The 56,147-nt window shown below is 70.7% G+C and carries 54 protein-coding genes and 1 pseudogene (1 of these 55 only partly in view); 27 read left to right on the forward strand and 28 right to left on the reverse strand.

The features are described 5' to 3' along the window. Nucleotides 1-222: 222 nt before the first annotated feature. The 3 genes from ACF062_RS09410 to ACF062_RS09420 all read right to left on the reverse strand — a co-directional run bounded on the left by ACF062_RS09410 (nt 223) and on the right by ACF062_RS09420 (nt 3,683). On the reverse strand, nt 223-1,680 hold the full coding sequence (locus tag ACF062_RS09410) for a catalase (protein WP_392137170.1): 1,458 nt from the start codon (nt 1,678-1,680) through the stop codon (nt 223-225). Between the two features lie 220 nt (nt 1,681-1,900). Further along, nucleotides 1,901-2,791 carry a 2-hydroxy-3-oxopropionate reductase gene (locus ACF062_RS09415; protein WP_392137171.1) on the reverse strand — a complete coding sequence of 297 codons (891 nt, stop codon included), beginning with the start codon at nt 2,789-2,791 and terminating at the stop codon, nt 1,901-1,903. Between the two features lie 52 nt (nt 2,792-2,843). Continuing rightward, nucleotides 2,844-3,683, reverse strand: coding sequence for a TIM barrel protein (locus tag ACF062_RS09420; RefSeq protein ID WP_392137172.1), 840 nt, complete (start codon nt 3,681-3,683; stop codon nt 2,844-2,846). Nucleotides 3,684-3,808: 125 nt separating this feature from the next. Here ACF062_RS09420 and ACF062_RS09425 point away from each other — a divergent pair, with 125 nt between their 5' ends. From ACF062_RS09425 to ACF062_RS09465, 9 genes are all read left to right on the forward strand, one after another. After that, nucleotides 3,809-4,096 (forward strand): hypothetical protein, encoded by a 288-nt coding sequence (locus ACF062_RS09425; RefSeq protein WP_356571663.1) that lies wholly within the window; start codon nt 3,809-3,811, stop codon nt 4,094-4,096. Further along, nucleotides 4,093-4,470: a helix-turn-helix domain-containing protein gene (locus ACF062_RS09430; RefSeq protein ID WP_223777657.1), complete on the forward strand. Its 378-nt coding sequence runs from the start codon at nt 4,093-4,095 to the stop codon at nt 4,468-4,470. The genes ACF062_RS09425 and ACF062_RS09430 overlap by 4 nt, the downstream gene beginning before the upstream one ends. Nucleotides 4,471-4,638: 168 nt before the next feature. Beyond that, nucleotides 4,639-5,154, forward strand: coding sequence for a 2-oxo-4-hydroxy-4-carboxy-5-ureidoimidazoline decarboxylase (gene uraD / locus ACF062_RS09435; protein WP_392137173.1), 516 nt, complete (start codon nt 4,639-4,641; stop codon nt 5,152-5,154). Further along, nucleotides 5,151-5,567 carry a hydroxyisourate hydrolase gene (uraH, locus tag ACF062_RS09440; RefSeq protein WP_392137174.1) on the forward strand — a complete coding sequence of 139 codons (417 nt, stop codon included), beginning with the start codon at nt 5,151-5,153 and terminating at the stop codon, nt 5,565-5,567. The genes uraD and uraH overlap by 4 nt, the downstream gene beginning before the upstream one ends. Before the next feature lie 5 nt (nt 5,568-5,572). Continuing rightward, nucleotides 5,573-6,505 (forward strand): factor-independent urate hydroxylase, encoded by a 933-nt coding sequence (gene pucL, locus ACF062_RS09445; RefSeq protein ID WP_125515970.1) that lies wholly within the window; start codon nt 5,573-5,575, stop codon nt 6,503-6,505. A 64-nt stretch (nt 6,506-6,569) separates the two neighbouring features. Continuing rightward, on the forward strand, nt 6,570-7,988 hold the full coding sequence (locus ACF062_RS09450; protein ID WP_392137175.1) for a nucleobase:cation symporter-2 family protein: 1,419 nt from the start codon (nt 6,570-6,572) through the stop codon (nt 7,986-7,988). Between the two features lie 45 nt (nt 7,989-8,033). Beyond that, nucleotides 8,034-9,416, forward strand: a complete 1,383-nt coding sequence (locus ACF062_RS09455) for an 8-oxoguanine deaminase (protein WP_392137176.1) — start codon at nt 8,034-8,036, stop codon at nt 9,414-9,416. A 362-nt stretch (nt 9,417-9,778) separates the two neighbouring features. After that, entirely contained in the window at nt 9,779-11,146 is a 1,368-nt protein-coding gene (locus ACF062_RS09460) for a nucleobase:cation symporter-2 family protein (RefSeq protein ID WP_392137691.1), read from the forward strand. 134 nt (nt 11,147-11,280) lie between these two features. Then, on the forward strand, nt 11,281-12,702 hold the full coding sequence (locus tag ACF062_RS09465; protein WP_392137177.1) for a nucleobase:cation symporter-2 family protein: 1,422 nt from the start codon (nt 11,281-11,283) through the stop codon (nt 12,700-12,702). Here the strand turns inward: ACF062_RS09465 and ACF062_RS09470 are convergent. The 3 genes from ACF062_RS09470 to ACF062_RS09480 all read right to left on the reverse strand — a co-directional run bounded on the left by ACF062_RS09470 (nt 12,686) and on the right by ACF062_RS09480 (nt 15,633). Next, complete coding sequence (locus ACF062_RS09470) at nt 12,686-13,573, reverse strand: NAD(P)-binding domain-containing protein (protein ID WP_392137178.1); 888 nt, start codon at nt 13,571-13,573, stop codon at nt 12,686-12,688. The genes ACF062_RS09465 and ACF062_RS09470 overlap by 17 nt on opposite strands. A gap of 108 nt (nt 13,574-13,681) precedes the next feature. Continuing rightward, nucleotides 13,682-14,605: a hypothetical protein gene (locus tag ACF062_RS09475; protein WP_392137179.1), complete on the reverse strand. Its 924-nt coding sequence runs from the start codon at nt 14,603-14,605 to the stop codon at nt 13,682-13,684. Between the two features lie 176 nt (nt 14,606-14,781). Continuing rightward, nucleotides 14,782-15,633, reverse strand: coding sequence for a chitosanase (locus tag ACF062_RS09480; protein ID WP_392137180.1), 852 nt, complete (start codon nt 15,631-15,633; stop codon nt 14,782-14,784). A gap of 231 nt (nt 15,634-15,864) precedes the next feature. Between ACF062_RS09480 and ACF062_RS09485 the strand changes: the two genes are divergently transcribed. Together ACF062_RS09485 and ACF062_RS09490 are read left to right on the forward strand one after the other, a co-directional pair. Next, the gene (locus tag ACF062_RS09485; protein WP_320589514.1) at nt 15,865-16,512 is read left to right on the forward strand and encodes a DUF4360 domain-containing protein; all 648 of its coding nucleotides are present in this window, start codon (nt 15,865-15,867) and stop codon (nt 16,510-16,512) included. Nucleotides 16,513-16,622: 110 nt separating this feature from the next. Beyond that, nucleotides 16,623-16,706, forward strand: a pseudogene (locus ACF062_RS09490) (SAM-dependent methyltransferase); the annotation flags it as partial. Between the two features lie 39 nt (nt 16,707-16,745). Here ACF062_RS09490 and ACF062_RS09495 read toward each other — a convergent pair. Next, nucleotides 16,746-19,010 (reverse strand): alpha-N-acetylglucosaminidase, encoded by a 2,265-nt coding sequence (locus ACF062_RS09495; protein WP_392137181.1) that lies wholly within the window; start codon nt 19,008-19,010, stop codon nt 16,746-16,748. A 297-nt stretch (nt 19,011-19,307) separates the two neighbouring features. On the opposite strand from ACF062_RS09495, the gene proP reads away from it, so the two are divergent. Then, the gene (gene proP / locus ACF062_RS09500; RefSeq protein ID WP_392137182.1) at nt 19,308-20,789 is read left to right on the forward strand and encodes a glycine betaine/L-proline transporter ProP; all 1,482 of its coding nucleotides are present in this window, start codon (nt 19,308-19,310) and stop codon (nt 20,787-20,789) included. On the opposite strand, the gene ACF062_RS09505 is transcribed toward proP, so the two are convergent. Both ACF062_RS09505 and ACF062_RS09510 read right to left on the reverse strand, forming a co-directional pair. Beyond that, nucleotides 20,771-21,016 (reverse strand): DUF397 domain-containing protein, encoded by a 246-nt coding sequence (locus ACF062_RS09505; RefSeq protein ID WP_392137692.1) that lies wholly within the window; start codon nt 21,014-21,016, stop codon nt 20,771-20,773. The two genes, proP and ACF062_RS09505, sit on opposite strands and share 19 nt — an antisense overlap. Then, nucleotides 21,016-21,840, reverse strand: coding sequence for a helix-turn-helix domain-containing protein (locus ACF062_RS09510; protein WP_392137183.1), 825 nt, complete (start codon nt 21,838-21,840; stop codon nt 21,016-21,018). Before ACF062_RS09510 ends, ACF062_RS09505 begins: the two co-directional genes overlap by 1 nt. A 153-nt stretch (nt 21,841-21,993) precedes the next feature. Here ACF062_RS09510 and ACF062_RS09515 point away from each other — a divergent pair, with 153 nt between their 5' ends. Then, nucleotides 21,994-22,434, forward strand: a complete 441-nt coding sequence (locus tag ACF062_RS09515) for an ATP-binding protein (protein WP_392137184.1) — start codon at nt 21,994-21,996, stop codon at nt 22,432-22,434. Between the two features lie 14 nt (nt 22,435-22,448). Here the strand turns inward: ACF062_RS09515 and ACF062_RS09520 are convergent, their stop codons facing one another. The 3 genes from ACF062_RS09520 to ACF062_RS09530 form a co-directional block, all read right to left on the reverse strand. Then, complete coding sequence (locus ACF062_RS09520; protein ID WP_392137693.1) at nt 22,449-22,553, reverse strand: hypothetical protein; 105 nt, start codon at nt 22,551-22,553, stop codon at nt 22,449-22,451. 143 nt (nt 22,554-22,696) lie between these two features. Next, nucleotides 22,697-23,509 (reverse strand): SAM-dependent methyltransferase, encoded by an 813-nt coding sequence (locus ACF062_RS09525; RefSeq protein WP_392137185.1) that lies wholly within the window; start codon nt 23,507-23,509, stop codon nt 22,697-22,699. A 71-nt stretch (nt 23,510-23,580) separates the two neighbouring features. Then, nucleotides 23,581-24,294 (reverse strand): DNA-binding response regulator, encoded by a 714-nt coding sequence (locus ACF062_RS09530; RefSeq protein WP_392137186.1) that lies wholly within the window; start codon nt 24,292-24,294, stop codon nt 23,581-23,583. Between the two features lie 118 nt (nt 24,295-24,412). Between ACF062_RS09530 and ACF062_RS09535 the strand changes: the two genes are divergently transcribed. After that, on the forward strand, nt 24,413-25,297 hold the full coding sequence (locus ACF062_RS09535) for an aldo/keto reductase (RefSeq protein WP_392137694.1): 885 nt from the start codon (nt 24,413-24,415) through the stop codon (nt 25,295-25,297). A gap of 34 nt (nt 25,298-25,331) precedes the next feature. Here the strand turns inward: ACF062_RS09535 and ACF062_RS09540 are convergent, their stop codons facing one another. The 8 genes from ACF062_RS09540 to ACF062_RS09575 form a co-directional block, all read right to left on the reverse strand. Then, nucleotides 25,332-26,156, reverse strand: coding sequence for an endonuclease I family protein (locus tag ACF062_RS09540; RefSeq protein ID WP_392137187.1), 825 nt, complete (start codon nt 26,154-26,156; stop codon nt 25,332-25,334). Between the two features lie 503 nt (nt 26,157-26,659). Next, complete coding sequence (locus ACF062_RS09545) at nt 26,660-27,334, reverse strand: hypothetical protein (protein WP_392137188.1); 675 nt, start codon at nt 27,332-27,334, stop codon at nt 26,660-26,662. A 31-nt stretch (nt 27,335-27,365) separates the two neighbouring features. Beyond that, on the reverse strand, nt 27,366-28,271 hold the full coding sequence (locus ACF062_RS09550; protein ID WP_392137189.1) for a TIGR03619 family F420-dependent LLM class oxidoreductase: 906 nt from the start codon (nt 28,269-28,271) through the stop codon (nt 27,366-27,368). A gap of 130 nt (nt 28,272-28,401) precedes the next feature. Next, nucleotides 28,402-28,995 carry a histidine phosphatase family protein gene (locus ACF062_RS09555; protein WP_223777690.1) on the reverse strand — a complete coding sequence of 198 codons (594 nt, stop codon included), beginning with the start codon at nt 28,993-28,995 and terminating at the stop codon, nt 28,402-28,404. 107 nt (nt 28,996-29,102) lie between these two features. Continuing rightward, nucleotides 29,103-29,900: a hypothetical protein gene (locus tag ACF062_RS09560; RefSeq protein WP_392137190.1), complete on the reverse strand. Its 798-nt coding sequence runs from the start codon at nt 29,898-29,900 to the stop codon at nt 29,103-29,105. Nucleotides 29,901-29,911: 11 nt separating this feature from the next. Beyond that, nucleotides 29,912-31,213 (reverse strand): VWA domain-containing protein, encoded by a 1,302-nt coding sequence (locus ACF062_RS09565; RefSeq protein WP_392137191.1) that lies wholly within the window; start codon nt 31,211-31,213, stop codon nt 29,912-29,914. Nucleotides 31,214-31,609: 396 nt separating this feature from the next. After that, complete coding sequence (locus ACF062_RS09570) at nt 31,610-32,191, reverse strand: peptidase (protein ID WP_392137192.1); 582 nt, start codon at nt 32,189-32,191, stop codon at nt 31,610-31,612. A gap of 48 nt (nt 32,192-32,239) precedes the next feature. Continuing rightward, nucleotides 32,240-33,451: a pyridoxal phosphate-dependent aminotransferase gene (locus ACF062_RS09575; RefSeq protein ID WP_392137193.1), complete on the reverse strand. Its 1,212-nt coding sequence runs from the start codon at nt 33,449-33,451 to the stop codon at nt 32,240-32,242. An 84-nt stretch (nt 33,452-33,535) separates the two neighbouring features. Here ACF062_RS09575 and ACF062_RS09580 point away from each other — a divergent pair, with 84 nt between their 5' ends. Together ACF062_RS09580 and ACF062_RS09585 are read left to right on the forward strand one after the other, a co-directional pair. Continuing rightward, nucleotides 33,536-34,168: a winged helix-turn-helix transcriptional regulator gene (locus ACF062_RS09580; protein ID WP_392137194.1), complete on the forward strand. Its 633-nt coding sequence runs from the start codon at nt 33,536-33,538 to the stop codon at nt 34,166-34,168. A gap of 43 nt (nt 34,169-34,211) precedes the next feature. Continuing rightward, complete coding sequence (locus ACF062_RS09585; RefSeq protein ID WP_392137195.1) at nt 34,212-34,493, forward strand: hypothetical protein; 282 nt, start codon at nt 34,212-34,214, stop codon at nt 34,491-34,493. Between the two features lie 29 nt (nt 34,494-34,522). On the opposite strand, the gene ACF062_RS09590 is transcribed toward ACF062_RS09585, so the two are convergent. Beyond that, entirely contained in the window at nt 34,523-36,154 is a 1,632-nt protein-coding gene (locus tag ACF062_RS09590) for a hypothetical protein (protein WP_392137196.1), read from the reverse strand. Nucleotides 36,155-36,253: 99 nt separating this feature from the next. Next, the gene (locus ACF062_RS09595) at nt 36,254-36,916 is read right to left on the reverse strand and encodes a hypothetical protein (protein ID WP_392137197.1); all 663 of its coding nucleotides are present in this window, start codon (nt 36,914-36,916) and stop codon (nt 36,254-36,256) included. 548 nt (nt 36,917-37,464) lie between these two features. Between ACF062_RS09595 and ACF062_RS09600 the strand changes: the two genes are divergently transcribed. The 4 genes from ACF062_RS09600 to ACF062_RS09615 all read left to right on the forward strand — a co-directional run bounded on the left by ACF062_RS09600 (nt 37,465) and on the right by ACF062_RS09615 (nt 41,876). Then, nucleotides 37,465-37,746: a hypothetical protein gene (locus ACF062_RS09600; protein WP_392137198.1), complete on the forward strand. Its 282-nt coding sequence runs from the start codon at nt 37,465-37,467 to the stop codon at nt 37,744-37,746. A gap of 220 nt (nt 37,747-37,966) precedes the next feature. Beyond that, nucleotides 37,967-39,148 (forward strand): hypothetical protein, encoded by a 1,182-nt coding sequence (locus ACF062_RS09605; RefSeq protein ID WP_392137199.1) that lies wholly within the window; start codon nt 37,967-37,969, stop codon nt 39,146-39,148. Nucleotides 39,149-39,972: 824 nt separating this feature from the next. Continuing rightward, nucleotides 39,973-40,776, forward strand: coding sequence for a hypothetical protein (locus ACF062_RS09610; protein ID WP_392137200.1), 804 nt, complete (start codon nt 39,973-39,975; stop codon nt 40,774-40,776). Between the two features lie 194 nt (nt 40,777-40,970). After that, nucleotides 40,971-41,876, forward strand: a complete 906-nt coding sequence (locus ACF062_RS09615; protein WP_392137201.1) for a HipA family kinase — start codon at nt 40,971-40,973, stop codon at nt 41,874-41,876. Between the two features lie 67 nt (nt 41,877-41,943). On the opposite strand, the gene aceB is transcribed toward ACF062_RS09615, so the two are convergent. Both aceB and ACF062_RS09625 read right to left on the reverse strand, forming a co-directional pair. Then, nucleotides 41,944-43,563, reverse strand: coding sequence for a malate synthase A (aceB, locus tag ACF062_RS09620; protein ID WP_392137202.1), 1,620 nt, complete (start codon nt 43,561-43,563; stop codon nt 41,944-41,946). A 225-nt stretch (nt 43,564-43,788) separates the two neighbouring features. Next, nucleotides 43,789-44,418, reverse strand: coding sequence for an NTP transferase domain-containing protein (locus tag ACF062_RS09625; protein WP_392137203.1), 630 nt, complete (start codon nt 44,416-44,418; stop codon nt 43,789-43,791). Nucleotides 44,419-44,624: 206 nt separating this feature from the next. On the opposite strand from ACF062_RS09625, the gene ACF062_RS09630 reads away from it, so the two are divergent. After that, complete coding sequence (locus ACF062_RS09630; RefSeq protein ID WP_392137204.1) at nt 44,625-44,912, forward strand: DUF5955 family protein; 288 nt, start codon at nt 44,625-44,627, stop codon at nt 44,910-44,912. A 17-nt stretch (nt 44,913-44,929) separates the two neighbouring features. Here the strand turns inward: ACF062_RS09630 and ACF062_RS09635 are convergent, their stop codons facing one another. Then, a complete protein-coding gene (locus ACF062_RS09635) occupies nt 44,930-46,408 on the reverse strand; it encodes a PLP-dependent aminotransferase family protein (protein ID WP_392137205.1) in 1,479 nt (492 codons plus the stop codon). 146 nt (nt 46,409-46,554) lie between these two features. Between ACF062_RS09635 and ACF062_RS09640 the strand changes: the two genes are divergently transcribed. After that, complete coding sequence (locus tag ACF062_RS09640) at nt 46,555-47,025, forward strand: universal stress protein (protein WP_392137206.1); 471 nt, start codon at nt 46,555-46,557, stop codon at nt 47,023-47,025. Between the two features lie 48 nt (nt 47,026-47,073). On the opposite strand, the gene ACF062_RS09645 is transcribed toward ACF062_RS09640, so the two are convergent. Further along, the gene (locus ACF062_RS09645) at nt 47,074-47,733 is read right to left on the reverse strand and encodes a response regulator (RefSeq protein WP_392137207.1); all 660 of its coding nucleotides are present in this window, start codon (nt 47,731-47,733) and stop codon (nt 47,074-47,076) included. After that, on the reverse strand, nt 47,730-48,977 hold the full coding sequence (locus tag ACF062_RS09650) for a sensor histidine kinase (RefSeq protein WP_392137208.1): 1,248 nt from the start codon (nt 48,975-48,977) through the stop codon (nt 47,730-47,732). Before ACF062_RS09650 ends, ACF062_RS09645 begins: the two co-directional genes overlap by 4 nt. 203 nt (nt 48,978-49,180) lie before the next feature. Here ACF062_RS09650 and ACF062_RS09655 point away from each other — a divergent pair, with 203 nt between their 5' ends. Next, on the forward strand, nt 49,181-50,308 hold the full coding sequence (locus tag ACF062_RS09655; RefSeq protein ID WP_392137209.1) for an ABC transporter permease: 1,128 nt from the start codon (nt 49,181-49,183) through the stop codon (nt 50,306-50,308). Beyond that, nucleotides 50,305-51,030 carry an ABC transporter ATP-binding protein gene (locus tag ACF062_RS09660; protein ID WP_392137210.1) on the forward strand — a complete coding sequence of 242 codons (726 nt, stop codon included), beginning with the start codon at nt 50,305-50,307 and terminating at the stop codon, nt 51,028-51,030. The genes ACF062_RS09655 and ACF062_RS09660 overlap by 4 nt, the downstream gene beginning before the upstream one ends. 624 nt (nt 51,031-51,654) lie before the next feature. Here ACF062_RS09660 and ACF062_RS09665 read toward each other — a convergent pair. Next, entirely contained in the window at nt 51,655-52,476 is an 822-nt protein-coding gene (locus tag ACF062_RS09665; protein ID WP_223777706.1) for an IclR family transcriptional regulator, read from the reverse strand. Between the two features lie 348 nt (nt 52,477-52,824). On the opposite strand from ACF062_RS09665, the gene allB reads away from it, so the two are divergent. The 3 genes from allB to ACF062_RS09680 all read left to right on the forward strand — a co-directional run. Then, nucleotides 52,825-54,207, forward strand: a complete 1,383-nt coding sequence (gene allB / locus ACF062_RS09670; protein WP_392137211.1) for an allantoinase AllB — start codon at nt 52,825-52,827, stop codon at nt 54,205-54,207. 4 nt (nt 54,208-54,211) lie between these two features. Continuing rightward, entirely contained in the window at nt 54,212-55,327 is a 1,116-nt protein-coding gene (alc, locus tag ACF062_RS09675) for an allantoicase (protein WP_392137212.1), read from the forward strand. Nucleotides 55,328-55,474: 147 nt separating this feature from the next. Continuing rightward, a protein-coding gene (locus ACF062_RS09680; RefSeq protein ID WP_392137213.1) for a DUF6531 domain-containing protein crosses the window boundary here: on the forward strand, nt 55,475-56,147 show its 5' end (the start). 3,785 nt of this gene lie beyond the right edge of the window; only the first 673 of its 4,458 coding nucleotides appear in the window; the start codon lies at nt 55,475-55,477; its stop codon lies off the right edge, out of view.

Here is a 56,147-nt window from a genome sequence, read left to right on the forward strand (position 1 = left end):
CCGCGGCGGGTGCGACGGGCCGTCGGTTCCTCTCCCTCAGGTCGAGAGGGAAGCCGACGGACCTCGACCACCGCACTGGCTCGCAGAGCCGCCGCGGACCGAGCCCGCCCGCCCGCGTCACGTACCACCCCTCATCCGGGTCCGTGACGGCGGGTCGGGCTCAGCGCCGACGGGCTGACCTCCCGTCAACCCATCGACGCAGCTCGGGAGTTATCCGCTCGCTCAGTCCTCGCGCAGGGCGCGGACGGCCTCCTCGACGCGCTTGCCGTAGTCGGCGTCGGCGGCGTGGAAGTGGGCGAGGTTCTTCTCGATGACGTCGTCGCGGGAGACCTGCGAGAGGCCACCGGCGATGTTCGCCACCAGACGCGACTTCTCGTCCTCGGACATCAGGCGGTAGAGCTCACCGGCCTGGAAGAAGTCGTCGTCCTTGGTGTGGGTCGGGGCGGCGTGCGTGCCCGTGTAGCCGGCGATCGCGAGCGGCGCGGAGAGCGGCTGACCGGTCTCGACGGGGCCGTCGTACGAGTTGGGCTCGTAGTTCTTGCGGTCGCGGCCGTAGGGGTTGGAGGCCATCAGGCCGTCACGCCCGTAGTTGTCGGCCTTCGCCGCCTTGGGGGCGTTGACCGCGAGCTGGGTGTGGTTGACGCCCAGGCGGTAGCGGTGCGCGTCCGCGTAGGCGAACAGGCGGCCCTGGAGCATCTTGTCGGGCGAGGGGCCGATGCCCGGCACGAAGTTGTTCGGGGAGAACGCGGCCTGCTCGACCTCGGCGAAGACGTTGTCCGGGTTGCGGTCGAGGACCAGGCGGCCGACGCGCTGGAGCGGGTAGTCCTTGTGCGGCCACACCTTGGTGAGGTCGAACGGGTTGAAGCGGTAGTCCGCCGCCTCGGACGCGGGCATGATCTGCACGTGCAGTGTCCAGGACGGGTTCACGCCCCGCTCGATGGCCTGGAGCAGGTCGGTCTGGTGCGAGTTCGGGTCCTTGCCCGCGATCTCGGCGGCCTGCTCGCTGGAGAGGGAGCGGATGCCCTGGTTCGTCTTGAAGTGGTACTTGACGAAGAAGGCCTCGCCCTTGGCGTTCGTCCACTGGTAGGTGTGCGAGCCGTAGCCGTTCATGTGGCGGTACGAGGCGGGGATGCCGCGGTCGCCCATCAGCCAGGTGATCTGGTGCGTGGCCTCGGGGGCGTGCGCCCAGAAGTCCCAGACGTTGTCCGGCTCCTGCTTGCCCGTGAAGGGGTCGCGCTTCTGGGAGTGGATGAAGTCGGGGAACTTCAGCGGGTCCTTGATGAAGAACACCGGGGTGTTGTTGCCGACGAGGTCGTAGTTGCCCTCTTCGGTGTAGAACTTCACCGCGAAGCCGCGCGGGTCACGGACCGCGTCCGCGCCACCGAGGTTGTCGGCCACGGTCGAGAAGCGCAGGAACAGCTCCGTGCGCCTGCCGACCTCGCTGAGGAAGTCCGCGTGGGTGAAGCCGGTGACGTCGTCGGTCACCTCGAAGTAGCCGTACGCGCCGGAGCCGCGGGCGTGCACGACACGCTCCGGGATGCGCTCACGGTTGAAGCGGGCCAGCTTCTCCAGGAGGTGCTGGTCCTGGAGCAGGATCGGACCACCGACGCCGGCGGTGGCGGAGTTCTGGTTGTCGGCGACGGGGGCGCCGGACTCGGTCGTGAGCACACGCTTCGACATGGTGGCGAGGTTGACCTTCCGTACGTAACTGCTTCGACTGCAGACGGTGTTCGGGAGCGTAAGGACCCCTGAGCAGCTACGTCAACAGTTTGTTGAAGTTTTTGGGTGGGCCGGTGGGCCGGTGGTGCCGTGCTGGTTCCGGGCCGCGGCGGCGCCTGGGCGCGACAGGACAGGTGTCAGCGCCGCCACGGCCCGGAAGTCTGGGGGAGGAGCCCGTCGGCTAGAGCTCGGTGCCCGACAGGCGCTCGACGGAGCGCAGCAGGGCGGAGTGGTCGAGGCCGCCGTCGCCCTGCGCACGCAGGGAGGCGACCAGCTGGGCGACGACCGCGCCGACGGGCAGGGCGGCGCCGACGTTGCGGGCGGCGTCGGTGACGATGCCCATGTCCTTGTGGTGCAGGTCGATCCGGAAGCCGGGCTTGAAGTCCCGGTTCAGGAAGTTGTCCTTCTTGCGGGTCAGCACGGTCGAGCCGGCCAGACCGCCGTTGAGGACGTCGAGGGCGGCGTTCAGGTCCACGCCGGACTTCTCCAGGAAGACCACGGCCTCGGCGCACGCCTGGATGTTGACGGCGACGATCAGCTGGTTGGCGGCCTTCACGGTCTGACCGGAGCCGTGCGGACCGCACAGCACGATGGTCTTGCCGAGTGCCTCGAGCAGCGGCTTGGCCTCGTCGAAGTCGGCCTGCTCGCCGCCGACCATGATGGACAGGACGGCCTCGATGGCGCCCGCCTCGCCGCCGGAGACCGGGGCGTCCAGGACGCGCAGGCCCTTCTCCTCGGCGGCCTTGGCGAGGTCCACGGAGGTCTGCGGGGTGATCGACGACATGTCGACGATCAGCGCGCCCGACCTGGCGTTCTCCAGGATGCCGTCGGGGCCGTACGCGATGGCCTCGACCTGCGGCGACGCGGGCACCATCGTGACGACCACGTCGGCGTCCCTGACGGCCTCCGCGATGGACTTCGCGGCGGTGCCGCCGGCGGCCGAGAGCCGGTCCAGCTTGTCCTGCTCAAGGGTGTAGCCGGTGACGGAGTAACCCGCCTTGATCAGGTTCTCGGACATGGGGGAGCCCATGATGCCGAGTCCGATCCACGCGACCTTGGGAAGGGTGCTCATGAGGGTGCCTCTCTGACTGCTCTAAAGCTTTCGTACGTCTATGAGTTGGCGCTCAGCGCGCGGCGCGGGCCTCGGCGGGCAGCCAGCCGAAGGACTCCTCGCTGGGGCGGTCGCCCGCCTTGTACTCCAGGCCGACCCAGCCCTCGTAGCCGGAGTCCCGCAGCTGGTCGAGCAGCGCCTCCAGCGGCAGCGAACCCGTGCCGGGGGCGCCGCGGCCGGGGTTGTCCGCGATCTGCACGTGCCCGGTCTTCGCGGCGTACCGCTCGATGACCGAGGGCAGGTCCTCGCCGTTCATGGACAGGTGGTACAGGTCCATGAGGAACTTGGCGTTGCCGAGGCCGGTCGCGGCGTTCACCTTGTCGACGATCTCGATCGCCTTGGGCGCGCTCACGATGGGGCACTTCGGCGACTCGGGGGCGTTCAGCGCCTCGATCAGCAGGATCGCGCCGACGCGGTCGGCCTCGCGGGCCGCGAGCACCAGGTTCTCCAGGGCGAGTTCGTCCTGGACGGCCGGGTCCACGCCCTCGACGCGGTTGCCGTACAGCGCGTTGAGCGCCGTGCAGCCGAGCGACTCGGCGAAGTCCGCCGCCACCGCGAGGTTGGCGCGGAACTTCTCGCTCTCCTCGCCGGGGATCGACAGGGCGCCGCGGTCGGGGCCCGGCAGCTGACCGGCGTAGAAGTTCAGGCCCACCAGCCGCACGCCCGCGTCCTCGATCGCCTTCTTCAGGGCGTCGAGCTCGGACTGCTCGGGGGTGGGGGCGTCGACCCAGGGCCACCACAGCTCGACCGCGCCGAAGCCGGCCTTCGCGGCGGCCGCGGGGCGCTCCAGGAGCGGGAGCTCGGTGAAGAGGATCGACAGGTTCACATTGAAGCGCTGGTCGGAGTATCCCATGGGGCTTCCGCGCTCCTTCCGTATTGCGGAAGTTCATTTCTGCTTGATGGAAGACTGCATCCGATCCGCGGAAGCTGTCAAGAGGGGGCTGCCGAAAAATCCCGACGCGGCAGTAGGTTGGCCGCGTGCGATTGAGAGTGGAGTTCACGACCGAGCCCTTCGACCTCGACGAGGCCCCGGCGCACGCGCTGGTGGCCCGCGACGTCATCCAGGGGGCCCCGCTGGACGCGGTGGACGTCGGCCCGTTCGGCAACACCGCCGAGGGCGACGTCGACGCGGTCCTGACCGCCGTCGACGCGATGCTGCGCCAGTCCCTGGGGGCGGGCGCCACCCGGGTCTCGCTCCAGGTCAACGTGATCGGGGAGCCGGACCGGCCGGGAGGCCGCGGCCTGCCGGGGGAGGCGGATAAGTGACCAGCTTCGGGGACGACCCCTTCGTCACCGCGGTCAAGCCGCTGGTGGACGCCATGGGCGGCGAGATGATCCCGCCGGACCAGGCGGGGACCGATGACGTGGTCCTGGCCTGGGAGGGCGAGGACGTGGTGGCGGTGCGGCTGCCGCAGCTCGCCGACTCGCTGGACCACATCCTGCTCGCCCTGGAGCGCAAGCGGGGCCGGCCGCTCTCGGAGCTCGACCGCAAGGCGAAGCAGGAGGTCGTGCGGATACTGGAGGCGCGCGGCGCCTTCGCCGTGCGGCACGGCGTCGAGACGGTGGCGGGCGCCCTCGGCGTCTCCCGCTTCACCGTTTACAACTACCTGAACAGGGAGAATGCCGCGAAGGGTGACTAAGGGCGCCCCGCCCAGGACCCTTCTGTCACTCAATGCGGTCGAGCCGTCACCCGTATCGTCGGGTGGCGGCTTCTTTGTTCAAGTTATTTCAACAAACTGTTGACGCTGCGTTGTTGAAGGTCTTAGCTGTTCCGCAGCCCGTCCAGCACAAGGCCACGGAGGCTTCCCGTGACTTCGAGTACGACACCGGGCATCGCCCGGTTCAACGCCTTGGAGGAGTCGGCGGCCACCGCCGCGCTCCACGAGGCCTGTGCCTCTTCGGCCTGGGGGAGCAGGCTTCTCTCCCAGCGCCCCTACGCCACCGCCGAGGACCTCTTCGCCGCGAGCGACGCCGCCATGGCCGAGCTGACCGCGGACGACCTGGCCGAGGCGATGGCGGGGCACCCGCCGATCGGCCGCCCGAAGCCCGGGGACCCGACCTCCTCCCGCGAACAGCGGGGCATGGCCGGCGCCTCCGAGGAGCTCAAGGCCGAGATGCTCGAACTGAACCTGGCCTACCAGGAGAAGTTCGGCCATGTCTTCCTGATCTGCGCCACCGGCCGCACCGGTGAGCAGATGCGGGACGCGGTCAAGGAACGGATCGGCAACTCGCCCGAACAGGAGCGGGAGATCGTCCGCGCCGAGCTGGGCAAGATCAACCGCATCCGCCTGACCCGCCTCCTGGAAGAAGAAGAGACCGCATGAGCACGGAAACGACCGCGTCGGTGTCCACGCACATCCTGGACACCAGCGTCGGCCGCCCCGCCGAGGGCGTCGCCATCTCACTGTCGGCCCGCGGCGGCTCCCAGGAGCAGTGGCAGGCGCTCGGCGGCAGCGCGACCGACGCGGACGGGCGCTGCAAGGACCTGCCGGCGCTGCCGGAGGGCACCACCCACGTACGCCTCGACTTCGAGACCGAGGCGTACTTCCTGGCCAAGCAGAACACGAAGAACCAGCAAGCCGAGGCGCAGCAGGACGCCCCCGCGAATCGGGACAGCGGTGCGGACGGAGCGTTCTTCCCGGAGGTGGCGATCACGTTCGCCGTCACGCCGGGCGAGCACTACCACGTACCGCTGCTGCTCAACCCGTTCGGCTACTCCGTTTACCGAGGGAGCTAGCAGACATGCCCACCATTCTGGGACAGAACCAGTACGGCAAGGCTGAGAACCGGGTCGTAAAGATCACGCGGGACGGCGACACCCACCACATCAAGGACCTGAACGTCTCCGTCGCCCTCTCCGGCGACCTGGACGACGTCCACTACAACGGCTCGAACGCCAACTGCCTGCCGACGGACACGACGAAGAACACCTGCTTCGCGTTCGCCAAGGAGTACGGCATCGAGTCCGCCGAGCAGTACGGCATCCACCTCGCCCGGCACTTCGTCGACAGCCAGCCCTCGATCCACCGCGCGCGGATCCGCATCGAGGAGTACTCCTGGGAGCGCATCGGCGGCTCCGACAGCAACGCCAAGTTCATCGGCGCCGACGAGGTCAAGCACTCCTTCGTCCGCAAGGGCCAGGAGACGCGGCTCGCCCAGATCACTTATGACGGCGAGAAGTTCGAGGTGCTGTCGGGGCTGAAGGACCTGACCGTGATGAACTCCACGAACTCCGAGTTCTGGGGCTACATCAAGGACAAGTACACGACCCTCCAGGAAGACTACGACCGCATCCTCGCCACCTCCCTGTCCACGTGGTGGCGGCACAACTGGACCAGCGACGAGCAGCGCATGCCGAGCTGGGAGCGGTCGTACGAGCAGGCGAAGAAGCACATCCTGCACGCCTTCGTGGAGACCTACTCGCTCTCCCTCCAGCAGACGCTGTACCAGATGGGTTCGCGGGTCATCAACAACCGCAGCGAGATCGACGAGATCCGCTTCTCCGCGCCCAACAAGCACCACTTCCGTCAGGACCTCTCGCCCTTCGGCCTCGACAACGAGGCGAAGGACGGAGCCGTCTACTACGCCGCCGACCGTCCCTACGGCCTCATCGAGGCCACCATCCTGCGGGACGGCGTCGAGCCGAAGATCCCGGTCGACATGACCAACCTCTGACGCGGGACGCGCGCCCCCGCCCCACCGCAGTGGGCGGGGGCGCGCCACACCGGAGGGAACAGCAATGGCACAGCCTGCAAAGGGGCCGGCAGAAGGCCCGTGTTCCACCCCACCTGTAGGTGACGGGGAGTCAACTCCCGACTGCCACCCGGTGGATGAGAAGCTCCACCCCTCGCGGCTCGTCCCCGCCGCACTCCAGCACATCGCCGCCATGTACGCGGGTGTGGTCACCCCTCCGCTCATCATCGGCCAGGCCTGTGGCCTGGACACGGTGGCCCAGACCCGGCTGATCGCCGCCGGTCTGCTGATCGCCGGTCTCGCCACCATCCTCCAGACCCTCGGCGTCAAGGGATTCGTCGGCAACCGCCTGCCGTTCGTGAACGCCGCCTCCTCGGCCGGTATCGCACCGATCCTCGCCATCGCCGAGACCAACGCCAAGGGCGACCAACTCCCCGCGATCTACGGCGCGGTAATGGTCGCGGGCGTCTTCTGCCTCGCCGTCGGCCCCTTCTTCGGCAAGCTGCTGCGCTTCTTCCCGCCGCTGGTCACCGGCGTCGTCATCACCCTCATCGGCGTCACGCTGATGCCCGTGCCCGTCAAGTGGGCGCAAGGGGGCGACGACACCGACCCGACGTTCGGCGACATGAAGTACCTCGCGCTCGCCGCCTTCACGCTCGTCGTCATCCTGATGTTCCAGCGCTTCGGGCGCGGCTTCTTGAAGCAAGTCGCCCTGCTGGCAGGCATGTTCATCGGCACGCTGGCCGCGATCCCGTTCGGCATGGCGGACTTCACCTCCGTGCAGTCGGCGCCGCTGGCCGCGCTGCCCACGCCGTTCGCCGCCGGCGCCCCGGTCTTCCAGCCCGCCGCGATCCTCTCGCTCTGCATCGTCATGCTGGTCCTGATGACCGAGTCGGCGGCCGGCATGCTCGCCCTCGGCGAGATCTGCGAGCGCAAGACCGACGGGAAGACCATCACCCGGGGCCTGCGCACCGACGGCATCGCCACGCTCGTCGGCCCCGTCTTCGGCGGCTTCCCGACCTCCGCCTTCGCGCAGAACGTCGGCGTCGTCTCGCTCACCCGGGTCCGCAGCCGCTACGTCGTCGCCGTCGCGGGCGCCACGCTCATCGTCCTCGGCGCCTTCCCGGTCCTCGGCGCGGTCGTCAACGTCGTCCCCATGCCGGTCCTCGGCGGCGCGGGCATCGTGCTCTTCGGCTCCATCGCGGTCAGCGGCATCCGTACGCTCTCCGAGGCGGGCCTGGACGACAGCTCCAACATCATCCTGGTGGCGGTGTCGCTCGGGGCGGGCATCATCCCGCTCGCCGCGCCCACCTTCTACACCCAGTTCCCCGCGTGGGCGCAGACCGTCCTCGGCTCCGGCATCAGCGCCGGCGCGCTCGTCGCGGTCACGCTCAACCTGTTCTTCCACCATCTCGGCACCCGTGGCAGCGCGCAGAGCACCGCCGCGGCACTCAAATCTCCCTAGGGTCCTGCCGTGCCCAATCGCCACTCACGAAATGAAGGAAGCACCATGGCACCTTCGGCAGACCGCATCGTCATCGAGAACGCCGCGATCGCAACCGTGGACGCCCAGGACACCGAGTACGCCTCGGGTCACGTCGTCGTCGCGGGGAACAGGATCGAGTCCATCGGCGCGGGCAAGGCCCCGGAGGGCCTGGAGAACGTCGTACGCCGCGTCGACGGCACCGGCCACCTCGTCACGCCCGGCCTGGTCAACACCCACCACCACTTCTACCAGTGGATCACCCGGGGCCTGGCCACCGACCACAACCTCTTCAACTGGCTCACCGCGCTGTACCCGACGTGGGCGCGCATCGACGAGCAGATGACGTACGCGGCCGCGCAGGGCTCCCTCGGCATGATGGTCCGCGGCGGCGTCACCACCGCCATGGACCACCACTACGTCTTCCCGCGGGGCTCCGGCGACCTCTCCGGGTCGATCATCCGCGCCGCCTCCGAGATGGGCGTGCGCTTCACCCTGGCCCGCGGCTCCATGGACCGCAGCGAGAAGGACGGCGGCCTGCCGCCGGACTTCGCCGTGGAGACCCTGGAGGGCGCGCTCGCCGCGACCGAGGAGACCGTCAAGAAGCACCACGACGCCTCCTTCGACGCGATGACGCAGGTGGCGGTGGCCCCCTGCTCGCCGTTCTCGGTGTCGACCGAACTCATGAGGCAGGGCGCCGAGTTGGCGCGCCGCCTCGGGGTGCGGCTGCACACGCACGGCAGCGAGACGGTCGAGGAGGAGAAGTTCTGCCACGAGCTGTTCGGCATGGGCCCCACCGACTACTTCGAGTCGACTGGCTGGCTCGGTGAGGACGTGTGGATGGCGCACTGCGTCCACATGAACGACTCCGACATCGCCGCGTTCGCCCGTACCGGCACGGGAGTCGCGCACTGCCCCTCCTCCAACGCGCGCCTCGCGGCCGGCATCGCCCGCGTCCCCGACATGCTGAAGGCGGGCGTCCCCGTCGGCCTCGGCGTCGACGGCACCGCCTCCAACGAGTCCGGCGAACTCCACACCGAGCTGCGCAACGCCCTGCTGATCAACCGCCTCGGCGCCCACAAGGAAGCCGCGCTCAACGCCCGCCAGGCGCTGCGGCTCGGCACGTACGGCGGAGCCCAGGTCCTCGGCCGGGCCACGCAGATCGGCTCCCTGGAGGCCGGCAAGCTCGCCGACCTCGTCCTGTGGAAGACCGACGGCATCGGGCACGCCTCGATCGCCGACCCGGTGACCGCCATCGTCTTCGGCGCGGCGGCCCCGGTCACCCTCTCCCTCGTCAACGGCAGGCCGGTCGTCGAGAACGGCCGCCTGCTGCACGCCGACGAGGACGTCATCGCCCGCTCCACGCGGGAGCAGGCGCAGCGTCTCGCGCGGATCGCCGCCGAGAGCTGAACCCAAGAACTCCGGTCGGGGGGGACGGCCCTCGACCGGACTTGAGCAGCCGAGCGGGCTGCTCAAGTGCCGCCCCGGAACGTGGCCCAAAGCTTCACGTTCCCGGGGCGGTCAGTACTACCTGGGCGCACCACCACAACCGAATACCGAGCAAGTCCTTGCACCACGCACCACCCCCCACCTCCCAGAAGCGAAAAGTGCCGGCGCCCAGCCGGGGCTGGAAAACAACCGGAGGAGCCACCGTGGCCACTCAGCCCAGGTTCACCAAGCAAGGCACCACCCCAGAGGCGTCCGAGGGCGACGGCGAAGCCGCCATACCCCCGGCCGTGCATCCGGTCGACGAGAAGCTCCCGCCCCTGAAGATGGCGACGACAGGTCTTCAGCACGTGGCCGCCATGTACGCGGGCGTCGTCGCCCCGCCGCTCATCGTCGGCGCCGCCGTCGGCCTCTCCGCGAAGGAACTCACCTTCCTGACCGGCGCGTGTCTGTTCACCGCGGGGCTCGCGACCTTCCTCCAGACCCTCGGCATCTGGAAGATCGGCGCCCGCCTCCCCTTCGTCAACGGCGTCACCTTCGCCGGTGTCGCGCCCATGCTCGCCGTCGTCGACTCCACCAAGGACAAGGACGACGCGCTCCCCATCATCTTCGGCGCGGTCATCGTCGCCGGTGTGCTCGGCTTCATCGCGGCGCCGTTCTTCTCCAAGATGGTGCGCTTCTTCCCACCCGTGGTCACCGGTACGGTCATCACCCTCATCGGCATCTCGCTGATGCCGGTCGCCTTCGGCTGGGCGCAGGGACCGGTGCCGGGCGCCGACGACTACGGCTCGACCAAGAACCTCGCCCTCGCGGGCATCACGCTCGTCATCGTGCTGCTGCTGCGCCGCTTCACCACCGGCTTCGTCAAGCAGATCGCGGTTCTGCTCGGCCTGGTCGTCGGCACGCTCGTCGCGATCCCGTTCGGCGTCACCGACTTCAGCCCGGTCGGCGAGGCGGACATCGTCGGCTTCCCGACGCCCTTCCACTTCGGCGCCCCGCAGTTCGCGGCCGCGGCGATCGTCTCGCTCTGCGTCGTCATGGTCGTCTCGATGACGGAGTCGACGGCCGACATGCTCGCCCTCGGCGAGATCGTGGACCGTCCGGCGGACGAGAAGACCATCGCGGCGGGCCTGCGCGCCGACTGTCTCGGCTCGGCGGTCAGCCCGCTCTTCAACGGCTTCATGTGCAGCGCCTTCGCGCAGAACATCGGCCTGGTCGCGATGACGAAGATCCGCAGCCGGTACGTGGTCGCGGCGGGCGGCGGCTTCCTCGTCCTGATGGGCCTGTGCCCGATGGCGGCCTCGCTGATCGCGGTCGTGCCGCGCCCGGTGCTCGGCGGCGCGGGCGTCGTCCTCTTCGGCTCGGTCGCGGCGAGCGGCATCCAGACGCTGGTCAAGGCGAATCTGGAGCGCGACAACAACGTCCTGATCGTGGCCGTCTCGCTGGCCGTCGGCCTGATCCCGATCGCGGCGCCGGAGTTCTACCACGCGTTCCCGGAGACCGCGAAGATCATCCTCGACTCGGGCATCTCGACGGGCTGTGTGGCCGCCGTACTCCTGAACCTCGTCTTCAACCACATCGGCAAGGGCCGCGAGGACGACGAGGTGACGGCGCCGATGGAGCCGGGCGGGGAGATCGCGCAGACGCGCACGCACTCCTCGCCGACGGGGTCTTCCGCGGCCGGGGTGCACTGACGTACCGTCGTGGCGCCGCCACCGTATGGCGGAAGTTACTTTCCAGTCGGGTCCGGTCGGCCCCGCCCGTGTCTCATGAACTCCCACGGCACGGGGCCGACTTCCGGCGTCACGCAACGGAAGAAGCGCCACCCATGAGTTCTGAAGTGAAGGCCCCCGACGCGCGGGCGGCAGGCCCCGAGGTCCACCCCGTCGACGAGATTCTGCCGCCGGGCCGCATGCTCGTCGCGAGCCTCCAGCACGTCGCCTCCATGTACGCCGGCGCGGTCTCCGTCCCGCTCGTGGTGGCCGTCGCGGCGAAGATGTCGCCAGGGGACACGGCCGTACTCATGGGCGGCAGCCTGCTGATGGCGGGCATCGCGACCCTCCTTCAGACGCTCGGCATCGGCACCTTCATCGGCTCGAAGCTGCCCTTCGTCAACGGCGTCTCGTTCGCGGGCGTCGGCGTGATGCTGACGATCATCGCCACGCAGGGCGGCGTCGAGGCGGGCATGCCGGTCGTCTTCGGGGCGATCATCGTCTCAAGTGTCTTCGGATTCCTGGTCAGTTCGTACTTCTCGCGGCTCGTGCGCTTCTTCCCGCCGGTGGTGACCGGCTCGGTCATCACGCTCATCGGCGTCTCCCTCATCCCGGTCGCGTACGACTGGATCGTGGACGACTCGGCGACCGGCACCCCGGAGCCGAAGAGCATCGGCCTCGCGGGCGCCACGGTCCTCGTCATGCTCCTGCTCCAGCGCTTCACGCGCGGCTTCCTCAAGCAGGTCAGCATGCTCTTCGCGATGGTCTTCGGCACGCTGCTCGCGATACCGATGGGCCTCGCCGACTTCTCGAGGCTCGACGGCGCGGACGCCGTCGGCATCCCGTCCCCGCTGCACTTCGGCGCCCCGCAGTTCAGCCTCCCCGCGATCATCTCGATGTGCGTCGTCATGCTGGTGATCCTCACCGAGTCCACCGCCGACATGATCGCCCTCGGCAGGATCGTCGAACGGGACGTCGACGAGAAGACCATCGCCCGCGGCCTGCGTGCCGACGCACTCGGCTCGGCGCTCAGCCCTCTCTTCAACGCCTTCCACGCCAGCGCGTTCGCGCAGAACATCGGCCTGGTCGTGATCTCCAAGGTGCGCAGCCGCTTCGTCGTCGCGCTCAGCGGCGCCATCCTCGTCCTGATCGGCCTCAGCCCGGCCGCGGCGGCGCTCATCTCCGTCGTCCCGATGCCGGTCCTGGCCGCCGTCAGCCTCTTTCTCTTCGGCTCCATCGCGGTCAGCGGCATCCAGACGCTGCTCCAGGCGGACCTGCACCGTGGCGACAACGCCCTGATCGTCGTCGTCACCCTCGGCGCGGGTCTCGCCCCCGCCCTCTCGGACGGCTTCTACGACGCGTTCCCCGCCTGGGCCCAGATCGTCCTCGGCTCCGGCATCTCCACGGGCTGCCTGCTGGCCGTGGCGCTGAACCTGGTCTTCAACCACCTGGGTACGAAGCCGGGTCCGGACCCCGTGACGGCTCCCGTGACGGCCTCCGCGGACCCGGCCCCCACGGCCGTCACCCGTTCACCCTGAGCCGCCGCACCGCCTCGGGCGCCGTGAAGAGCGTGAGCCCCTGCGCGATCTGCTCCTCCAGGTCGCCGCCCGACCGCTCGAAGTAGTCGGCCCGCACCCCCGCGTCCCGCGCCGCCCGCGCCATGTTGTGGGCACCGGCGAGCACGACATCGAGGCCCTGCGCGAAGCCGGGAGCGGCACCCGACTCCCGGTCGGCGTCCACGTCGGCCGCGAGCGAGGGCAGCATCTGGAGCATGCTGCTCAGCCACGGCACGAGCAGCTCGGTGACCCCGCCCGCGCTGCCCTCCTTGTGCGAGGTGGCCAGGGCGACCGCGTGGAAGAAGCCGTGGAACATCATGTCCATCGCGCTGAGCAGCGCCAGGTCGTACAGCGAGGCGATCCCCGCGTCGGTGCCCAGGTACACGGCCCCGCCCAGCGCCTCCAACGTCTCCCGGTGCGCCGTGAAGTGCCGCTCCCGGCCGCTGTAGAGGACGAACGCCTGCGAGGTGGCGACGGTCGAGGGGATGGCCATGATCCCGCCGTCCAGATACTCCGCGCCGAGCCCTTCCGCCCAGGACTCGGCGCGGCGGGCCTGGTCCGGCGTGCCGTTGGCGAGGTTGACCAGCGTGCGCCCGCGCAGGGCTTCGGCGGCGGGCTCCAGGACGGTGTGCGTGGTGTCGTGGTCCAGCAGGCAGGCGATGACCAACGGCGCGGCCAGGACGGCCTCCTGGACCGACCCGGCCCGCACCGCCCCGCGCGCCACGAGCGCGTCGCCCTTCTCCGTGCTGCGGTTCCAGACGGTGGTGGGATGCCCGGCGGCGAGCAGGGCCCCGGCCAGCGCCTGCCCCATCTCGCCGAGCCCGATGACGCTGACGGCCGGCTTGCTGCTCATGGATGCTCCTGTACGGGTGGGTGAAGGGGAACCTCTTCACCCTTGAACAGCCCGTCACGCCTCACAAGTACGCACTAATTAGTGCGTGCTCACCCGGAGGTAAGTGAGCTAGCGGCTTCCGCACAGCTTCGCGGAGCCGACCGCGCCGCCCGTGTTCTCGTCGTCCGTGCCGAGGAGGGCGGTGCGGGAGTTCGGTACGCACTCCACGGCCTCGATCTTGCGCCCATCGAACTTCCGCAGCAGGGCAGGGGACTTGCTGACGCTCAGGCGAACCTTGCCGGCGCGGGTGACGGAGACCGTGCCCGCGTCGCTGACTGCCGAGTCGAACGGCCCGTCGTCGCCCGGGTCCGACGCCGAGCCGATCAGGAGGCGGCCCGATGCCGTGACCGAGATGTCCGAGGCGTGCCGGACCGGTCCGGCCGGGTAGGGCGCGCGGTAGCGGGTGGCGGTGGTGACCGGGCCGAAGTCGGCGTTGCCGTGCTTGTCGAAGGTGAAGGGGGCGGCGCGCAGCGTCGAGGGGCGGTCCTTGCCCGCGCCCCGGTCGGCCCAGACGGCGGCCATTTTGCCGTGTTTCGAGGTCAGCGCGAAGCTCTCGTAGTCGTCGCCGTCGGCGATCGCCGGGAGCGGGGAGGTGTCCAGGACCTCGACCCGGGTGCCGGTCGCCTTGAGGTGGTACACGAGGCCGCGGCTGGCGAGGGCCACGTACTCGCCGGGGGCGCCCGGCACCGCCTCGATGGCCTCCAGGTCGATGGGCTCGCTGCCGCCCGCCCAGGTCAGCGGCTCGACGGCGGCGGAACCGCCCGGCCGGTAGGTGAGCGCGGCGACGCGGTTCTGGCCGGGCTTCTTGTTGTCGCGTACGACCAGCGCGTGCGTGGCGCCGTGCGTACGGGAGGTGAACGCCAGGCCGCTGACGCCGGAGGTGATGTCGGCGCCCACCTGTCGCCAGCCGCCGTCGGCGGCGGGGGCCACGGCGGGGGCGGTGGCGGCGCCCGCCGTGACGAGTGCGGCGGTGGCGGCGGTCAGCACGGTCATGCGAAGGAACATGGATCTCTCATCTCGGTGCGCGTCCACGCGTGTGGACGCGCGTAGACGGGGAGTTGGCCGGGACCGTACCCATCCCCGCCCACCGGAGGCAAGAGGCGCGTGGGAGCACGCGGTCGCGCGGGACCGAAGGGCCCCGCGCGACGGCACCGGACCGAAGGGGCCCGTCAGCCGATGCGGTACGGGTCGCCGTACACCTTCCACTCCAGCGGCGTGTCCAAGTTGAGGTTCCGCTTCTTCAGGAACACGCGCTGCGCCGTGTCGACGCGGCTCGTGTCCTCGTGGGCCGCCTCCTGCTTCATCGCCCAGACGCGCGCGTCCAGGAAGGCGTTCAGGTACGTCACCTCGTCACCGCCCTGCGCGGGCGTCTTCGCCGAACGCAGCGCGCGCTTGCGGATGTTGCGGAAGCTGGTGGAGTCGCTGCCGTCACCGTGCATGACGATCGCGTCGTAGTAGCAGAACTGGCCGAGCACGCCGACGCCGTCCGCCTTGCCCTGCTTGACCGCCGGGTTGAAGTAGACGCGGTCGCGCTCGTCGTTCTGCGCCTTCTGGAACGCCGGGTCCTCGGCGGCCTTCTCCCAGTCCCTCGTGAAGGTCGGGTCGAGCCCCTCGTGCGAGTCCGTGCCGTCGACCTCGCGCAGCGCGGGCAGGTACTTGGCGAGGACGTTGCCCGGCTTGCGCTGGGTGTAGAGCTCGACGAGGTCCAGCATGTCGCCGGTACCGGAACAGAAGCCGATGATGCCCGCGGTGTAGCCGCGGCCGTCGTCGATGTCCTCGATGTAGCGGTAGTAGTTCTTCCAGTTGAGGCTGGAGTTCTCGGCGCTGCACACGAGCTTCATGGCGATCTCCTTCTTCGCCGGATCGTCGAGCCCGCCGGCCCGCAGAGGAGCCGCGGTGGCGGAGGTCATCTGCGAGGCGATGACCGGGCCGGCCACGACCGAGGCGCCGATGAAGGCGAGCAGGGTGCGGCGGGAGGTGAGGGGTCGCGGGCGGGTGTGCGAGGAGTGGGGGGTCTGCACGAGGGCCTCCAGGAGGGGGAGTTCGTCGTTCCGCGTACTGTTAGGAAGGTTTCCTACCAGAGTTTTGGTGTGGCGTATACCCGTCAAGACGCGATGAGTGCGGTGCCGGTGAATGGCCGGACATCGACCTGGCCGCGGAACCTCCTGGTCCGTACGCTCCCCCTCGCTCACGCATCACGGCACTTCTCCTCTTCTCCGGCACTCCCCTCCCTCGCAATGGAACGGAGAACCATGGCTGGTGCACTGCTGCTGTCCGGCGCCGTCGCGGCGCTGTTCGGCTCGACGCTCCCCGCGCACGACCCGGCGGGGATCCTGGAACCGCCTCCGGACAAGATCGTGATCGAGGTCGCCACGGTGAACGGCTCGGGCTGCCCCCTCGGGACCGCCGCCGTGGCCGTCTCCGGGGACAACACCGCCTTCACGGTCACCTACAGCGACTACCTCGCCCAGGCCGGCGGCGGCGCGGACCCCACCGCGTTCCGCAAGAACTGCCAGCTCAATCTCGTCGTGCACGTCCCGCAGGGCTTCACCTACGCCATCGCGAGCGTGGACTACCGCGGCTACGCCTCGCTCCAGCCGGGTGCCAAGGGCATCGAGAAGGCCTCGTACTACTTCCAGGGCTCCCCGAGCACGGCCGCGAAGACCCATGAGTTCAAGGGCGCCTACAACGACAATTGGCAGGCCACGGACTCCACGGACTGGGCGCAGCTCGTCTGGGCGCCCTGCGGCGAGCGGCGCAACTTCAACATCAACACCGAGCTGCGCGTCGACGCGGGCACCTCGGACCCCGCGAAGGCCAGCTTCATGACGATGGACTCCACGGACGGCGACATCAGCACCGTCTACCACATGGCGTGGAAGGAGTGCCCGCGGCGCTGAGCCGCGTCCCTGGCGGGCCTCTCACCGGGCCGTCCCGAGGGGCCCGCCACCGAACTTTCCTCGGAACCCTCCTCGAAGCTCTCCCCGAACCGTTCCTCGGAACTCTCCTCGCACCACCGGGCTTCACCGAGGTCGGCCGGATGCTGCGCGAGCCGCAGGAGGGGGAGCGGTTCCGCCGAGGCCACCTGCTGATGACCCGGACGCAGGCCGGCTCCTGGCCCGGTCCTCGTGGCCTAGTCCCTGCGGGTGGCGGTCAGCCGGGCGTGCACCCGCTCCGCGATGTCGTACGTGTCACCGGTCGGCCGCGTCGCCAGACGTCCCGGATCACGGATCCACTGGTCCTCGACGGCGAACCAGTCGATCTTCCGGGGCGTACGGCCCGCCGCGAGCGCGTCCCGCAGCTCCTTGAAGTACCGCTCCCAGCGCAGCCGGTAGAGGCCGCCGACGAGCCCGGCCCACTCGCGGTTGGCGTAGTCGCGCAGCCCGGCGTCCGCGCCGGACCGTGGCCCCCACACCGTCAGCAACGACAGCTGGTCGTACGCGAGGCGGTCCCGTTCGCGCTCGTCGGCCCCCCACGCCCGCGCGTCGGCGACCCAGCGGCCGAGGAGGTGGCGGGAGTCCGTCGCCACGAGCCGGTCGAGCAGGTCCATCAGCTCCAGCCAGACCCGGGTGAGCCGCTCGAAGCGGGCCGCGTCCCCCGCGTCGTACGCCTCCTTGACGCGCGGCAGCAGGACACGGCTGCGGTTGGAGAGGGCTTGCCGGGCGACGTCGAGCAGGTCGCGGCGGTACGCGGAGGAGTGCCGCAGGCCGCGGCGGACCGCGAGGAGTTCGCCGAGCGCGGGTTCGAAGTCGGCGGGCTCGTAGCGCATCTTCCGCGGTGACCAGGATGCCGCCGACTTCGCCGCCAGGTCGGGGCGCGCGCCGAAGAGGCCGTCGGCTCCCTCGGCCCACCGGTCGGCGCGCGTCGTGCCGTAGGCGGTGCGGCGCAGTGTGTCCCACGCGGCGGCGGCGTGCGGGTCGGCGGCGCCGTACCGTGACGTCGACCAGTCGGCGAACCAGGCTTCGAGGTCCAGGTCGCCGGTTCTCCAGGCCAGTTCGGAGAAGAGCTCGAAGGCGGCGGGGTTGTTGTCGGCCGCCTCCGGCATGAGGGAGATGCCGCTGAGCGTACTGCCCTCCTTGGTGCGCCACTTCTCGTACAGGGCTGCCCAGTCGGGGGTGTTGGCCCCGAGCGCGGTGTGGCCGCCGAAGTTCCAGATGGAGCCGAAGGTGTACGGCGTGGCGCCCCAGTCGGCTTCCCGGTCGGTGATGTTCGGGAAGCGGTCGGAGATGCCGTCGACGACGAGCATGCGCTTCTTGTCGACGGCGTCGGTGAGCGCCTTCGGCGGGTTGCGCTGCCAGCCGAGGATCACCCAGACGGCGCCGGGGTGCGCGGTCCGCAGGGCCTTCTCGACACCCTTGGCCGCGTCGGCCACGGGCACGTCACCCGGCTTTCCGCCCTCGTGGAGCAGGTCCATCTTGTACATCGTGGACGGTCCGGACAGCTCGTCCTGGACGCGGTAGAACGCGGCGGCCACCCGGGCGAAGTGGCCGGTGCGCGGATCCAGCCAGTCGGGGCGCGCGAAGCCCACCCAGTCGCCCTGCGGGACGGTCCGCGCGCCCGGGTTCCTGGCCGCGAAGCCGGGCGGCACGGTCCCGAAGTAGCCCGGCAGGACCGGTGTCATGCCCAGTTCGCGCAGCCGGTCGCAGATGCGGCGTCCGAGGCGGGCGCGGGCGTCGATGAGCTGTCGGGAGACGGGGTGCGGGAACGACGACATGTTCTGCAGGAGCCACCACGGCTGGTGGGCGGGGCCCGGCACCCAGCTTCTCAACTCCTCGTCCCCGTAGCCGAATTCCTGGAACACCCGGTGGTACACGGCGTCCGCGCCGATGTAGACGAGGACTTCGTTGTAGCCGTGCAGGGCCAGCACGTCGAGCTCGTGCTCCCAGTAGTCCCAGTCGTGGTACGCGCCCGTGTAGCCGTCGTTGGTGTCGTTGAGGACGAAGCGGTGCGGGGCGTTGGCGCGGGCGGTGAGGGGCTCGGCGGGGGCGGGGAGGCGGTCGGGCAGGTCGGTCTGGCTGCCGGCCCAGGTGATGTTGGCGTGCGCGGTGTGCTTCAAGTAGTGCCGAATCCCGGTGAGTTGGACCGCCGGCGTGGTCCCGGTGACGGTGATGTGACCGGGCCGCCCGTCGACCCGGAAGAAGTCCCCGGCGCCCCGCTCGGGCCGGGCCGTCCGGAAGGTGAGCTGGTCCCAGTGGCGGGGCAGGAGCCGCCGCGCCGCCTCGGACGCGGCGGAGCGGCGCGAGCCGGGCGCACCGTCCGCGGTGGCGCGGTCTGTAAGGGCGCCATCCGTGGTGCCGTCCGTGGGGGCGCCGTCCGCCGGGGCGCCGGAGCAGGCGACGGCGGCGACGCCCGCGGTGCCGGCGAGGCCGGTGAGGAACGTACGGCGGGGGAGAGGCATGGGGGGCTCCGTCGGTCGAAGGGGGGCGCGGGCGGGCGAGGGCGTACCGCAGTGACTCTTCCCCCGCGCGCCCCCGACTCTCACCCCCGCGCCCCTGCCAGACAGCCGAGCAGATCGTGCCGACGCGGCAGCTGCACGCGCGCTGACGGGACAGTCGCACGGCCGGGGGTGTTGATCGACGCCGACAGGGCAGGCGAACGATCACGACAACTGATCGATACCAACCGATACCGACCGATACAGAACAGCTCTGACCGATACCGGCCGGTCCTGAACGAGAAAGTGACTGACTGCACCGTGAGCGCGCCCGAAACACCAGAAACACCCGCACCGCCCGCTCCGGAAGCCGTCGCCCGCCACCGCGCGCTCTTCCGCGCGATCCACCGCCGCAAGCACCCCCGCCTGCGCCAGTCGGACATCACCGTCACCGAGGAGGCCCAGGTCAAGCGGGCGGTGAAGGCGACCGCCCTGGGCAACGCCATGGAGTGGTACGACTTCGGCGTCTACGCCTACCTCGCCGTGATCATCGGCAAGGAGTTCTTCCCGTCCGGCAACGACACCGCGCAGACCCTCTCCTCCCTCGCGACCTTCGCCGCGGCCTTCCTGGTGCGCCCCATCGGCGGCATGTTCTTCGGCCCGCTCGGCGACCGTGTCGGCCGCAAGAAGATCCTCGCGCTCACCATGATCATGATGTCGACCGCGACCCTCGCGATCGGCCTGATACCGAGCTACGCCTCGATCGGCGTCTGGGCGCCGGTCCTCCTGGTCCTCTGCCGCATGGTGCAGGGCTTCTCCACGGGCGGCGAGTACGGCGGCGCGGCGACCTTCATCGCGGAGTACGCCCCCGACAAGCGCCGCGGCTTCTGGGGCTCCTTCCTGGAGTTCGGCACCCTGATCGGCTACACGGTCGCCGCCGTCCTCGTCACCACCCTGACCGCGCTGCTCAGCGACGACGCCATGCAGTCCTGGGGCTGGCGCGTCCCGTTCCTGGCCGCGGCCCCGCTCGGCCTCATCGGCCTCTACCTGCGGCTGAAGCTCGACGAGTCGCCCGCCTTCCAGAAGATGGAGGAGGGTGAAGGACCCGCCGCCGAACGCCAGAAGAAGTCCCTCAGGGAGTCCTTCGTCGGCCAGTGGCGGGCAATGCTGCTCTGCATCGCGCTGGTCGCCGCGTTCAACGTCACCGACTACATGTTGCTCTCGTACATGCCGACGTACCTGACGCAGCTCGGCTTCGGCGAGACCGGCGGCCTGATGTCCATCGTCGTCGTCATGCTGATCCTTATGGCGCTCATCAACTCGGTGGGCCGCCTCTCCGACCGCGTCGGCCGCAAGCCGGTCCTGATGGCCGGTTCGGTCGGCTTCTTCGTCCTCGCGCTCCCGGCGTTCCTGCTGATCAAGCAGGGCGGCACGGTGTCCGTCTTCACCGGCCTGCTGATCCTCGGCCTCACCCTGGTCTGCTACCTGGGCGCCATGTCCTCGTCACTGCCGGCCCTCTTCCCCACGGACGTGCGCTACGGCTCGCTCTCCATCGGCTTCAACATCTCGGTCTCGCTCTTCGGCGGTACGACACCGCTGGTCGTCGCCGCGCTGATCGGCGCGACCGGCAATGACCTGATGCCCGCGTTCTACACGATGCTCGCGGGCCTGGCCGGTATCGTCGCCGTCGCCGCGATGAAGGAGACGGCCCGCAAGCCGCTGGAGGGCTCCCCGCCGTCGGTGGCGACGGACGAGGAGGCCAGGGAACTGGTCGAGGCCCAGCGTCAGCCGCGGGACGCGTGACGCACGAAGCGGGCCCATGCGCGGGGCTCCAGGGCGAGCTGGGGCCCTTCTGGGTTCTTGGAGTCGCGCACGTGGATGGTGGTGGGGCAGGGGGCGATCTCTACGCAGTCGTCGCCGGAGCCGCTGCTGTAGCTGGACTTGCGCCAAGTGAGGGCGACTTCGACGCAGTCACCGGAGCCGCCGCTGCTGTAGCTGCTTTTGAACCAGGCCAGTTCGGGGGTGCCCATCATGCTCCTCGCATCCGCTTCAGCAGGCTCATCGAGTCTTCGAACGAGAGAGCCTGGGAGCGCATCTTGGCATACCGCATCTGGAGCGTGCTGACCACTTTCGGGTCGGAAATCAACTGGCCGCTTTCCTGCCCCTCGCCGTAGGCAAACCACTTGTTCTCAGGGGTCTCCAGCAATTGCATGGGGCCATCGAGACCGGCATGGGTCTGCCGAGCTACCGGCATGATCTGCACCTCGATGTTCCTGCGCTCGGCGAGTGCCAGTACATGGTCGATGAGTTCCATGGTGACGTCATGCCCACCCACGTGGCGCAGGAACAGGTGTTCCTCCAGGATGAAGCTGTACGCCGTGTTCGGCCGCTCCGTCAGCAGGCGTTGTCGCTCCATGCGGGCCGCCAGCTTCTCCTCGATCTGCTCGTCGCTGAACGGCGGCAGTTGATTGACGAAAAGCGTGCGGGCGTACGCCGGGGTCTGCAACAGCCCCGGGATCAACCGACATTCGTACGTGTAGAGAGCGATCGCCTCCTTCTCCATATCGGCCCACTGCCGGAACCACGTCGCAAGCCCCGGCTTGCGGGACAGCTGGTTCGCCGCGAGCCGCAGCGTGCCGAACGCGTCGAGCGCGGCCTCGCAGCGGTCGACGAATCCGGGTGGAGGGAAACGCCTTCCCTGTTCGACGGACGACAGGAAGTGCGAGGAGCAGCCGACCTCGGGGGCCAGCTCCTCCTGGGTCTGCCCCGCGCGTTTGCGGAAGCTCTTCAGGACGGCGCCGAAGGTCTTCAGACCGTCCGACGCCTCGGGCTCTTTGCTGCTTGACGACATCATGAGTAACCCCCGGCGCTCGTGCATCCGTCCCCGCCAACGCCTCAATGGTTACGCACCGTTACCCCGAATGTCTACCCTTCGTACTCGTACGCTTACTCAGCGTACGAGTTTGGGGGCTGGTGTATGGCGCCAGGATGGGTCACCGTGGACGCCATGCTCACCCAAGCGCAACCCGCCGCCGCGACGCGGGAATTCACGCAACGCCTCAGCGCCACGCCTCGCGGCGCACGCCTCGCACGCAGGCTGGCCAGGTATCACCTGGACGACTGGGGTATCGCGTACGACAGTGAACTCTCCGACGCCGCGGAGGCGATCGTGGCCGAACTGGCGGCGAACGCGGCTACGCACGGCCGTGTGCCGGGCCGTGACTTCGAGGTCCGCCTGGTGCTCGGCGCGGACACGCTCCGTATCGAGGTGACCGACACGAGAACGGAACTCATGCCCCCGGAGACGCTGGAACCCCCGGACGCCGACGGGGAGTCGGGCCGGGGGCTCGTGATCGTGGCGGCGCTGGCCGACCAGTGGGGCGTGCTGGCGCGGCAGGTCGGCAAGACGGTCTGGGCTCACCTGCCCTTGCCGACGGCGGGCCGGTAGCGGAACCGCGCGGGTCAGCCGGGCAGGTCGCCGGTGTAGCGGTGGATGTTGCCCGCGGAGTTGACGCCCCACACGTTCGTCCGTGAACCCGCCGCGATCCGCGTCAGGCCACCGCTGATCTGCTTCCAGTCGGCCGTGTCTCCGGCTCCATCCGCTCGGGAATGCTGTCAGGCGTCGCCTGAATGAGTTACGCGCCGGGCGCACTGTTTGACGCATGTCACGTGCGCCCGGGGGGGGCAGGGGCGCCGCGCGGGTGGCGCGGTCACGGCTTGCGGGCCACCGCGCCGTACGCGTCGACCGCCGTCTGGTCCTCCGTCTCGGGGCGCCAGCGCGTGACCTGCGCGACGCCCGGCTCCACCAGTTCGAGGCACTCGAAGAAGGCGGCGATCTCGTCGACGGCGCGTACGTGGTACGGGATCGCGCCGCTCTTGTTGTACTCGTTCGACGCCGCGATCATGCCCTCGCTGGTGGCCGTGGAGTCGCTGATCACCAGGTAACTGCCGGACGGCAGACCGGCCATGAGGCGGGAGACCAGGTCGCGCGCCTCCTTGTGGTCCGCGACGTGGCCGAGGGTGTTCAGGATGATCAGCGCCACCGGCTGCGTGAGGTCGAGCGTCTTCGCGGCCTCCCGCAGGATCACCTCCGGCTCGTAGAGGTTCGCGTCGATGTACGCCGTCTCGCCCTCGGGGGTGCTGGTCAGCAGGGCCCGGGCGTGAGCGAGTACCAGGGGGTCGTTGTCGACGTAGACGATGCGGGAGTCCGGGGCCGCGCGCTGGGCGACCTCATGCGTGTTGTCCGCCGTGGGCAGGCCCGTGCCGATGTCCAGGAACTGCCGCACGCCCCGCTCCGTGGCCAGGTGGCGCACCGCGCGGCCGAGGAAGAGGCGGCTGGTGCGGGCCACGTCGACCAGGCCGGGGAAGATCTCCTTGATGTGGTCGCCGAGTTCGCGGTCCTTCTCGTAGTTGTCCTTGCCGCCCACGAAGTAGTTCCAGAAGCGTGCGGAGTGCGGCTTGCTGGTGTCGATGCGCGCACGGACGTCGGCGGCGGAGCCGAGCTGGGGGTCGTTGTCTGACACGAGAGCCTCCTGGGAACCTACGTCAGGTAGTTCGACGATCAAGCATCAATCTAGACGGTGTCCCGTCCGCGTCAGTTGCCTGCCCCACCCCGGCCGCCGAAATCCAACTCACCGGCGCGCAAACCCGCTTGGAAGCGTGACGTCGCGCCGAGCGCCGCCATGAGATCCGCGACGCGTCTGCGGTACGTCCGCAGCGACATGCCGAGCTCCCGCGCCGTCGTCTCGTCGGTATGCCCCGCGCTCAGCGCCCGCAGGACCCGGCGGGCCTCCTCGTCGAGCGCGGGAGGCCGCGTCCGCCGGTACTCGGCCAGATCGGCGGCGGTCTCCCAGGCCGCGTACACCAGTGACCTGACCCCTTCGACGGCGTCGGGCGAGCGGATCACCGTGTACGTACGGGTGCCCCGCACCGGCGCCCCGGCGAGAATCGCCACGCGCCGGTCGATGACGATCGCCTCGTGCACGAGCGGCGCCGCGGAGATCCGCACCTGCGCCCCCGACTCCGCGATCCTGACGAGCCGCGCCTTCGACTCGGCGTCCGCGAGCGCCCGAGGGGTGTACAGCTTGCGCATCACCAGGCCGCCCGGGGCCGGCCGCGGCCGCCGGCCCCCGGCGAACGCGGCGTTCACCCCCCGCGAGAACGTCACCAGGTCCGCCGCCGCGCACAGGAACTCCTCGCTCGCCCCGCTGAACAGGCTCCCCGCTCTGCGCACCAGCTCCCGCTCGCCGCGCAGGGACACGATCAGATCGGTGTTCGACGCCTCCGGCGGACGCGGGCTGCTCTGCATGATCCCGACAGTCTGCGACGACGTACGGAAGGGGTCAACGTGGCAGCAACTGGCCACCCGTTCGCGTACCGAGGACGGGCGTCGCAGGATCTGGCCCATGACGTCCACGGATGACCTGATGAATGACGACGCGCCACGCCCCGGCACCGGCGCCGCGGCAGCCGGCCACTACCTCATCGGAGGCGAACTCCCCGTCCACCGCATGGGCTTCGGCGCGATGCGGCTCCCCGCGTCCCAGTGGGACGGCCCCGCGCACGACCCCGCGCGAGGCGTCGCCGTCCTGCGGCGCGCGGCCGAACTCGGCGTGAACCACCTCGACACCGCGGCCTTCTACTTCTTCGAGGACATCGCGGCCAACGACCTCATCCGCACCGCCCTGCACCCCTACCCCGACGACCTGGTCATCGCCACCAAGGTCGGCCCCGGCCGCTTCCCTGACGGCAGCTGGATGGCCCCGGCGGGCCCGGCCGAACTGCGCGAGGCCGTGCTCCGCAACCTCCGCGAGCTGGGCCGCGACCACCTCGACCTGGTCTACCTCCGCTTCCTGGGGAGCGACGGACCCGGCGAGGACCGCTTCGCCACCCTGGCGGCGCTGCGCGAGGAGGGCGTGATCCGCCACCTCGGCGTCAGCGACGCCTCGCCACAGCAGCTCGCCGAGGCACGGGCGATCGCCCCGGTGGCCGCGGTGCAGAACCGGTTCAGTCCGCTGACCCGCACCGACGCCGACATGGTGGAGTTCTGCGCCCGGCACGGCATCGCCTTCGTGCCGTACTTCCCCTTCGGCGGCTCAGGGGCCCCCGACCTCCGCAGTGTCGAGGCCGTCGCCGCCCGGCACGGCGCCACCCCCGCGCAGATCACCCTGGCCTGGCTGCTCGCCACTTCCCCGGCGGTGCTGCCCATTCCGGGCACATCCTCTCCGGCGCACCTGGAGGAGAACGTGGCGGCGGCCGCCCTCCGCCTCGGCCCCGAGGACCTGGCCGAACTGGACGCCCTGGGGGCGTAGTCCGGGGCGTTTCCCGGGGCCGGGGCGACGGCGGTCACCAGACCTCTTCCACCCACTCCGGGTGGTCGATGAACGGGTTCCTGTTGTGCTGGAACTTGTCGAATATGACCTGGTTGCGGTTCTTCTCGAACGCGTCCGGCGGGTCCTCGTCACTCCACTGCTTCAGCACCGCCAGGCGGCCGATGGCGGGCGCGCTGCCGTTGTCCACCCTGTCGTTGGGCTCCAGGTCGGGGAAGCCGTCCTCGCCGTCGTAGCGCACGGCCATGTAGAGGATCATGCGGGCCACGTCGCCCTTGACCGCGTCGCGCGGCTCGAACGAGTCGCCGTCGGTGAGGTTGCCCGGGGCCCCGGCGACGGCGCCGCCGCCGTTGTCGAAGTCCTTGTTGCCACGGATGCTGTTGACCGTGACGTCCTCGGGACGCAGGTGGTGGATGTCGGTGCCGGGCCCGGTCGCCGTACCGAAGTCGCCGTGGGACTTGGCCCAGACGTGCTCGCGGTTCCAGTCGCCCTGGTCACCGCCGCTGCTGCTCTTGCTCCGCGAGGTGCCGGTGTAGAGCAGGATCACGTTCGAGCTGTTGGCCGGGTCCTGGTCGGTGGTCTTCAGGGCGTCCCAGACCTGGCTGTAGGAGAGCTTGGTCTGCTTGCTGACGATCGTGTGCAACGCGGACTTCAGCGCGGGGCCGGTCTTGCCGAGCGCGTCCTTGTAGTACGTGTCGTCGTAGGCGCCGACGGCCGCGGTCGCCGGAGCCGGTGCGGGGGAGGTGGTGGCCGTGGCCGTGGCGGGCACGGTGATGCCGACGAGCACGGCGGCGGCGGTCAGGGCCAGGGGTTTCCAGCGGCGTACGCGCGGGACGGGCATGTGGGGTGTGTCCTTTCCCGGGGGCTCGCGTGCCGCGCGTCCGCCCAAGGAGCGCGGGGTCTACGCGAGTTGACTGCTCGGTCACCGGGAGAGTCGCACGGATGTGCGTACGCGGGTGTGAACGTCGTGGGTCGGTCGGGTAACGATGTCATGTACGCGGCAGTGACCCGTGCCGAGGGCAGGCTTCGAGCGCCTGGATCACCGGCGCCGCGAAGCGCCGGGAGGCGTTGACCTGACCGGCGGTCGATGTGGCGTGGACGCCCCTGTTGGCCATGAGGACGAGAATCAGGTCGCCCATGACGAAGTCGGGCCCCGGGCAGCGAAGTGGTCGTGCATGAAGTGCCGCCGCTGGAGCAAGCCGCACTGGCGCACCGGAAGATGGACGCGGGTGAGGTCTTCGGCAGGATCGTGCTGACGCCGTAGCCCGCCATGGCCCGCCGGGGCCCGTGTTCTGACGGTGCCCGACGCCCCGTTCACGCGCGCCCCGTTCACACGCGCCCCGTTCACGCGCGCCTCGGGGAGGCCAGGAGATAGCGGGCGCCGCGTGGTCCGGCGTGTTCGCTCACCTGCCAGCCCGCCCGCTCCAGCGCGGCCGCGCAGGCCCGCAGCCCGTCCGGGGACGGCTCGCGGACGGCGACGGCCTCGGGCTGCGGGGTCGCCGACACCTCGTAGCCCTCGCGGCCCGCGTGGCCCGCGTGGCCTATATCGCCTTCGTGGCCCGGACGGGCGGGGAGGCGACCCGCCGCCTCCAGGGCCAGGGCCGCCGCCCGCACCAGATGCGTACGCTCCCACGCGCAGGGCCGGTCGCGGGCGCCGTCGGGGTTCGTCATGCGGCGCAGCTCGACCAGGCCCTCCCAGGCGCTGCGGACCTCCCGCGCGCGGGCGGGGCCCTCGCTCCCGGTCACGGACGTCTCCGTGCCGGTGCGCGCCGCGAAGACGCCGGAAGCAGCCGCGGACCCGGCGGCCGGGCCCGCGGCGGGCTCCGGTGTCCGCGCGGCCTCGTCCCGCAGGCGATGGCCCGCGGGCGTCAGGAAGTACGCGTGCGGGGGCCGGGGATGGCGGAAGGCCAGGCGCGCCCGCACCAGGCCCGTCAGCTGGGCCTCGGTCCCGGACAGCCGCCCGGTCGCCGGGTCCGCCGCCTCGATGATCCGTCGCTGCGTGGCCGTGGGTGGCTTCACCGCGCACGCACCCCTTTCCGCGTCGGTACCGTCAACTGATACCGATGGTGCCCTGTGCCACTGACATCACGAGCGCAAGCACCCGCCGGTCCTCGTCGGCGCCCGCCCGCTCGCCGGGAGAACCGGGGTAGGTGTCGAGCAGCACGTCCGTGGCGCCCAGCTCGGCGAGGGTCTCCAGGTCGCCGCGGATCTGGTCCACGCTGCCGTGCCCGAGCGGCCGGTCGGACGTGTCGGGCCGCTCCCCGAGCCGGATCTGGAGCCGCGGCGCGAGGTCCGGCACCGGGCGGCCCGCGGCCTCGGCCTCGGCCGCGATGCGGGGGAGCGCGGCGCACAGCGCGTCCCGCGTCGGCATGAACGGATGCCAGGCCTCGCCGAGCCGGGCCGCGCGGCGCTGCGCCGCCGGGGAGTTGCCGCCGACCCAGACCGGCAGCCGCGGGCTGGTCGCGGGGGCCGGGGCGGTGCGGACATCCTCGTACGAGACATACGTGCCCCGGAAGGACGTCGGGTCCTCGCGCCAGGCGGCGCGGATCGCGGTGAGGTACTCGTCGGTGATCGCGCCGCGCTCCCGGAAGGGGACGCCGAGCACCTCGTACTCGGCGGCGGACCAGCCCACCCCGGCGCCGAGGATGAACCCGGCGGCGTTGAGCCGGTCGATGTTGGCGGCGAGCCGCGCGGTCTGCAAGGGGTGCCGGTAGGGGATCACGGTGATGGTGGTGCCGAGCCGCAGCCCCGGCACGCGCCCCGCGAGGTGCGCGGCGAGCACGAACTGGTCGTAGAACGGCGCCGGATAGACCTCGTGGACGTCCGGGGTCACCGCGATGTGGTCGGAGATCATCGCGAACTCGAAGCCGACTTCACGGGCGTCGGACGCCTGCCGCACGAGGGAGTCGGGGGTGGTGCCGGAGCCGAAGTTGAGGAGATTCACGCCGTATCGCATGCGCGCAGTCTTGATGATCAAGAGCGCGGCTGTCGAATGGGACGGGGTGATCAAGTCCGCGGCTTTCGAAGGCGGGCGGGGCGGCGGCCACGGAGGAGGCCGCGGAGGCCGCCGCCGCCCGATCCCCGTACTACGGCCGCAGGTTCCAGCTCGCCACCACCGGCCGCCCGTGCTCCGTGCTCAGCCTGCTCACCGTGCCCGTCGCCAGGAGGAACATCGAGCCGCCCGACGCGGGCAGGCCCAGCCTGCGCGCGGTCAGGACGCGCAGGAAGTGGCTGTGGGCGAAGAGGACCACGCTGCCCTCGTTGTTGGCGAGCGCCGCGTCCACCTTGGCCAGCATGCGGTCGGCGCGCTCGCCGACCTGCTCCGGGCTCTCACCGGGGTGCTCCGGCGGGCCGGGCGCGACGCCGTCGGTGAAGAGGTACCAGTCGGGCCGCGTGCGGTGGATCTCGACGGTCGTGACGCCCTCGTACGCGCCGTAGTCCCACTCGCGCAGATCCGGGTCGACGTACGCGTCCGGGAAACCGACGAGCTCCGCCGTCTCCCGCGAGCGCCGCAGCGGGCTCGTGAACGCCGCGCCGATCCGGAACCCGCCTACGAGCGGGGCGAGCGAACGGGCCTGCCGCCTGCCGTTGTCCGTGAGGGGGATGTCCGTCCAGCCGGTGTGCTGCCCCGAGAGGGACCACTCCGTCTCGCCGTGCCGGACGAGGAGCAGATCGCCCATGGTCGCGCCATTCCTGTTCTTCCGGTGGTGGCCGCACCGTGCGGTCCGGCCACCACCGAGACTGCCACGCCACGCGGCTCGGCCGCGTGGCGGGCCCGCCGGGACGGCTACAGGCCCTGCGGTACCCGCGCGGGACGGCCCGAGCCGCGGGTCAGGGCGTATCCGCCGACGCCCGCGAGGGCCGCGAGGATGCCGCCGGCCGCCGTCCAGAGCCAGCGCGAGGACCACCAGCCGGAGGCCCAGCCGTCCTCCGGTTCCGTGGCGGCGGCGGGCCGCTGCCGGTCCGAGCCCGCGCCCGGCACCAGCGGCTCCGCGAGCGCCCCGTCGACGGCCTGCGCGCCGCCCGCGTCGGTCGTGGTCACCTTCGTCTCGGCCCGCACCGGCAGGCCGAGGTCGTCGGCCTTCAGGCCGGTGACCGTGAGCCGCAGGTAGTAGGTACCCGGCAGCGGGTCGTTCGCCCACTGCTCCGACCAGGCCCGCACCGTGCGCAGCGTGCAGGACAGGGAGACGGACCCGGCGTCCGGCGCCACCGTCCTCTTCGGCGTGCCGAGCCGGCAGGCCTGGCGGCGCCGCAGGCCGTCGTACACATCGACCTGCCAGGTGGAGGCCGCGTGCCGGGCGGCCGCGTCCGGGAGCTTCACCGTGGCGTGCACGGTGGCACGCTGACCGGTGTCGACGGGGAACGCCCAGTACAGGTAGTCACCCGTGGACGCCTCCGCAGTGGCCTCCTGGTCGGGGCGGATCGGGGTGGCGGTACGGAAGGACGTGCCCGCCTCGGTGGGGGCCTCGCCCTTGTCGTCACCGCCACCGTCACCGTCACCGTCGGCGGCGGCGGCTCCGGGGAAGGCCAGCAGGGCGGCCGTGGCCAGCAGGGCCGCACGTGCCCATACACGTGTCGAACGCATCGGACGGCTCATCAGTTGGTCCTCCAGACCGCGAAGCGCCAGCGGGACAGCCAGCCCCAGACCAGACCGGCGACGAAGCCGACGAGCACGAGCAGACCGAGCAGCCACCAGCCGTGGCCGAGGCCGAAGGAGGCGACGTCCGAGGCCTCGTCCGGGGAGTCGACCAGATCGACGGCCAGCTCGACGGGCAGGCCCGGCGTCTTCTTCACCGAGGCGGGCGCGGAGAAGGAGTTGCTGACCCGCAGACAGACGCTTTCAGTCGCCGCGTACTTGTCATCCTCGCCGCTCTCGTCGGCTTCCGGCCTCGGATAGCGCAGGCCGGTGGAGATGACGTCGGTACGGCCGTCACCGGACTCCTGGCCGCGCACGATCTCGCGTCCGCCCGGTGTCTCGGCGCGCAGCAGCACGCCGTAGTCCTGGTTGACGGCGCGGTCGGCCGACACGCTGACGGAGGCGCGCAGCTCCTTGCCCGCGGGCACATCGACGCGGTACCAGCGGTGCTCGCCGAACTCCTCGCGGTCGGTGTAGAGCCCCGACTTCAGCAGGGGCGCGTCGGCGCACTCGGCGGCACCCTTCGCCTCCACCGGCGTGACCACCGGATCGGCGGCGCGGTCGATCAACTGCTTGACACGGCCGGAGAGTTCATCGGTGTGCCGGATCGAGGTGTACGTGCCGCCGGTGGCCTCCGCGATGCAGCTCAGCTGGTCGCGGGTCTTGGCGTCCGGGACCAGGCCGAGCGTGTCGATGGTGAGGTGGATCCCCTTGGCGGAGATCTCCCGCGCCACGACGCAGGGGTCGAGCGGCTGGCAGGTGTCCTCGCCGTCGGATATCAGCACGATGCGGCGGCTGCGCTCGGCGGTGTCGTCCGTCAGGTCGTCGGCGGCCTTGAGCAGCGTCGGGCCGATCGGGGTCCAGCCAGTCGGCGCGAGAGTCGCCACGGCGGTCTTCGCGTCGGTACGGCCCGCCTTGTCGAGCCGCTCCACGGGGTAGAGCAGCTCGGTGTCCTTGCAGCCCGCCTTGCGGTCGTCGCCGCGGTAGTTGGCGCCGAGGGTACGGATGCCGAGGGCGACCTCGTCCGGGGTCGCGTCCAGCACTTCGTTGAACGCCTGCTTGGCGGCGGCCATGCGGGACTTGCCGTCGATGTCGCGGGCCCGCATGGACCCACTGACGTCGAGCACCAGCTCGACCTTGGGGGCGGGGCGCGCCGGTTCGTCGTCGTCATCGGCGGCGACGGGGCCTGCCGTGACGACTCCGGCGGTCAGGGCGGCAAGCAGAGCGATGACCCAGGCCGCCGGCCGTTGTCTTGTGATCATCGCCGGATCCTATTGATCTTGCACGACATCCGACAAAACGCAGCGGATCCACGGCCCCGGCAGGGGCGCGGGGACCTGCGGCGGGACTGGTGCCCCGTCAGGGGCGCGGGGAACTGCGCGAGTAACCACGACGGACGCGAGGATCCAGACGACACGGCGGGGCCTCGGGCCCCGTTTTGGGGGCGCGGGGAACTGCGCGAGCAACCACGACGGACGCGAGGATCCAAACGGCACGGCGGGGCCTCGGGCCCCGTTTTGGGGGCGCGGGGAACTGCGCGAGCAACCACGACGGACGCGCACACTCAGACGGTCCGGGCCAGGCCCCCGCCAGGCAGCCGCGGGGAACGGCGCGACCAGCCACCACGGCCCCGCACACTCAGACGGCCCCGCACCCCCTCACCGCAGCGAAACCCCCCGCCCAGCAAAGAACGGCTCGAACTCATCGACGGACATGACCGCCGCACGCGTCCCCGCATCGACCCCGGACGGATTGTGGAAGTGCAGCCGCCCGTCCGCCGCCCGGCCGGTGACCAGCACCAGGTGCCCACCCCGGCCCGGCGCAGCAAGCCACGGCCGGCGGATCTCGAAGTGCACGGAGGCGACGACCTGCCGCCCCTCGTCGAGGAGAGCGCCGATCTCCTCGACCGACAGGTGCCGGTGGACCACGGCATCAACACCGTGCGCCTCACGGGCGTACGCGGCGAAGGGAGCGTAGATCATCCCCCGGATGACCCCACCGGCCTCCGTATAGGCGCCGTACTTCAGCGCACCGTCCCGCAGTTCGAACAGGGACGGCGCGGACGGCCCGAGGAACATCCGGAAGCACGTCACCCCGCAAAGGTGCCCGCACCAGCGGGCGTAGTCGTCCAGGGTCGCCGCGCCCGACTCCCCCCACGCGGGGTCCGCGGCCCGGTCGTGGCCCGCGTACACGATGGGACCGACCAGTTCGGGCGAGGCGAACTGGGTGAGGACGGGCACGGCACAGGTGGTGCAGGACGGCGGCACGGCGCTCCTAGGTGCTCGGTGTCACTGGCGGTAGCCGCTCAGGAAGCGGCCGATTCGGCTGATCGCCGCGTCGAGGTCATCGGCGTGGGGGAGGGTGAGGATTCGGAAGTGGTCGGGGCGCGGCCAGTTGAAGCCGGTGCCCTGGACCACCTGGATCTTCTCTTGGAGGAGAAGGTCCAGGACGAACTTCTCGTCGTCGTGGATCGGATGGACCTTCGGGTCCAGGCGCGGGAAGGCGTACAGCGCACCCTTCGGCTTGACGCAGGAGACGCCGGGGATCTCGTTCAGCTTCTCCCAGGCCCGGTCCCGCTGCTCGTGCAACCGCCCACCGGGGGCGGTGAGTTCGCGGATCGACTGGCGGCCACCGAGCGCCGCCTGGATGGCGTACTGCGCGGGCGCGTTGGGGCACAGCCGCATGGAGGCCAGCATCGTCAGGCCCTCCAGGTAGTTCTTCGCGTGCTGCTGCGGTCCGGTGACGACCAGCCAGCCCGAGCGGAAACCCGCCACCCGGTACGTCTTCGACAGGCCGCAGAAGGTGAGGACGACGAGGTCCGGGGCGAGGGCGGCGACGCTGTGGTGGACGGCGTCGTCGTAGAGGATCTGGTCGTAGATCTCGTCGGCGAAGACCATCAGGCCGTGCCGCCGGGCGAGATCGAGGATGCCCTCCAGGACCTCCTTCGGATAGACCGCGCCCGTCGGGTTGTTGGGGTTGATGATCACGACGGCCTTCGTCCGGTCGGTGATCTTCGCGGCCATGTCGTCGAGGTCGGGATACCAGTCCGCGGACTCGTCGCACACGTAGTGGACGGCCTTGCCCCCGGAGAGGGTCGTCACGGCCGTCCACAGGGGGAAGTCGGGAGCCGGGATGAGGACTTCGTCGCCGTCTTCGAGGAGTGCCTGCACGGCCATGGTGACCAGCTCGGACACGCCGTTGCCGAGGAAGACGTCGTCCACGGAGACCTCGTCGAGGCCGAGCGCCTGGTAGCGCTGCGCGACCGCGCGGCGGGCGGACAGGACGCCGCGCGAGTCCGTGTAGCCGTGCGCGCGCGGGAGCATCCGGATCATGTCCTGGACGATCTCCTCGGGCGCCTCGAAGCCGAAGAGCGCGGGGTTGCCGGTGTTGAGGCGCAGGACGCTGTGGCCCGCCTCCTCCAGGGCGTTGGCGTGCTCGATGACGGGGCCCCGGATCTCGTAACAGACCTCGCTGAGCTTGCTCGACTGCCGGAACTCCATGCGGTGCGCCTCCCGTGACGTGAGTTACTTGGTTTTACCAAGTCACACCTTGGAAAGTCCAACAACCTGTCTAGACTGCGTCCCATGTCACCTCGCCGAAGCTACGACCAGTACTGCGCGGCGGCCCGGGCCCTGGACGCCGTGGGCGACCGCTGGACCCTCTTGGTCGTCCGGGAACTGCTGGTCGGCCCGCGCCGCTACACCGACCTGCACGCCGACCTGCCGGGCGTCAGCACCGACGTCCTCGCCTCGCGCCTGAAGGACATGGAGCAGCAGGGCTTGGCCACGCGGCGCCGCCTTCCCCCGCCCGCGGCGGCGTACGTCTACGAACTCACCGAGCGGGGCCGGGAGTTGCGGCCGGTCCTGGAGGCCCTCGCCGGATGGGGCGCGCACGGCCTGGCGGAGCGCAGGCCCACGGACGCGGTGCGCGCCCACTGGTTCGCGCTGCCGCTGCTGCGGCGCCTCGCGGAGACCGGGCTCGAAGGCGTGGTGGAGGTGCGGCTCGACGAGGGACGCTTCCATGTACGGCTCGCGGGCGGCGCCGAGAGCTACGGCGACGGGCCGGCGCCGGACGAGCCCGACGCCCGCGTCACGCTGGACGCCGGGACGTGCGTGGCGGTGAGCCGCGGCGAACTGACCGTCGGGCAGGGCGTGCGGGAGGGCCGGATCGAGGTCTCCGGGGACTCCGTCCTCGCCAAGGCGCTGCGCGCGTCGTGACCGCCGGTGCGACGCGATGCAGACCCTTGCGGAAGGACCCAGGATGGGGCAGCGGAACAGTGGCGCGGGGAAAGACCTGCGGTCGGACGAGGACGCCTACCGCGATGCGTTCGATCTGTTCCTCGCCGGGACCGATCAGAAGACCCGTACGCACGCCTACCTCTGCCAGGTGATCGACCGACTCCCCACGCGGCGGCTGTTCTTGGACGGAGGCAGGACAGGTCTGCACGGCTCTGGTGCAAGACAGGAGCTGGGGGAGCGGGACGGGGGCAAGGCCGAGCCTCCCGGCGCCCGGCCACGTGTTCGTGGGGCGGGCGCCGGGTGACGGGTGTTTCCTGCGGGTGGCGGCCGGGATCACTTCTTGGCGGGCGGCACGTTCCGGTTGCCGACAGCCGTTCCCGGGGTGAGGGACTCGTCCGTCACGTCGGTGTCCTTCGGGTCGTAGGGCACCACCGGCTCCTCGGCCGGGGTGTAGGGAAGCGGCCGGTGGGTCTTGCAGCGCTCGATCTCGGTGGGGGAGAGGGTGCCGTGGCGCTGGAAGACGCGGTCGGAGGTGATGCGGGAGGGGCCGTCGTAGGTGATGAACTGCCGGTAGACGGTCGGCTCGGTCGTGGAGTTGGGGTCGCCGTCCGTGACGGTGTAGTGGCCGTCGGCCCGCTCGCGGGCGGCGGACACCTCCACCCAACTCGCGTGATTCTTCGGGGTGACGACGTCGATGTCGCGTTCGGCCGTCCGCGACCACTGCCAGGGCTGGTCGCGGACCCTTTCGTAGGCAGCGGCGAAATGCACTGCCGCCCTTCCGGCTTTGTCCTGGCTGGCGTCTTGTGCGACGCCTGATTCCTTTGCTTCCTTGGAGGGGTCGGCGTGTGAGACGTCATGGCTCAGGTCCGTCGAGGTCAGTCCGTCGTGCGAACTGGAGTCGAGGAACTGCGTGTTCTTCGACTGAGTGGCGCTGTCGAAGGAACGCTCGCGATACACGACCTTCCTCCTGTCCCGCAGAGCCGCCGAGGCCTGGCTCTCGCTGAACGTGCAGTTCTCGTAGACCTCACCGATCGGCCTCGGCCGGTCGTAGTAGCCGTAGGAGTACCGCTGATTGAGGGTGAACTTGCAGTCCTTTTCTACGCACTTCTCCAGGGCCAGGGTCGGGTCGGGCTTGGAGGAGGTCACGGAGGGCTCGTTCCCCGTGAAGGACTGGGCGGGCGGCAGATCGGTCTTGCGCCGGCTCTTGTCGACCTCGATGGGTCGCTGACGTGCCGACACAGCGGCGATCATGGGATGGCACGCCGTAGCCACCGGGTTCTTGCTGTTCTGGCCGTACTGCACGTCGGGCAGGATGAAGGCCATTTCGGGGTGGTCGGTCTCGGCTTCGAAGGAGATGGTGGCTCGCTGCCAATTCGCCGTACCTACTTCGACCTTTGTCCCAGTCGTGGGTTCGATGGTCTCAAAAGTCGGCGCGGGCACCGTCACCTTCCACTCTTCGTTCCTCTTCCGGTTGATGCGCACTTCCAGGGGGAGTTCTTTGCGCTGTCGATCCGCGCCCTGCCCGGTTCCCGGACAATTCCTGTCGACTGTGGGAGCGTAGTCGTAACTGAAGGTCACCAGGGACCCCTTACGCACATCCCACAGCCGAGTCTTCAGCTGCTTGTCGTTGTCGAGGCCCTTGCCGTCGGCAGTGGGTAGCGCATCGACACGAACGGCCTGATCATCGCCGTGGTTCGCCCGATACTTTCCTGCCGCGACCACCGCGCCGGCTGTGTTCGCCTTGAGGGTGGGGCCCCAGTACCACGGTGTCTGCTCTGAGGTCCCGTAGAGCTGTTCCCAGTCGTTGGCGCTGGTCCGCACGGCTTGCGGCTTCCTGAAGGACCCGTTGACCACCGGCACGTCGACTTCCCTCTCTTCCAGCTGCGGCGGCGTAGGCTCCGCCCCTGCCGCGTGGACGGCCGATACCGGCAGGCAGGCCATCACCACACCGACCGCCAGCAGCACACGACGGCTCATTCTCTGTCTCACTTTTCTCTCCTTCAATCCCTGACGCCAAAGCGCCAACTACGTTCTGGAACCACTTGTTTTGTCCGCGCGTAACCGTCAGCAGAATCGCTCCTTCGTGTCGAAACGAGTGACGTCAGGCGGAACGGTCGCCATCAGCGACAGGGGAATGGAGCAGAGTCCGTGCGCCGCTTCGCTGAACGAAGTGTCACGATCCTTCTGGGCTTCCTGGAAACCCGTGATCTTCGACTCAAGGCCCTTCTGGAAGTCCTGCTGGTGGGTGTGGGCGCCCTGGATCCCCGCCACTTGGTCCATGCACGTCGAAATGTGCGGTTCGCCTGCGGCCTTCTTGTCTCCGGACGAACCGGTGCCTGGAGGCTGACCGGCCGATTCATTCGCCGCATCGGATTGGGCCTGCTGGGCGGGTGATGCGGGTGGGTCCGGCGGGCAATCCTTGAGGCGCGCGTCGACCCCGCTCTTCATCTTGCAGGCGGGCGACTGCGATTGCCCAGGTGACGCGGAGGGGCACGGATCTTCCTGCTTGACCGAGGGCTGAGTCACTGACGGAGTCTCTGCCGGAGACGCCGACGCCGCGTCCGGAGACGGCGCGCGGGAGTAGTCGGGTGACGGCGCTGCCATACCCATGTCGTACGAATGGGAGGCCTTTGCACCGGAGTTGGGGGCGGCGACCGCTGACGCGCCGAGAAGTCCGGCTGTCAGCATGACGGGAGCGACAATCGCAGCGATTTTGCGGCTGTCCACGAGTTTTCTCCTCTTCGGTTTTCGGGACAACCGGTCGAAGCCGAATACGCGTATGCGCAGCGGAGGGGGGAGCGCAGTCCACGGCCCCATCGACCGGTCGATAGACCTAACTAGACGTCACATCCCTTCCGTCACGCAGGGCAAGGGATGCTCAAGTGCGGTAGAAACACCCCGATCGGACCTCTGTGCTACCCAGTGGTGCAGGTCAGAGCGCCGGGGAATCGGCCACATCAAAGTTGTAACCCGGCCGGAGTGGCAGCGCGAGTTGGGATGGGCGGAGGGGCGCCCGGCAGGCGCGCCTGCACCTGCCCTCAGGTGAACCGACAGACGCGGTACGGGCTTTGGCACAGCTGGGCGAGTGCCACCGAATGCGCGTCATTTGCACGGGGCGCCAATTGACCCGTACGGCCCGAGAAGTTGGCGTCGTGGCAAGACCCGGGCAAGGCTCGGCGCGAAAACGTTTCTCCCTATGCGGGGCGGCCTGACGACGCCGGTCGTGCGCCGCCCGTTCGGCCTGTCCCGCACAACTCCCGAAAGGAGCAACGCACATGCGAGCTCTTGTCGCAGTTCTCGCCTCCGTGGCACTTGCCTCGGCGGCTCTCACCGGTGAGGCCGCCGCGGCCTCGCCTGCCCGGCCGACCCCCGCTCCTCGCGCCGTGAGCGCCATGGACCCCTGCAACCCGGTGCTCTTCGATGCGCCGAAGGAAGGCGAGGCGTACTGGTACTACGACGTCGACGGGGGCTGGTGCGCCTTCGCGGACAAGGAGGTTCCCCGGCTGGAGAACGAACGCTGGGACAACTGGGGGGACTGCTGGGACAGATGCGGCTGAAGTGACCCGCAGGGCCGGGCCGTTACCGGCCCGGCCCTGCGCAGGGTCACACCAATGCACCAAAAAATCGGATAATCAACGCCTACGGGTGCAGAGGGCAACAGACCGTGTTTAAGGTGCGGTTGAACAAGGGATCACTGTGACGGGAATCTCCGGTGAGGGATTCGTGCCGGTCACCCGTGTGGTCCGTCCCCTCCCCGTACTACCTCAGGAGACTCCTGTGTCCAAGCCGAACCCACCCACGGCCCGCTCCGCCCGCCGTGGCCTCGTCCTCGCAGTGCTCACCTCGCTGAGCCTCACCATGCCGGCCGCCGCGCCGGCCCACGCCGATCCCGTCAGCAGCGACTCCGTGGAGCTGCCCGCCCTGCCCGAGGCCCGCGCCTACGACGCCAAGGGCAAGCCGATCAAGGACTACCGAAAGGTCCTCCAGGAATGCCAGACGCCGCAGGGCAAGCCCTCTCCGTGCGTCTTCGAGCTGAAGGAGAAGAAGGAGTTCAACACCGGTGTGGTCTCAGTGGGCAACGTGGTCGAGAACTGCACCGACGACTCGATCGTCGTCACCAAGGAGGCGGAGCTGACGTCGTCCTCCACCGACAACATCGGTGGGGAGATCTCCGGCAGCGCCATGTTCGAGGGAACCATCAACAACACGGCGTCGGTCACCATGGACGACACCGTCCAGGTGACCGGGTCGACCACCAAGCAGAACGCGACCGAGAACACGCATCAGACCTGGTCACCGCACAGCTCCAAGGCCCAGTCGTCCAGCACGAACAAGGCCAGCTCGCAGGTGAGCGGGACCGCCACCGGCCAGAAGACCGCGCATGTCGGTGCCACGAACACCGTGCTGGTCGGGGCGCGCGCCAGTTTCACCGCGGCCTTCCGGGCTACGTTCTCCAAGTCCTGGACCAAGACCGCGAAAGAGACCACGACGCACAAGTTCGAGGTCCGCCCCGGCCGGACGCTTCACTTCGGCGCGGCCTTCGCCATGGCCAACGTCACCGGTGACATGACGAACAAGAAGAACGGGAACAAGCTGGAGAACTTCTCCATGCACACGCCTTCCACGGCGAACTCCAGCAGGCTCATCGCCCAGGCGTTCAACTCACAGAACTGCCCGAAGCTCGCCCAGCAGAAGGGCAACCCGAACGGCGAACAGGGCGAACACAGCAATGACCAGAAGGAGGGCGGCACGGGCACTGGGGGCAACACCCAGCAGGGTCAGACCGGGAGCAACACCGGCAACAACGCCCAGCAGGGCCAGACAGGTACTGGCAACAACGCCGGTGGATCCTCGGATTCGAGTCGGGCCCTCAAGCCCAGCCAGAAGGCCGAGGCGCAGCAAAGCCTCATCCCGGGCAAGCAGCCCGTGGAGACCTGGCAGGTGCCACTGCACCGATGACCGATGACCGGCGACGCGGAGCGGGCCGCCCGGCGAAGGGCGGCCCTGCTCAGGAAGGCGGGCGCTGGATGTCCGGCGCGTGCCCGTCGTTGCTGGTGGTGTAACCGCCGTCGAGGTCGTGGAAGTGACTGCATGGGCAGTCCTCCACGGCCTTGCGGCTGCTGGGGGCCTGCTGGTGGACACGTCGGGGTGACGGTAACCAGCCGCACGCGTTCTGCCAACTGACGGCTCTGGGCGCGGCGTTCGGCCGCCCGCCTACACAGAACGAAGCGGCTGCCGGATGGTGCGCATGACGGTGGCCGTCCACTGCTGATGGGGGCGCAGTACGGCAGGTGCGAAAGCAGGGCCGGGTCGCGACGGCGCGGGGCTCGGCCTGGAGTACCGGCTCGATACGCATCATGTGCTCGAAGAGCCGCCCGGCGTGCGGGGTCATGCTGCCTTCGGCCGACCCGCATCCAAGGCCATCCACCGAGGGCCCTGTTGGCGACGGCAGGTATCCCCGTCCGGCCGCGACTCCCCCCGCTGTGCCGCCGTCCCGCGGTGTCATTGCCGTACCTTCCGCGGCGTAGCCGTCGGGTCGACAGTCATCGGAGCATGACGGTCCCAGCCAATTGCCGTACGAACCGGCCTGCTTGCCTTCCGCGCGCATCGAGCGCCTCGATGTCGCGCCTCAGAGGCGCTGTCTCGAGGGTGAGTTGAGTGAGCAGATGCTCAAGTCCCGCCCCGAACGGACGTGCTGAGGATGCGCTCGGCTTGACCGCGAGCAATGCTTACATCACGGACAAATCGGTCCGTGAGAAACCAGCGAACCCAGAGGAGATGCCATGCGAGCATCCGCTGTACTGACCGCTGTCGGCCTGGCCACCGCCGGCCTGCTGGCGGCCACTCCCGTCACCGCCACCGCGACCGCCGCCACTTCCGCCGCGGCCGCACCCACCGCGGCGTCCCCGCACTCCGAAGGCCCCGCACTGATGCTGATCTCGCAGGAGACGGCGAAGTGCATCGGCCTGCCCGAGACCACCGCCGTGAACCGGGGCGTCCGCGGCCTGGCCCTGGTCCGCCTCGGCCACACTCCGGTCAAGGCCCCCCAGCACGTCGTCGCCGAGTGCTTCGACGAGGCGGCCGAGGACACCGACAACCCCATCCACGAGCTGGCCCGCGAGCACGGCGAGCTGCTGGGGCTGAAGGCCGAGCCCACCGACTCCGAGCGTCCGCCCAAGGAGTGGCTGCGCCCCACCCCGGAAAGCGCCGACGCCACTCCTGACGCGCACCGCCCCACCACTGCCGGCGAGCCCGTCCCGCCTGACCCGTCCGCCCCGCCCACCCCGTCCGACCCGTCGGACTCGGAGCCGGCTCTCGGCACCAAGGAGAACCCCGCGGTGGCCATCGTCGACTCCGTCGTCGGCAAGGTGTGCACCGACGTCCCGGTCGCGAAGACGCGGAGCATCGTCGAGCTGGCGGGAACCGAGGCGCAGGACCTCCTCACCGCGCCCCGGAACCAGCGGTGCGACGACGGCTTCTCCCCCTACGGTGAGTACGAGCCCCTGCTCGACATCATCGAGAAGCTGCCGTCGCTCTCGGATGACGCGGACAGGCCGGACGACGGCAGGCGCCCGGTGCGCACGTGACCGCGTAGCCACGCACAACGACGGCGCCCCCGAACGCGAGAAGCGGACGGGGGCGCCCCCCCGGGGCGCGGCACTCCTCGCCCGCGATCACCTCCCGGTTACTATGTTCACTTCACACCGGAGGCCGCCGGCTCCTCCACCTCTCCGCAGCAGACCGTTGATCGCAAGGCCTAAGAAATGGGTGGCCTGAGGAAATGTTGAGAGTCGTCACCGCGACCCGCTACATCGAGCCCCTGCACACCGGCGGCTCCGTCCCCGGCGTCGTCGAGGCCGACGATCTCGGTACGTACGTCGTGAAGTTCACCGGGTCCGCCCAGGGGCGCAAGGCGCTGGTCGCCGAGATCGTCGTCGGTGAGCTCGCGCGCCACCTCGGCCTGCGCTTCCCCGAGCTGGTCCTCGTCCACTTCGACCCGGCGGTCGCGTCCGACGAGCCGCACCAGGAGGTCCAGGACCTGCTGCGCGCCAGCGCCGGCCTCAACCTCGGCATGGACCTGCTGCCGGGCGCGGAGGACTTCACCCCGGACGCCATCGACGTGGACCCGCTGGAGGCCGGCAAGGTCGTCTGGCTCGACGCCCTCACGGCCAACGTCGACCGCACGGTGCACAGTTCGAACCTCATGATCTGGCCCACCTTCGGCATCCGCCCTCCGAAACTGTGGCTCATCGACCACGGCGCCGCCCTCGTCTTCCACCACCGCTGGGGCGCGTCGGCGCCCGACAAGGCGTACGATTTCCGCCACCACGCCCTCGGCGGCTATGGCCCCGACATGGCTGCCGCCGACGCCGAACTGGCCCCTCTCGTCACCGAGTCCGTGCTGCGCGACATCGTCGGCCTCGTCCCGGAGGCCTGGCTCGCCGACGAGCCCGGCTTCACCTCGCCCGACGAGGTGCGCGAGGCCTACGTCGGTCACCTCCTGGCCCGCGCCCGCTCCTCCGCGGCCTGGCTGCCCACCGGCTTCCCCACCCGCGGCGAACTGGCCGCGGCCGACGCCCGCCGCGCCGCCGCCACCGAGGCGGGCCGCCCGGCCTGGCTGAAGCGGGTCCCGGACCTGCACGGCAAGCCCGCGGCGGAGCGGGACTGGACGCGTCACGTGGGCTGACGCGTGACGAGGCCCCCGGCGCTGTGCGGTGCCGGGGGCCTCGTCATGGTCGTACGACCGGGTGGGTTCAGCGCAGCTGCTCGTACGCCGGCAGTGTCAGGAAGTCCGCGTAGTCCTCGTCCAGGGAGACCTGGAGCAGGAGGTCGTGGGCCTGCTGCCACTTGCCCGCGGCGAACGCCTCGTCGCCGATCTCGGCGCGGATGGCGTCCAGTTCCTGGGCCGCCACCTTGCGGGCGAGGTCCGCGGTCGCGGTCTCGCCGTTCTCGAAGACGACACCGGCGTTGATCCACTGCCAGATCTGCGAGCGCGAGATCTCGGCGGTGGCGGCGTCCTCCATGAGGTTGAAGATGGCGACGGCGCCGAGGCCGCGCAGCCACGCCTCGATGTAACGGATGCCGACCTGGACGGCGTTGACCAGACCGTCGTACGTGGGCTTCGCGTCGAGCGAGTCGATGGCGATCAGGTCGGCCGCCGAGACGTGCACGTCCTCGCGCAGGCGGTCCTTCTGGTTCGGCTTGTCGCCGAGCACCGCGTCGAAGGACTTCATGGCGATCGGGACCAGGTCCGGGTGCGCCACCCAGGAGCCGTCGAAGCCGTCGGCGGCCTCGCGGTCCTTGTCGTTCTTGACCTTCTCGAACGCGACCTTGTTGACCTCCGCGTCCTTGCGGGACGGGATGAACGCCGCCATGCCGCCGATCGCGTGCGCGCCGCGCTTGTGGCAGGTGCGCACGAGGAGTTCGGTGTACGCGCGCATGAAGGGGGCGGTCATCGTCACGAGGTTGCGGTCCGGCAGGACGAACTTCTCGCCGCCGTCACGGAAGTTCTTGACGATGGAGAAGAGGTAGTCCCAGCGGCCCGCGTTCAGGCCCGAGGCGTGGTCGCGCAGCTCGTAGAGGATCTCCTCCATCTGGTACGCGGCGGTGATCGTCTCGATCAGGACGGTCGCGCGGACCGTGCCCTGCGGGATGCCGACGTAGTCCTGGGCGAAGACGAAGATGTCGTTCCACAGGCGCGCCTCGAGGTACGACTCCGTCTTCGGGAGGTAGAAGTACGGGCCCTTGCCGAGCTCGATGAGGCGCTTGGCGTTGTGGAAGAAGTACAGGCCGAAGTCGACGAGCGCGCCGGGAACCGGGCGGCCCTCGACCTGGAGGTGGCGCTCGTCCAGGTGCCAGCCGCGCGGGCGCATGACGACCGTGGCCAGCTCGCCGGCGTCCTTGAGGGCGTACGACTTGCCGGTGCGCTCGTCGGTGAAGTCGATGCGGCGCTCGTAGGCGTCGGTGAGGTTGAGCTGCCCGAGGACCACGTTCTCCCAGGTGGGCGCGGAGGCGTCCTCGAAGTCGGCGAGCCAGACCTTGGCGCCCGAGTTCAGGGCGTTGATGGTCATCTTGCGGTCCGTCGGGCCCGTGATCTCCACCCGGCGGTCGTTCAGCGCGGCCGGGGCCTCGGCGACCTTCCAGGAGTCGTCCGCGCGGATCGCGGCGGTCTCCGGCAGGAAGTCGAGGGTGGAGGTGGTGGCGATCTCGGCACGGCGCTCGGCGCGCCGGGCGAGGAGCTCGTCACGCCGGGGCGTGAACAGCCGGTGCAGCTCGGCCACAAAGGCGAGGGCCGCGTCGGTGAGCACCTCTTCCTGTCGGGGCAGGGGCTCTGCGTCGACGATGGCCAGCGGCGACGGCGCTAGTGCGGACATGAGCTGTCACTTCCTTCAGAGAGCGGCGCGGACGGGGCCGGGCGAGCTGCCGGGCAGACGCGATGGCACTGAGTGCCACAGGAGCCGAGGTACGGCTGCGGGCCCCGTCCGGGGTTACGGGCCTTCTGGTCAGTGGATACTAGTTTCCTCATGGTGGAAGTTCAATCGTTTGTTGATGTCGAGATTCTTTTCGTCGACAGAACGTGTCGCTGAGTGCCACCCCGGTCACTCCAAGTGGATCAGGTCCTCGGCCGTGTCGATGTCGTACGCATCGGCCACCTCCCGGCACTCGATCAGCGTGAGCGCGTCGGCGTGCGCCCGCAGATAGTCGCGTGCCCCTCTGTCCCCGGCCGCAGTCGCCTCGATGCCCGCCCAGTGGTCGCGGCCGAACAGCACCGGATGGCCGCGCAGCCCGTCGTACGCGGCCGCCGCGAGCGTCGACGGCGACCGGTAGGCGTCCCGCACCCGCGCCGTCGCCACCGCGCCGATCCCCGGCTGGTCGACGAGCGAGACCAGCGCCGCGTCCGTCCCCGTGTCCCGGAGTGAGGCGAGACCCGCCCGGAGGGACGAACCCATGCCCTGCTCCCACTCCGAGTTGTCGACCAGTACGCAGCCGGGCAGCGAGGCACGCGCGCGTACGGCGTCGGCGGCGGCGCCCAGGACCACGTGCACCCGCGCGCAGCCTGCCGCGCGGAGCACCTCCACCGCGTGCTCCACCAGGGGGCGGCCCCGGTGCTCCAGGAGCGCCTTCGGGCGTCCGCCGAGGCGCCGCCCGCCACCGGCCGCCAGCAGCAGTCCGGCGACCTCGCCCGCCTCCGTGCCCTCGGGGCGCCCGTTCATCGGTTCTGTCGTCATGCCTCCTGGATACACCCGATCGGGGCAGCCCGTTCCGGCCGCGACGACGGCCGGAAAGTGGCGCTTCCCATGTCAAGGGCGGTTTACTGACCCGCGGCCCCCGGCGTCTGACCAGCGCCACCAGGGGCCACTGGAAGACGCACGAGAACAGCGCACGAAGACGTGCGAGGGGGAGAGCTGTGTTGCCGAGCACGGAACAGAGACGAGTGACGGGCAGCGACGAGGACCCACGGGTGGCGCGACTGCGCACAGCCGTGGCCCGACTGCGCCGTGAACTCGCCGCGCACCCGGTCGAATTCACGGACCGGGGCATTGCCGAGGACGAACTGGCGGCACTCGCCGCGATGGCCGAAGGCGGCACCCCGGAGCTCCCCCGGCTACGACGTTCCCTGCTGCTGGTCGCGGGCGCGATCGGCTCGGTCAGCGCTCTGACCTCCGGCCTGGCCGGTGTGCGGAGCGCGGTCGAGATGTTCGGGGAGGCAGGCGGGCGCTGACGACGCGGCCCCTGGCGCTACGCCACCCAGTGCCGGCGGCTCACGTCGTCGCCCGCGGTTCGCAGGTCGCCCGCCGATGCCGCCGCGAGGCGGGTCACCGCCTGCTCCAGCAGGTCGGGCGGCAAGGTGTACGGGATGCGGAGCCGGTGCTCATGCGTTCCCGGATCCGCCCCGAAGCGCGAACCGCCCTCGATCCGTACGCCGTGCGCGAGCGCCGCGCGGGCCAGCGAGGACGCCACGGGCCGCCCCAGGTCCACCCAGAGCGACAGGCCGCCCGGCGGCAGCCGCCAGTGCCACTCCGGCAGATGGCGGGCCAACGACGCCGCGAGGGCGTCCCGCTGCGCCCGCAGCCTCGGCAGCCGCTCGCGCAGCACGCCGTCCACGCCCCGCAGCAGATGGAGCGCCATCAGCTGCTCGATGACGGGCGTCGCCATGTCGACCGGCACCCGCGCCATCGCCAGCTCGGTGATCAGCTTCGAGCCCGCCCGCACCCAGCCGATCCGCAGCCCGCCCCAGTGCGACTTGCTCAACGACCCGATGGTGACGACCTGTTCACCCGCGCCGGACGGTGCCAGCGACGCGAACGGCGCGGGCGGCGGGACGTCCAGCGCGATGTCGGAGATGGTCTCGTCGATCACCAGCCAGGTGCCCGTGGACCGCGCCGTCTCCAGGATGCGCACCCGCTGCTCGCGCGGCATCAGCCGGCCCGTCGGATTCTGGAAGTCCGGTACGAGATACGCGATGCGGGGCGCCGCCTGCCGCAGCGAGGACTCGACGAGCCCACTGTCCCAGCCGTCGTCCGTGACCGGCACGGGCACCGCGCGCAGGCCCGCGCCGCGGATCGCGTCCAGGGCGTTCGGGTACGAGGGGTTCTCCACCAGCACCCGGTCGCCCTGCCTGCCGAGCAGCGTCAGCGTCAAGGACAGCGCGTGCTGCGCGCCCGTGGTGATCAGGATCTGGTCGGGGAGCGTGGGCAGGCCGCGCCGCGTGAACCGCTCGGCGACCGCCGCCCGCAACTCCGGGATGCCGTACGGGTGGTAACCCGGCGTCGGCGCGTGCCGGACCAGCATCGCGCCCGCCGCGCCGAGCGCCGCACTCAGCTCCGCCTCCGGGGCGCCGGGCGCCGCCGCCGCGAGGTCGAGCATGTCGTCACCCGCCGGGAACGCCGCCACATTGGACGGCCGCTGCCCCTCCGGCAGCTCGGTCCAGGTGCCCGCGCCGCGACGGCTGCGCGCGTAGCCGCCCTCGCGCAGGACGTCGTACGCCGCCGTGACCGTGGCCCGGCTCACCGAGAGGGCGGTGGCCAGCTCGCGCTCGGCGGGCAGCCGGGTGTGCAGCGGCACCCGGCCGTCGAGCAGGAGGGTGCGTACGCCATGGGCGAGCGCGCGGTAGCCGGGGCGCTCGCCGGTGGTGCCGGTCAGCAGATCGGCGAGCCGACGGCTGCCCAGCCTCCTGGACGCGCTGTCCATGCTGTGGACCACTCGTGCCTCTGCCATGCCAACTCCCGCTGATTGGCCCTGCTCTCCAGGCCAATCAGCGTACAGAATCCGTTCCCGTCGGCTTCAGTCAGCTTGTTTGGCCTGGGAGGGTATCGATGGGGTGGGCAGAGAGCGGAAGCGGAACGGGACGTGTGGTGGTCGGGGTGAGCGGCTCGCCCGCGAGCCTCGCGGCGCTGCGCGTCGCCGCCGAGGAGGCCCGGCGCGGTCGGCGCGTGCTCGTCGCGGTGATCGCCTGGGAGCCGCCGGAGGGTGAGGCGCTGTATCTGCGCCACCCCGACCCGGAGTGGGCCCGCCACTGGTGGGCCGTGGCGCGCTCCCGCCTCGACCGCGCCTTCGACGAGGTCTTCGGCGGCGCGCCGCCCGGCGTCAGGACCGAGCGCCGGGTGCTCAGGGCCCACCCGGACCGCGCCCTGAGCGAACTCGCCGCGCGCCCCGACGACCTCCTGGTCCTCGGCACCCGCCCCGGCAGAAACCGCCCGAGCCGCACCCACCGCCGCGTGCGCTCCCGCACCACCTGCCCGATCCTCACGGTCCCCGCCCCGGCCGTGCCGAGGCGCGTGCGCAGGGCGTTGCGCAAGATGACGGCGGAGGATTTCGCGCTGGCGGGGGAGTGAGCGACAAGGGCTTCGGCGGCGTGGGGGGCGCTGTGCGGGTGGGTCAGGTCAGGGGCCGTTGCGGATCAGGCCGCGCGCGGTGGCCGCGGCGACCGCCGCCGTACGGGAGTCCACGCCGAGCTTGGCGTAGATGTGCACCAGGTGGGACTTCACCGTGGCCTGGCTCAGGAACAGCTCCTTGCTGATCCGCTGGTTCGACAGGCCGTCCTTCACCAGGCGCAGCACCTCCAGCTCACGGCGGCTCAGCGCCTGCGCGGGCGCCCGCATCCGGTCCATCAGACGGTGCGCGATCGCGGGCGCGAGGGCCGACCGGCCCGACGCCGCCGTGCGGACCGCCGCGGCCAGTTCCTCGGGCGGCGCGTCCTTCAGGAGGTAGCCCGCCGCGCCCGCCTCCACCGCCGCGAGGATGTCCGCGTCCGTGTCGTACGTGGTGAGGACCAGGACCTGCGGCGCCCCTTCCCGCGCGGTGATCGCGGCCGTCGCCTCGGCGCCGTGCATGCCCGCGCCGAACTGGAGGTCCATCAGGACCACGTCGACGCGGTGCGCCCCCACCGCCGCGGCCCGTTCCACCGCCCCTTCCGCCGTCGCCGCCTCCGCGACGATCTCGAAGTCCGGTTCCGCGTCGAGGACCGCGCGCAGACCCGCCCGTACGACGGGGTGGTCGTCGGCGAGCAGCAGCCGCACCGTCGCTCCCGGCTCGCGCGTCACGCGGCGGCCTCCTCGGACCGTGCGGGCAGCGGCAGAGGCAGCGAGATCGCCACCGCCGTGCCCTGACCAGGGGTGGACTCGACCGTGAACGTGCCGCCCAGCGACTCGGCGCGCGCCCGCATCGCGGGGAGCCCGAAGCCGGGGCTGCCGGCGCGCCCGGCCGTGCCGCCGGCCGCCGGGTCGAAGCCGCGGCCGTCGTCCACCACGTCCAGCGTGACCGAGGCGTCCATGAACGTCAGCGTGATCTCGGCGCGGGCGGCCTCCGCGTGCCGCACCGTGTTCGCCAGGGCGGACTGCGCGACGCGGAGCAGCGCCACCTCGTACGGCGTGGGCAGCTCCGTCGGCGTACCACTGAGGGAGAACCGGACGCGCGGGCCCGTGCTCGACGCGCTCAGCCGCTCCAGGGCTCCGGCGAGCGAACCGCGCTCCAGGCCGGGCGGCGAGAGCGCGCGCACGAACCGGCGTGCCTCGGCCAGGTTGTCCTGCGCGGCGGCCCGCGCACGCTCGATGTGGGGGGCCGCGGCGGAGCCGTCCGGCAACGCGCGCTGCGCGGCCCGCAGCAGCAACTGGATCGACGACAGGCCCTGCGCGAGCGTGTCGTGGATCTCCCGGGCGAGCCGTTCGCGCTCCGCCAGCGTGCCCGCCGTCCGCTCGGCGGCGGCCAGTTCGGCGCGGGTGGCCATCAACTCGTCGATCAGCTCGCGGCGGCGTTCGCTCTCCCGGTACAGCGCCTCGTACCCGAGGACCGTGACCACGGCCACCGCCGCGCCGAGCAGCGGCCCGATGAAGCTGCCCGGTGTCACCCGGGAGCTGTGCACCAGGAAGCTGCCGATGGCTGCCGCCGCCGTGCTGAGCACCGCGGGCAGCGCCCAGCGGACCGGCAGCAGGTGCAGTTGCAGGAAGTAGAGCGGGAACGCGGCCCACAGCCCGTCCGGGGAGAGCGCCAGCAGCACCAGCCAGGCCGCGGCAAGCGCCGCCAGCCACCAGGCCGCCGCGCGGCGCGATGCGGCCACGGCCGGGCTGAGCGTGCCCACCGTGTACACGGCCGCCATGAGCAGCGCCGCGGCGACGACTCCCGCGGGGTGCGTCGTGTGCGGCGCGTGTGCCGTGCCGGCGCCCGTCAGTGCCTTGACCGCGGGCAGCGCCAGCAGGCCCGCGAGGAGGGCGTGCAGGCAGAGGCGGAGGGTGCGGGTGACAGGGACGGGGGTGGGGGCGGTGGCGGTGGCGGTGGCGGTGGGGAGCATGTTCGTGCGTGTTCGGGGCATGTGGTTTCGGCCGGGGCGGTGAGGCGTGGGGTGTGGGGTGTGGGTTGTGGGTTTTCCACCGTACGGGTGCCGGGTGCCGGGGCCGTCAACCTAAAGGTTGAAAGGGCGCTCGGCACTTCGATTCGGGTGAACCGTGCTGTGGCGCGATGCCCGGCCCGGGGCCGGGGACGCAGGGTGGGGGCATGTTCGTCGCATGGAGAGACCTGCGGTTCGCCAAGGGGCGGTTCGCCCTGATGGGGGCCGTTGTCGTGCTCATCACCCTGCTCGTCGGTCTGCTCTCCGGGCTGACCGAGGGGCTGGCAAGGGAGAACACGTCGGCCATCACCGGGCTGCCCGCCGACCACCTGGCGTTCGCCGCGCCGCCCGAGGGCCGGTCCGTCTCCTTCACCAACTCGCTGGTGCCCCGGCGCGCCTGGGAGGAGTGGGCGGGGCGGCCCGGCGTGACCTCCGCGCGGCCCATCGGTATCAGCACCCTCAACGCCACCGCGGGTGAGCGGGCGGGCGCGGTCTCCGCCTTCGGCGTCGAGCCGGACTCCGGGATCGCGCCGGATGGTGTCGCTCCGGGGCGGGCGGTGCTCTCCGAGAAGGCCGCCGATGAGCTGGGAGCCGGTGTCGGTGACCGTGTCCGGCTCGGGGGCGGGAGTGGGGGCGGCGGTGTGAGTGGGAGCGGGAGCGGGAGTGGGGGTGTGCAGGTGCGGGTCGTGCGGGTCGCTTCCGACGCCTCTTTCAGCCATACGCCCGTCGTGTGGATCTCCCTCGACGACTGGCAGCGGCTCGGGCACCGCGGCACCTCCGGGGACGAGCAGGCTACGGTGATCGCGCTGCGGACCGGGGGCGGAGCCGACCTGGCCGCCGGGGACGAGGCCGCCGGGACCGAGACGAAGTCGCTCGACGGCGCGCTCACCGCCATCGGCTCCTACCAGGCCGAGAACGGCTCCCTTCAGTTGATGCGGGGCTTCTTGTTCGTGATCTCCGCGCTGGTCATAGGGGCGTTCTTCACCGTGTGGACGATCCAGCGGGGCGCCGACATCGCCGTCCTGAAGGCGCTCGGCGCCTCCACGGCCTATCTGCTGCGGGACGCGCTCGGGCAGGCCGTCGCGATGCTCGTCGCCGGTACGGCGGTGGGGACCGGGATCGCGGTGGTGGTGGGCGGGGCCGTCAGCGGTGGTGACGTCCCGTTCGTCCTGGAGCCGTCGACCGTGCTGTGGCCCGCCGCGGTGATGATCGCGCTGGGTGCGGTCGGGGCCGGTATGTCCGTGCGGCGGATCACCGCCGTCGATCCGTTGGTCGCGCTGGGGAGTGCTCGATGAGCAGTGGTCGGTTGCTGTCGTCGTCCTTGCTGCTGGAGGACGTCACGCTCACCTATCCCGACGGCGCGGGGCGGTTGACCGCGCTGGACGGGGTGGGGCTCGATGTGCCGGGCGGGACCTTGACCGCGGTGGTGGGGCCGTCCGGATCCGGCAAGTCCAGCCTGCTCGCCGTCGCGGCGACGCTGGTCACGCCGGATCGGGGGCGGGTGGTGGTGGACGGGGTGGAGACGGCGGCGCTGAGCCGGGCCGAGAAGGCGGAGCTGCGGCGGCGGCGCCTCGGCATCGTCTTCCAGCAGCCGAATCTGCTGGCCTCGCTGACGGCGTCGGAGCAGCTGGAGTTGATGGCGCACGTGGACGGGCGGCGTCGGCGAGGTGCGGCGGGCCGGGTCCGGGAGCGGGCGCGGGAGCTGCTGGCCGCGGTGGGGCTCGCGGGGGAGGCGGGTCGGCGCCCGCATCAGCTGTCCGGCGGGCAGCGGCAGCGGGTGGGGATCGCGCGGGCGCTGATGAATGGGCCGGCGGTGCTGCTGGTCGATGAGCCGACCAGTGCGTTGGATCATGAACGGGGGGCTGCGGTGCTGGAGTTGCTGGCGAGGTTGACGCGGGAGCGGGGGACGGCGACGGTGCTGGTCACGCATGACCGGGCGGGGCTGGCGGTGGCGGATCGGGTGGTGGGGATGGTGGATGGGCGGCTGGGGGCGGGGGCGGGGGCGGGGGCGGTTTAAGGCCGTCGTCGGGTCGCCTGGGGCGCGTCTTGGGGGCGGGGCCGTGGGGGTATGTCCGTGCTCGCCATCTTGGCGCGGGCGATTTGCTGCTTCGGCGCCCTCGTGACCACCACTGTGCTCCGCGCGCACATACCTCCACGTCCCCTCGGGCCGACTGGCGCCTGCGGACCGTCGTCGGCTCGTGTCCTCCCTCGGGCCGACTGGCGCCTGCGGGTCGTCGTCGGCTCGTGTCCCCCCGGGGCCGACTGGCGCCTGCGGGTCGTCGTCGGCTCGTGTCCCCCCGGGGCCGACTGGCGCCTGCGGGCTGTCGTCGGCTCGTGTCCCCCCGGGGCCGACTGGCGCCTGCGGGCTGTCGTCGGCTCGTGTCCTCCCTCGGGTGCGCGGGCGCCTGTGACCTTCGGCGGCTCATGCGCCACACGGCCCCCGCCCTACGTCCCCTCGGCGCGCTCGCGGCTGCGGGGACGTCGTCGGCCCTTGTTTCCCTCGGGCCCACGTTCGACTGCGGGCGGTGCCCCATCCCTCCCTGTCCCTACTTCGACATCTCGATGCCGAGTATCGGGCGGGTGGGTGGGAGACATCCGGCGCGGAGCGGCGGGGTAGGGGATACCGCCGGGTACGGGGCGGTCAGGGCGAGACGCCGGAGCCCGCGCTGGCCAGGGCCGAGGAGAGCTCCACCGCCACCTGCTGCAGCACCGGCACGATCTTCTCCGTCGCCGCCTCCGTCACCCGCCCCGCCGGACCGGAGATCGAGATCGCCGCCGCCGTGGGCGAATCGGGCACCGGCACGGCAAGGCACCGTACGCCGATCTCCTGCTCGTTGTCGTCGACGGCGTACCCCGCACGGCGGACCTCCTCGAGCGCGTCGAGGAACCCTTCCGGCGTCGTGATCGTCTTCTCCGTGGCGGCCGGCATCCCGGTACGGGCGAGCAGCGCCCGCACCTCCTCCGGCGGCGTGTGCGCGAGCAGCGCCTTGCCGACGCCCGTGGAGTGCGGCAGGACCCGTCGGCCGACCTCGGTGAACATCCGCATGGAGTGCTTGGACGGCACCTGCGCCACGTACACGATCTCGTCACCGTCGAGCAGCGCCATGTTGGCCGTCTCGCCGGTCTCCTCGACCAGGCGGGCGAGGTAGGGCCGGGCCCACGTGCCGAGCAGCCGCGAGGCCGATTCGCCGAGGCGGATCAGGCGCGGGCCGAGCGAGTAGCGACGGTTGGCCTGCTGGCGTACGTACCCGCAGGCGACGAGCGTGCGCATCAGGCGATGGATCGTGGGGAGGGGAAGGCCGCTGCTGGCGGAGAGCTCGCTCAGGCCGACCTCGCCGCCCGCGTCCGCCATCCGTTCGAGCAGATCGAAGGCGCGCTCCAGTGACTGAACGCCACCGCTCGCGGCGGGAGGCTTCGAGGCGGCGACTTCAGCAAGGGCGTCGTTGGCGCTTGACGTCGGCACGGCGCGTTCCTTTCGGTGCTGGCGGGCAAGGAAGCAGCCTACCGGGCGGTTCTTGCCAAGGGGTCTCGCGCGTGGGGGCGTCGTAGCCGGTCAGGGGGGCTTTGTCCGTGTCTTCGCGGGCTTGTCCGGTGGCTCACCGCGCCACGCTTGTGGGTAGCTACGTTCTGGTCAGCGGAATTGTAATTCCACTCTGTGGAAACGTCCAGTAGGGGACTTGGGGGCCGCCGGGCGTCGAAGTCAACCCTTGACGCCGTGCGGGCGAGCGTGAAAACTCCTTCAACAGAACGTTGAATTCCGTTAAGCGGAAGCAAAAGGTCTGTGTAGCGGAACAGAAGAGAGGGGACACGGGTGTCCGAGAAGGACGTGGACGTGGACACGAGCGTTGCCGCGGGTGTGGAGCTGGTGCTGCGCTCCACCCGCGTCGTCACCCCGGAGGGGACGCGCGCCGCCTCGGTCGCCGTCTCCGGCGGGAAGATCGCGGCCGTCGGCGCGTACGACGCCGAGGTGCCGGACGGCGCACGCCTGGAGGACCTCGGCGACGACGTCCTGCTGCCTGGCCTCGTCGACACCCACGTCCACGTGAACGACCCGGGCCGCGCGGAGTGGGAGGGCTTCTGGACCGCCACCCGCGCCGCCGCCGCCGGTGGCATCACCACCCTCGTCGACATGCCGCTCAACTCCCTGCCCCCGACGACGACGGTGGACAACCTGCGCACCAAGCAGGACGTCGCCCGCAGCAAGGCGCACATCGATGTGGGGTTCTGGGGTGGCGCCCTGCCCGACAACGTCGCCGATCTGAAGCCCTTGCACGACGTCGGTGTCTTCGGGTTCAAGTGCTTCCTCTCGCCCTCCGGCGTCGAGGAGTTCCCCGAGCTGAACCAGGACCAGCTCGCCACCTCGATGGCCGAGATCGCCGGCTTCGGTCCTCATGGGGGTCTCCTGATCGTGCACGCCGAGGACCCCCACGAGCTGGACGCCGCCCCGCACACGAGCGGCCCCAAGTACGCGGACTACCTCCAGACCCGGCCCCGCGTCTCGGAGGACACCGCGATCGAGGGGCTCATCGCCGTCGCCAAGCGCATCGGCGCCCGCGTGCATGTCCTGCACCTGTCCTCCTCGAACGCCATTCCGCTGATCGCCGCCGCCAAGCGCGAAGGCGTACGGCTGACGGTGGAGACCTGTCCGCACTACCTGACCCTGACCGCCGAGGAAGTCCCGGACGGCGCCAGCGAGTTCAAGTGCTGCCCGCCCATCCGGGAGGCCGGCAACCAGGACCTGCTGTGGGGCGCGCTGGCCGACGGCACCATCGACTGCATCGTCACGGACCACTCCCCGTCCACCGTGGAGCTGAAGACCGACGACTTCGCCACCGCCTGGGGCGGCATCTCCGGACTCCAGCTGAGCCTGCCCGCCGTATGGACCGAGGCGCGCAAGCGCGGGCACACCCTTGAGGACGTGGTGCGCTGGATGTCCACGCGCACCGCACAACTGGTCGGACTCGACCAGAAGGGCGCCATCGAGGCCGGCCGCGACGCCGACTTCGCGGTCCTCGCGCCCGACGAGACCTTCACCGTGGACCCCGCGGAGCTGCACCACAGGAACCGGGTCACGGCGTACGCGGGCAAGACCCTCAGCGGCGTCGTGAAGTCCACCTGGCTGCGCGGCGAACGCATCCTGCACGGCGGCGAGTTCACCGAACCCGCGGGCCGACTTCTGGAAAGGAACAACTGACACAGTGACGGCGATTCCGCACTTCACCGGCGACGCGAGCCCCTACGGCGGCGGCGAGCCCTACGCCGACTACCGCACGGCCGACTTCCCCTTCACCCAGTACGCCAACCTCGCCGACCGGCAGCTCGGCGCCGGGGTGATCGCCGCCAACGACGAGTTCTTCGCGATGCGCGAGAACCTGCTGCTCCCGCACCCCGCCGTGTTCGACCCCGAGCACTTCGGGCACAAGGGCAAGGTCATGGACGGCTGGGAGACCCGCCGCCGGCGTGGTGTCTCCGCGGAGCACCCGTGGCCCACCGAGGCCGACCACGACTGGGCCCTCGTGCGGCTCGGCGCCCCCGGCGTCATCCGCGGCATCGTCATCGACACCGCCCACTTCCGCGGCAACTACCCGCAGGCCGTGTCCGTGGAGGGCACCAGCGTCGAGGGCTCCCCGACGCCCGAGGAGCTTTGCGGCGACGACGTGAAGTGGACGACCCTCGTCCCGCGCACGCCCGTCGGCGGACACGCGGCCAACGGCTTCGCCGTCGACGTCGAGCAGCGCTTCACGCACCTGCGCGTCAACCAGCATCCGGACGGCGGCATCGCCCGCCTCCGCGTGTACGGAGAGGTCGCCGCCGACCCGAAGTGGCTCGCCGCGCTCGGCACCTTCGACGTCGTCGCCCTGGAGAACGGCGGCCAGGTCGAGGACGCCTCCGACCGCTTCTACTCCCCGGCCACCAACACCATCCAGCCGGGCCGCTCCCGCAAGATGGACGACGGCTGGGAGACGCGTCGGCGCCGCGACACCGGCAACGACTGGATCCGCTACCGGCTCGTCCAGCAGTCCGAGATCCGCGCCGTCGAGATCGACACCGCCTACCTCAAGGGCAACTCCGCCGGCTGGGCCTCGCTCTCGGTGCGCGACGGCGAGAGCGGCGAGTGGGTCGAGGCGCTGCCCCGCACCCGGCTCCAGCCCGACACCAACCACCGCTTCGTCCTGGACACGCCGGTCGTCGGCACGCACGTACGCGTCGACATCTTCCCGGACGGCGGCATCTCCCGGCTGCGCCTGTTCGGTTCGCTGACCGAGGACGGCGCCGCCAAGCTGGCGGCCCGCCACCAGGAGCTGGGCGGCTGATCCGCCCCCGCTGAACGTGGGGCGCACCGGGTGGACAGCCCCGGTGCGCCCCGCACCCATCTCCTGGACTTTCCGTCGGTACTTCCGCCCTTGTACATTCCTACGTGCGCAAAGCTGCTGGTGAAGTACGTATACGGGGGTTGCGGCATGGCGGGCCATCGGCCGAAGGATTGGCATGTCCTGGATCTGGACAAGGATCCGACGCCGGGTGATCCGCACCGGGTGCGCAAGCTCGCCAAGGATCTGCATGACTTCTCCGATGACGTCGGCAAGGTGCTGCGGGACATCAAGGGGATGGCGGGCGAGGACGCGATCCTGCGGTGGGCGGGGAAGACGGCGGACGCGTTCACGGAGCAGTTCGAGGACGCGCCGGCCAAGCTGAAGAAGCTCAAGAAGTCCTACGGGATGGCGGGCGACGCCCTGTCCGCGTACTGGCCGGAGCTGGAGCGCGCCCAGGCCCTGGCGGACAAGGCGTTGGTGAAGGGTCGTGAGGCCCAGGCCGATCTCGCCTCCGCCAAGTCCCGCCTCACCTCAGCCGATTCGTGGGTGGAGAAGGCGGGCAAGGAGGCCGACAAGTACAAGGACGACGGCGGATCCAAGGGCAAGGACGTGCCCAAGCCGGACGAGTCCAAGGTGCGGGCCGCCACGCGTAACGCGGCCTCCGCCGAGAAGGCGCAGAAGTCCGCGCAGGGCGATGTGGACGCGGCCAAGAGTGCGCTGGACGCGGCGAAGAAGATGGCCGAGGACGCCCGCAAGATGCGGGAAGAGGCCGCCGGGACGGCGAAGCGGAAGATCGACGAGGCCTCGGACGCGGGTATCC

Origin of the sequence: Streptomyces sp. NPDC015345, from assembly GCF_043078805.1 — a bacterium.
Taxonomy (GTDB): Bacteria; Actinomycetota; Actinomycetes; order Streptomycetales; family Streptomycetaceae; genus Streptomyces.

Coding starts and splice junctions, on each gene's coding strand:
- ACF062_RS09410 (WP_392137170.1), bottom strand. CDS start 1,680: ATGTCGAAGCGTGTGCTCACGACCGAGTCCGGCGCCCCCGTCGCCGAC.
- ACF062_RS09415 (WP_392137171.1), bottom strand. CDS start 2,791: ATGAGCACCCTTCCCAAGGTCGCGTGGATCGGACTCGGCATCATGGGC.
- ACF062_RS09420 (WP_392137172.1), bottom strand. CDS start 3,683: ATGGGATACTCCGACCAGCGCTTCAATGTGAACCTGTCGATCCTCTTC.
- uraH (WP_392137174.1), top strand. CDS start 5,151: ATGAGCACGGAAACGACCGCGTCGGTGTCCACGCACATCCTGGACACC.
- pucL (WP_125515970.1), top strand. CDS start 5,573: ATGCCCACCATTCTGGGACAGAACCAGTACGGCAAGGCTGAGAACCGG.
- ACF062_RS09450 (WP_392137175.1), top strand. CDS start 6,570: ATGGCACAGCCTGCAAAGGGGCCGGCAGAAGGCCCGTGTTCCACCCCA.
- ACF062_RS09455 (WP_392137176.1), top strand. CDS start 8,034: ATGGCACCTTCGGCAGACCGCATCGTCATCGAGAACGCCGCGATCGCA.
- ACF062_RS09460 (WP_392137691.1), top strand. CDS start 9,779: ATGGCGACGACAGGTCTTCAGCACGTGGCCGCCATGTACGCGGGCGTC.
- ACF062_RS09465 (WP_392137177.1), top strand. CDS start 11,281: ATGAGTTCTGAAGTGAAGGCCCCCGACGCGCGGGCGGCAGGCCCCGAG.
- ACF062_RS09470 (WP_392137178.1), bottom strand. CDS start 13,573: ATGAGCAGCAAGCCGGCCGTCAGCGTCATCGGGCTCGGCGAGATGGGG.
- ACF062_RS09475 (WP_392137179.1), bottom strand. CDS start 14,605: ATGACCGTGCTGACCGCCGCCACCGCCGCACTCGTCACGGCGGGCGCC.
- ACF062_RS09485 (WP_320589514.1), top strand. CDS start 15,865: ATGGCTGGTGCACTGCTGCTGTCCGGCGCCGTCGCGGCGCTGTTCGGC.
- ACF062_RS09495 (WP_392137181.1), bottom strand. CDS start 19,010: ATGCCTCTCCCCCGCCGTACGTTCCTCACCGGCCTCGCCGGCACCGCG.
- ACF062_RS09505 (WP_392137692.1), bottom strand. CDS start 21,016: ATGGGCACCCCCGAACTGGCCTGGTTCAAAAGCAGCTACAGCAGCGGC.
- ACF062_RS09510 (WP_392137183.1), bottom strand. CDS start 21,840: ATGATGTCGTCAAGCAGCAAAGAGCCCGAGGCGTCGGACGGTCTGAAG.
- ACF062_RS09515 (WP_392137184.1), top strand. CDS start 21,994: ATGCTCACCCAAGCGCAACCCGCCGCCGCGACGCGGGAATTCACGCAA.
- ACF062_RS09530 (WP_392137186.1), bottom strand. CDS start 24,294: ATGCAGAGCAGCCCGCGTCCGCCGGAGGCGTCGAACACCGATCTGATC.
- ACF062_RS09535 (WP_392137694.1), top strand. CDS start 24,413: ATGAATGACGACGCGCCACGCCCCGGCACCGGCGCCGCGGCAGCCGGC.
- ACF062_RS09540 (WP_392137187.1), bottom strand. CDS start 26,156: ATGCCCGTCCCGCGCGTACGCCGCTGGAAACCCCTGGCCCTGACCGCC.
- ACF062_RS09550 (WP_392137189.1), bottom strand. CDS start 28,271: ATGCGATACGGCGTGAATCTCCTCAACTTCGGCTCCGGCACCACCCCC.
- ACF062_RS09555 (WP_223777690.1), bottom strand. CDS start 28,995: ATGGGCGATCTGCTCCTCGTCCGGCACGGCGAGACGGAGTGGTCCCTC.
- ACF062_RS09560 (WP_392137190.1), bottom strand. CDS start 29,900: ATGCGTTCGACACGTGTATGGGCACGTGCGGCCCTGCTGGCCACGGCC.
- ACF062_RS09565 (WP_392137191.1), bottom strand. CDS start 31,213: ATGATCACAAGACAACGGCCGGCGGCCTGGGTCATCGCTCTGCTTGCC.
- ACF062_RS09575 (WP_392137193.1), bottom strand. CDS start 33,451: ATGGAGTTCCGGCAGTCGAGCAAGCTCAGCGAGGTCTGTTACGAGATC.
- ACF062_RS09580 (WP_392137194.1), top strand. CDS start 33,536: ATGTCACCTCGCCGAAGCTACGACCAGTACTGCGCGGCGGCCCGGGCC.
- ACF062_RS09585 (WP_392137195.1), top strand. CDS start 34,212: ATGGGGCAGCGGAACAGTGGCGCGGGGAAAGACCTGCGGTCGGACGAG.
- ACF062_RS09600 (WP_392137198.1), top strand. CDS start 37,465: ATGCGAGCTCTTGTCGCAGTTCTCGCCTCCGTGGCACTTGCCTCGGCG.
- ACF062_RS09610 (WP_392137200.1), top strand. CDS start 39,973: ATGCGAGCATCCGCTGTACTGACCGCTGTCGGCCTGGCCACCGCCGGC.
- ACF062_RS09615 (WP_392137201.1), top strand. CDS start 40,971: ATGTTGAGAGTCGTCACCGCGACCCGCTACATCGAGCCCCTGCACACC.
- aceB (WP_392137202.1), bottom strand. CDS start 43,563: ATGTCCGCACTAGCGCCGTCGCCGCTGGCCATCGTCGACGCAGAGCCC.
- ACF062_RS09625 (WP_392137203.1), bottom strand. CDS start 44,418: ATGACGACAGAACCGATGAACGGGCGCCCCGAGGGCACGGAGGCGGGC.
- ACF062_RS09635 (WP_392137205.1), bottom strand. CDS start 46,408: ATGGCAGAGGCACGAGTGGTCCACAGCATGGACAGCGCGTCCAGGAGG.
- ACF062_RS09650 (WP_392137208.1), bottom strand. CDS start 48,977: ATGCTCCCCACCGCCACCGCCACCGCCACCGCCCCCACCCCCGTCCCT.
- ACF062_RS09655 (WP_392137209.1), top strand. CDS start 49,181: ATGTTCGTCGCATGGAGAGACCTGCGGTTCGCCAAGGGGCGGTTCGCC.
- ACF062_RS09660 (WP_392137210.1), top strand. CDS start 50,305: ATGAGCAGTGGTCGGTTGCTGTCGTCGTCCTTGCTGCTGGAGGACGTC.